At 64.3% G+C, this 56,515-nt stretch carries 57 protein-coding genes (2 of these 57 only partly in view); 6 read left to right on the forward strand and 51 right to left on the reverse strand.

Features of this window, described 5'->3' with window-relative positions; genetic code table 11:
- From pdxA to HPF_RS19755, 3 genes are all read right to left on the reverse strand, one after another.
- Positions 1-606, reverse strand: the 5' portion of a protein-coding gene (pdxA, locus tag HPF_RS19745) for a 4-hydroxythreonine-4-phosphate dehydrogenase PdxA (RefSeq protein ID WP_279512601.1). 456 nt of this gene lie to the left of the window's left edge; the window shows 606 of its 1,062 coding nt (coding positions 1-606); it begins with the start codon at positions 604-606; the stop codon falls past the left edge of the window.
- 4 nt (positions 607-610) lie between these two features.
- Entirely contained in the window at positions 611-1,396 is a 786-nt protein-coding gene (locus tag HPF_RS19750) for a Nif3-like dinuclear metal center hexameric protein (protein WP_133157610.1), read from the reverse strand.
- 98 nt (positions 1,397-1,494) lie between these two features.
- Positions 1,495-1,644, reverse strand: a complete 150-nt coding sequence (locus HPF_RS19755; protein WP_133157611.1) for a DUF3149 domain-containing protein — start codon at positions 1,642-1,644, stop codon at positions 1,495-1,497.
- Positions 1,645-1,820: 176 nt separating this feature from the next.
- Here HPF_RS19755 and HPF_RS19760 point away from each other — a divergent pair, with 176 nt between their 5' ends.
- Positions 1,821-2,966, forward strand: a complete 1,146-nt coding sequence (locus HPF_RS19760) for a trypsin-like peptidase domain-containing protein (RefSeq protein ID WP_079366774.1) — start codon at positions 1,821-1,823, stop codon at positions 2,964-2,966.
- Here HPF_RS19760 and tatC read toward each other — a convergent pair whose 3' ends face one another.
- From tatC to HPF_RS19950, 38 genes are all read right to left on the reverse strand, one after another.
- The gene (tatC, locus tag HPF_RS19765) at positions 2,967-3,761 is read right to left on the reverse strand and encodes a twin-arginine translocase subunit TatC (protein ID WP_066152889.1); all 795 of its coding nucleotides are present in this window, start codon (positions 3,759-3,761) and stop codon (positions 2,967-2,969) included. It abuts the gene before it with no gap.
- Positions 3,761-4,261 carry a Sec-independent protein translocase protein TatB gene (gene tatB, locus HPF_RS19770; protein WP_066152886.1) on the reverse strand — a complete coding sequence of 167 codons (501 nt, stop codon included), beginning with the start codon at positions 4,259-4,261 and terminating at the stop codon, positions 3,761-3,763. The genes tatC and tatB overlap by 1 nt, the downstream gene beginning before the upstream one ends.
- Before the next feature lie 63 nt (positions 4,262-4,324).
- On the reverse strand, positions 4,325-4,558 hold the full coding sequence (gene tatA / locus HPF_RS19775) for a Sec-independent protein translocase subunit TatA (protein WP_066152883.1): 234 nt from the start codon (positions 4,556-4,558) through the stop codon (positions 4,325-4,327).
- 71 nt (positions 4,559-4,629) lie between these two features.
- Entirely contained in the window at positions 4,630-4,992 is a 363-nt protein-coding gene (locus HPF_RS19780; RefSeq protein ID WP_066152878.1) for a histidine triad nucleotide-binding protein, read from the reverse strand.
- Positions 4,993-5,008: 16 nt separating this feature from the next.
- Positions 5,009-5,398 (reverse strand): DUF4870 family protein, encoded by a 390-nt coding sequence (locus HPF_RS19785; protein ID WP_066152873.1) that lies wholly within the window; start codon positions 5,396-5,398, stop codon positions 5,009-5,011.
- Positions 5,399-5,409: 11 nt separating this feature from the next.
- The gene (locus HPF_RS19790; protein ID WP_066152870.1) at positions 5,410-5,781 is read right to left on the reverse strand and encodes a phosphoribosyl-ATP diphosphatase; all 372 of its coding nucleotides are present in this window, start codon (positions 5,779-5,781) and stop codon (positions 5,410-5,412) included.
- A 5-nt stretch (positions 5,782-5,786) separates the two neighbouring features.
- Positions 5,787-6,176, reverse strand: a complete 390-nt coding sequence (gene hisI / locus HPF_RS19795; RefSeq protein ID WP_066152866.1) for a phosphoribosyl-AMP cyclohydrolase — start codon at positions 6,174-6,176, stop codon at positions 5,787-5,789.
- Positions 6,176-6,955, reverse strand: coding sequence for an imidazole glycerol phosphate synthase subunit HisF (gene hisF, locus HPF_RS19800; protein WP_066152863.1), 780 nt, complete (start codon positions 6,953-6,955; stop codon positions 6,176-6,178). The genes hisI and hisF overlap by 1 nt, the downstream gene beginning before the upstream one ends.
- A gap of 6 nt (positions 6,956-6,961) precedes the next feature.
- Positions 6,962-7,702: a 1-(5-phosphoribosyl)-5-[(5-phosphoribosylamino)methylideneamino]imidazole-4-carboxamide isomerase gene (gene hisA / locus HPF_RS19805; RefSeq protein ID WP_133157612.1), complete on the reverse strand. Its 741-nt coding sequence runs from the start codon at positions 7,700-7,702 to the stop codon at positions 6,962-6,964.
- Positions 7,703-7,725: 23 nt separating this feature from the next.
- Positions 7,726-8,388 carry an imidazole glycerol phosphate synthase subunit HisH gene (hisH, locus tag HPF_RS19810; protein ID WP_066152857.1) on the reverse strand — a complete coding sequence of 221 codons (663 nt, stop codon included), beginning with the start codon at positions 8,386-8,388 and terminating at the stop codon, positions 7,726-7,728.
- A 22-nt stretch (positions 8,389-8,410) separates the two neighbouring features.
- Complete coding sequence (gene hisB / locus HPF_RS19815; protein ID WP_066152854.1) at positions 8,411-9,025, reverse strand: imidazoleglycerol-phosphate dehydratase HisB; 615 nt, start codon at positions 9,023-9,025, stop codon at positions 8,411-8,413.
- Positions 9,022-10,113, reverse strand: coding sequence for a histidinol-phosphate transaminase (gene hisC, locus HPF_RS19820; protein WP_133157613.1), 1,092 nt, complete (start codon positions 10,111-10,113; stop codon positions 9,022-9,024). Before hisC ends, hisB begins: the two co-directional genes overlap by 4 nt.
- Before the next feature lie 5 nt (positions 10,114-10,118).
- Entirely contained in the window at positions 10,119-11,510 is a 1,392-nt protein-coding gene (gene hisD / locus HPF_RS19825) for a histidinol dehydrogenase (protein ID WP_066152848.1), read from the reverse strand.
- A complete protein-coding gene (gene hisG / locus HPF_RS19830) occupies positions 11,507-12,160 on the reverse strand; it encodes an ATP phosphoribosyltransferase (RefSeq protein ID WP_066152846.1) in 654 nt (217 codons plus the stop codon). The genes hisD and hisG overlap by 4 nt, the downstream gene beginning before the upstream one ends.
- Positions 12,157-13,425: a UDP-N-acetylglucosamine 1-carboxyvinyltransferase gene (gene murA, locus HPF_RS19835; protein WP_133157614.1), complete on the reverse strand. Its 1,269-nt coding sequence runs from the start codon at positions 13,423-13,425 to the stop codon at positions 12,157-12,159. Before murA ends, hisG begins: the two co-directional genes overlap by 4 nt.
- Before the next feature lie 13 nt (positions 13,426-13,438).
- Entirely contained in the window at positions 13,439-13,678 is a 240-nt protein-coding gene (locus HPF_RS19840) for a BolA family protein (protein ID WP_066152840.1), read from the reverse strand.
- Positions 13,679-13,690: 12 nt separating this feature from the next.
- Entirely contained in the window at positions 13,691-14,446 is a 756-nt protein-coding gene (locus tag HPF_RS19845) for an ABC transporter permease (protein ID WP_133157615.1), read from the reverse strand.
- Positions 14,443-15,372 (reverse strand): ABC transporter ATP-binding protein, encoded by a 930-nt coding sequence (locus HPF_RS19850; protein ID WP_066152834.1) that lies wholly within the window; start codon positions 15,370-15,372, stop codon positions 14,443-14,445. Before HPF_RS19850 ends, HPF_RS19845 begins: the two co-directional genes overlap by 4 nt.
- Before the next feature lie 101 nt (positions 15,373-15,473).
- On the reverse strand, positions 15,474-15,761 hold the full coding sequence (locus tag HPF_RS19855; protein ID WP_241559692.1) for an STAS domain-containing protein: 288 nt from the start codon (positions 15,759-15,761) through the stop codon (positions 15,474-15,476).
- 6 nt (positions 15,762-15,767) lie between these two features.
- The gene (locus HPF_RS19860) at positions 15,768-16,391 is read right to left on the reverse strand and encodes an MlaC/ttg2D family ABC transporter substrate-binding protein (RefSeq protein ID WP_066152828.1); all 624 of its coding nucleotides are present in this window, start codon (positions 16,389-16,391) and stop codon (positions 15,768-15,770) included.
- A gap of 134 nt (positions 16,392-16,525) precedes the next feature.
- Entirely contained in the window at positions 16,526-17,278 is a 753-nt protein-coding gene (locus HPF_RS19865) for an MlaA family lipoprotein (protein ID WP_243721624.1), read from the reverse strand.
- 7 nt (positions 17,279-17,285) lie between these two features.
- Positions 17,286-17,765 carry an outer membrane lipid asymmetry maintenance protein MlaD gene (gene mlaD / locus HPF_RS19870; RefSeq protein WP_066152822.1) on the reverse strand — a complete coding sequence of 160 codons (480 nt, stop codon included), beginning with the start codon at positions 17,763-17,765 and terminating at the stop codon, positions 17,286-17,288.
- Between the two features lie 13 nt (positions 17,766-17,778).
- A complete protein-coding gene (gene mlaE / locus HPF_RS19875) occupies positions 17,779-18,558 on the reverse strand; it encodes a lipid asymmetry maintenance ABC transporter permease subunit MlaE (RefSeq protein WP_066152819.1) in 780 nt (259 codons plus the stop codon).
- On the reverse strand, positions 18,555-19,370 hold the full coding sequence (locus HPF_RS19880) for an ABC transporter ATP-binding protein (protein WP_066152814.1): 816 nt from the start codon (positions 19,368-19,370) through the stop codon (positions 18,555-18,557). Before HPF_RS19880 ends, mlaE begins: the two co-directional genes overlap by 4 nt.
- Positions 19,371-19,446: 76 nt before the next feature.
- Positions 19,447-20,928, reverse strand: coding sequence for a glutamate synthase subunit beta (locus HPF_RS19885; RefSeq protein WP_133157616.1), 1,482 nt, complete (start codon positions 20,926-20,928; stop codon positions 19,447-19,449).
- A gap of 30 nt (positions 20,929-20,958) precedes the next feature.
- Entirely contained in the window at positions 20,959-25,734 is a 4,776-nt protein-coding gene (locus HPF_RS19890) for a glutamate synthase-related protein (protein ID WP_133157617.1), read from the reverse strand.
- A gap of 196 nt (positions 25,735-25,930) precedes the next feature.
- Positions 25,931-26,623, reverse strand: a complete 693-nt coding sequence (locus HPF_RS19895) for a transposase (RefSeq protein WP_066152804.1) — start codon at positions 26,621-26,623, stop codon at positions 25,931-25,933.
- Positions 26,624-26,677: 54 nt separating this feature from the next.
- On the reverse strand, positions 26,678-27,325 hold the full coding sequence (locus HPF_RS19900; protein WP_127804420.1) for a hypothetical protein: 648 nt from the start codon (positions 27,323-27,325) through the stop codon (positions 26,678-26,680).
- A gap of 76 nt (positions 27,326-27,401) precedes the next feature.
- The gene (locus tag HPF_RS19905) at positions 27,402-28,631 is read right to left on the reverse strand and encodes an MFS transporter (protein ID WP_133157618.1); all 1,230 of its coding nucleotides are present in this window, start codon (positions 28,629-28,631) and stop codon (positions 27,402-27,404) included.
- Positions 28,632-28,637: 6 nt separating this feature from the next.
- The gene (locus HPF_RS19910; protein ID WP_133158177.1) at positions 28,638-29,804 is read right to left on the reverse strand and encodes a deoxyguanosinetriphosphate triphosphohydrolase; all 1,167 of its coding nucleotides are present in this window, start codon (positions 29,802-29,804) and stop codon (positions 28,638-28,640) included.
- Positions 29,805-29,859: 55 nt separating this feature from the next.
- Positions 29,860-30,981 (reverse strand): 3-dehydroquinate synthase, encoded by a 1,122-nt coding sequence (gene aroB / locus HPF_RS19915; RefSeq protein ID WP_066152792.1) that lies wholly within the window; start codon positions 30,979-30,981, stop codon positions 29,860-29,862.
- A 47-nt stretch (positions 30,982-31,028) separates the two neighbouring features.
- A complete protein-coding gene (locus HPF_RS19920) occupies positions 31,029-31,574 on the reverse strand; it encodes a shikimate kinase (protein ID WP_165961747.1) in 546 nt (181 codons plus the stop codon).
- 113 nt (positions 31,575-31,687) lie between these two features.
- The gene (locus HPF_RS19925) at positions 31,688-32,113 is read right to left on the reverse strand and encodes a hypothetical protein (protein WP_133157619.1); all 426 of its coding nucleotides are present in this window, start codon (positions 32,111-32,113) and stop codon (positions 31,688-31,690) included.
- A gap of 24 nt (positions 32,114-32,137) precedes the next feature.
- Positions 32,138-34,318 (reverse strand): type IV pilus secretin PilQ, encoded by a 2,181-nt coding sequence (locus tag HPF_RS19930; protein ID WP_133158179.1) that lies wholly within the window; start codon positions 34,316-34,318, stop codon positions 32,138-32,140.
- 5 nt (positions 34,319-34,323) lie between these two features.
- A complete protein-coding gene (locus tag HPF_RS19935) occupies positions 34,324-34,776 on the reverse strand; it encodes a pilus assembly protein PilP (RefSeq protein WP_133157620.1) in 453 nt (150 codons plus the stop codon).
- 99 nt (positions 34,777-34,875) lie between these two features.
- Positions 34,876-35,580 carry a type IV pilus inner membrane component PilO gene (locus tag HPF_RS19940; protein WP_066152781.1) on the reverse strand — a complete coding sequence of 235 codons (705 nt, stop codon included), beginning with the start codon at positions 35,578-35,580 and terminating at the stop codon, positions 34,876-34,878.
- A 13-nt stretch (positions 35,581-35,593) separates the two neighbouring features.
- Positions 35,594-36,235 (reverse strand): PilN domain-containing protein, encoded by a 642-nt coding sequence (locus HPF_RS19945; RefSeq protein ID WP_066152778.1) that lies wholly within the window; start codon positions 36,233-36,235, stop codon positions 35,594-35,596.
- A complete protein-coding gene (locus tag HPF_RS19950; protein WP_066152775.1) occupies positions 36,232-37,311 on the reverse strand; it encodes a pilus assembly protein PilM in 1,080 nt (359 codons plus the stop codon). The genes HPF_RS19945 and HPF_RS19950 overlap by 4 nt, the downstream gene beginning before the upstream one ends.
- Before the next feature lie 270 nt (positions 37,312-37,581).
- On the opposite strand from HPF_RS19950, the gene HPF_RS19955 reads away from it, so the two are divergent.
- Positions 37,582-40,002: a penicillin-binding protein 1A gene (locus HPF_RS19955; RefSeq protein ID WP_133157621.1), complete on the forward strand. Its 2,421-nt coding sequence runs from the start codon at positions 37,582-37,584 to the stop codon at positions 40,000-40,002.
- Here HPF_RS19955 and cyaY read toward each other — a convergent pair.
- Entirely contained in the window at positions 39,992-40,321 is a 330-nt protein-coding gene (gene cyaY, locus HPF_RS19960; protein ID WP_066152769.1) for an iron donor protein CyaY, read from the reverse strand. The two genes, HPF_RS19955 and cyaY, sit on opposite strands and share 11 nt — an antisense overlap.
- Positions 40,322-40,366: 45 nt before the next feature.
- On the opposite strand from cyaY, the gene lptM reads away from it, so the two are divergent.
- The gene (gene lptM / locus HPF_RS19965; protein WP_133158180.1) at positions 40,367-40,567 is read left to right on the forward strand and encodes an LPS translocon maturation chaperone LptM; all 201 of its coding nucleotides are present in this window, start codon (positions 40,367-40,369) and stop codon (positions 40,565-40,567) included.
- On the opposite strand, the gene HPF_RS19970 is transcribed toward lptM, so the two are convergent.
- The 5 genes from HPF_RS19970 to HPF_RS19990 form a co-directional block, all read right to left on the reverse strand.
- Entirely contained in the window at positions 40,548-41,186 is a 639-nt protein-coding gene (locus HPF_RS19970) for a protein-methionine-sulfoxide reductase heme-binding subunit MsrQ (RefSeq protein ID WP_066152767.1), read from the reverse strand. The genes lptM and HPF_RS19970 overlap by 20 nt on opposite strands.
- The gene (msrP, locus tag HPF_RS19975; protein WP_133157622.1) at positions 41,186-42,190 is read right to left on the reverse strand and encodes a protein-methionine-sulfoxide reductase catalytic subunit MsrP; all 1,005 of its coding nucleotides are present in this window, start codon (positions 42,188-42,190) and stop codon (positions 41,186-41,188) included. Before msrP ends, HPF_RS19970 begins: the two co-directional genes overlap by 1 nt.
- Positions 42,191-42,251: 61 nt before the next feature.
- A complete protein-coding gene (ccsB, locus tag HPF_RS19980) occupies positions 42,252-43,616 on the reverse strand; it encodes a c-type cytochrome biogenesis protein CcsB (RefSeq protein WP_079366755.1) in 1,365 nt (454 codons plus the stop codon).
- Entirely contained in the window at positions 43,613-45,754 is a 2,142-nt protein-coding gene (locus tag HPF_RS19985; protein ID WP_133157623.1) for a cytochrome c biogenesis protein ResB, read from the reverse strand. Before HPF_RS19985 ends, ccsB begins: the two co-directional genes overlap by 4 nt.
- A 166-nt stretch (positions 45,755-45,920) precedes the next feature.
- Positions 45,921-46,535 carry a c-type cytochrome gene (locus HPF_RS19990; RefSeq protein ID WP_066152759.1) on the reverse strand — a complete coding sequence of 205 codons (615 nt, stop codon included), beginning with the start codon at positions 46,533-46,535 and terminating at the stop codon, positions 45,921-45,923.
- A gap of 103 nt (positions 46,536-46,638) precedes the next feature.
- On the opposite strand from HPF_RS19990, the gene yihA reads away from it, so the two are divergent.
- Entirely contained in the window at positions 46,639-47,367 is a 729-nt protein-coding gene (gene yihA, locus HPF_RS19995; RefSeq protein ID WP_066152755.1) for a ribosome biogenesis GTP-binding protein YihA/YsxC, read from the forward strand.
- On the opposite strand, the gene HPF_RS20000 is transcribed toward yihA, so the two are convergent.
- Both HPF_RS20000 and HPF_RS20005 read right to left on the reverse strand, forming a co-directional pair.
- On the reverse strand, positions 47,358-48,272 hold the full coding sequence (locus HPF_RS20000) for a lysophospholipid acyltransferase family protein (protein WP_084397128.1): 915 nt from the start codon (positions 48,270-48,272) through the stop codon (positions 47,358-47,360). The two genes, yihA and HPF_RS20000, sit on opposite strands and share 10 nt — an antisense overlap.
- A complete protein-coding gene (locus tag HPF_RS20005) occupies positions 48,269-49,144 on the reverse strand; it encodes a lysophospholipid acyltransferase family protein (protein ID WP_133157624.1) in 876 nt (291 codons plus the stop codon). The genes HPF_RS20000 and HPF_RS20005 overlap by 4 nt, the downstream gene beginning before the upstream one ends.
- Before the next feature lie 139 nt (positions 49,145-49,283).
- Here HPF_RS20005 and metK point away from each other — a divergent pair, with 139 nt between their 5' ends.
- Positions 49,284-50,462, forward strand: a complete 1,179-nt coding sequence (metK, locus tag HPF_RS20010) for a methionine adenosyltransferase (RefSeq protein ID WP_133157625.1) — start codon at positions 49,284-49,286, stop codon at positions 50,460-50,462.
- Positions 50,463-50,627: 165 nt separating this feature from the next.
- Complete coding sequence (locus HPF_RS20015) at positions 50,628-52,706, forward strand: PAS domain-containing sensor histidine kinase (protein WP_133157626.1); 2,079 nt, start codon at positions 50,628-50,630, stop codon at positions 52,704-52,706.
- Between the two features lie 21 nt (positions 52,707-52,727).
- Here the strand turns inward: HPF_RS20015 and HPF_RS20020 are convergent, their stop codons facing one another.
- Positions 52,728-54,482 (reverse strand): sensor domain-containing diguanylate cyclase, encoded by a 1,755-nt coding sequence (locus HPF_RS20020; protein WP_165961748.1) that lies wholly within the window; start codon positions 54,480-54,482, stop codon positions 52,728-52,730.
- Between the two features lie 50 nt (positions 54,483-54,532).
- On the reverse strand, positions 54,533-56,515 hold the 3' portion of the coding sequence (locus HPF_RS20025) for a carotenoid biosynthesis protein (protein WP_133157627.1). 219 nt of this gene lie beyond the right edge of the window; 1,983 of the gene's 2,202 nt are visible here — the last part of the coding sequence; its start codon lies off the right edge, out of view — the gene reads right to left on this strand; the stop codon is at positions 54,533-54,535.

Below are 56,515 nucleotides of genomic sequence, written 5' to 3' on the forward strand. Positions count from 1 at the left end.
GGTGGTGACAGCCTCAAGCGCCTGCCGCAACGACACATGGATGCTCACCAGCACGGTGGCCAGCCCAGGCGCACTGAGCATCATGCGCACCGGCATCTCGCTCACAGGCACACCCAGGTGTTCAGCCGCCAGGGCTTGAAGGAACTCTGTGTGCCCCGGGTGCGGCAACCCCGCGACGGCCAGAGACTCCTTGTGCACAGGTGCAGTGACCAATGCCCTCGCCTGACCTGTCAATACCCACCGTGCGGCAGCAGCAATGCTGTCAGCTGCGGCTCGGCCGGCTTCGGCACTGATTCGGCCCCATGGCACCAATAGGCCCGGCGCACAGGTCTGTATCAATGCGAGCCCTTGGCGAGCTGCATGAGCCCATTCCCCCGGCCCATCGAGCACCACCACGTCAAGCGGAACACCACCGCGCTGCAGCCGGACCACTTCCGCGGCGCGCCGCAGGGTGGCCGCATCACCGGCCACCACCACCTGCTCCTGCAGATCGGGGCGTTCCAGCAAAGCACGGACCACGATCTCGGGTCCGATCCCAGCGGGGTCTCCCATGGTGATGACAAGCGGGCGGCGACGCCTGGGATTCTCGGAAACAGGAGTGCTCACGGTGTCATGCCGGGTTGGGAATGTCGATGAACTGATGATCAATGCCGAGCAGCTCCGCCAAGTGATCTGCCACCGCTGGCGCTCCGTAGCGCTCTGAAGCGTGATGACCACAGGCGATATAGGCCACACCGGCTTCCCGCGCGTAGTGTGTCTGGGGCTCCGATATCTCCCCCGTGATGAACACGTCGGCACCCGCGGCGATGGCCGCCTCGAAATAGCCCTGGGCACCACCCGTGCAGATCGCCACGCGCTCCACGCGGCGCCCCGGATCGCCCACCAGCAGCGCGGAGCGCCCCAAGGCACTCTCGATGTCCTTGAGCAGCTCGGCAGCCGGCGCCGGTGGGCGCAAACCCAGGAAACCCAGCGACTGGTCGCCGAAACGCCCTCCGTCTGCTTCCAGCAAACGGACACCGATGCGGCGCGCTAGCTGCGCGTTGTTGCCCAGCTCGGCGTGTGCATCCAGCGGCAGGTGATACGCCAGCAGATTGATGTCGTGTGAGAGCAGGCGCGCCAGACGCTGTTTCATCCAGCCCGTCACCCGTCCATCCTGACCACGCCAGAACAGTCCGTGGTGCACGAACAGGGCGTCTGCACCAGCGTCGATGGCCGCATCAATGAACGCCAGGCTGGCGGTCACTCCGCTGACCAGCTTGCGCACCCGCGCCCGACCCTCCACCTGAAGACCGTTGGGTCCGTAGTCCTTGAAAAGCGCAGGTTGCAGGAGGCGGTCGCAGGCTGCGAGCAGTTCGTCGCGCGAGACGCCTTGACCGGGAGATGTATCGGGTGGCATGGAGGCGGTGATATCAGAACCGGCCGCCACGGACATCCTGGCGGCAGCGTTCTATTTTGTCATCGCCCACCCGGGGACGCGGCCTCGACAGGTGCTGCTCAGCCGCGCTTGCGCTCGGCGCGCTCGGACTCCACCATCTTGCGGTTGAAGAACCGGTAGAACCAGATCGCCATACCGATCATGAAAGCGATGCCAGCGACGCTGAAAAGGCCATAGTCGGTTGAAAAAAGATCTGCAATGGCTTTCATTGTGTGCTCCAGTCCTCTGTGACAACAGACGGCCATTGCATCTCCAAGCCGCGCCGGCCGCATTGACCTGCATCAATCGGCTTGAACCGGCGAGCCGCGTGGTCATATACGTGACAATGTCAGCAGGGATGCCGCGAAACGCTCCCGAGCGCCCGTTCCTTTTGCACCCGTTCACCATGAAACGCATCTGGCTCCTCTTTGCCCAAACCGTCACTGTTGCGGTGGCTGTCCTTTTTGTCGTGGGCACGCTCAAACCCCACTGGCTGGACCGACGCAATGTGCTGCCTGCGGTGGTGCCGGTGATTGAATCGCCCGGAACTCTCTCTGGCGAACCGTCGCCCAACAGCTTCAGGGAAGCGGCCAAGCGGGCCTCCCCTGCGGTCGTGAGCATCAACACCAGCAAGGCCCCCGATCAGGCGCAGATGGCCGACCCCTGGTTCCGATTCTTCTTTGGAGAGCAGGGACAGGGACAACCTCAGGCCGGACTGGGCTCCGGAGTGATCGTGAGCGAAGCGGGTTACATCCTCACCAACAACCACGTGATCGAAGAAGCAGACCAGATTGAGGTGGTGCTCAACGATGGCCGGCGAAGCACCGCCCAGGTCATCGGCACCGACCCGGAAACCGATCTGGCCATCCTGAAGATCAATCTCGGTGGCCTGCCCGTGATCACCCTGGGCAATTCCGAGGCGCTGTTCATCGGCGACCAGGTGCTGGCCATCGGCAACCCCTTCGGGGTCGGTCAGACCGTGACGAGCGGCATCGTCAGTGCCCTGGGACGCACCCAGCTGGGCATCAACACGTTCGAGAACTTCATCCAGACCGATGCAGCCATCAACCCGGGCAATTCGGGCGGTGCGCTGGTGGATATCCACGGACACCTGATGGGCATCAATACCGCGATCTATTCGCGTTCGGGCGGGTCGATGGGCATCGGTTTTGCCATCCCCACCTCCACCGCGCGCAGCGTGATGGACGCCATCGTGCGCGATGGCAAGGTCACCCGGGGCTGGATCGGTGTGGAGCCGCAGGATTTGACCCCTGAGCTGGCCGAGAGCTTCTCGATCCCCTCGGGCACGGGTGTCATCATCACTGGCGTGCTGCAGAACGGGCCGGCCGCCCAGGCTGGCATCCGTCCTGGCGATGTGGTGACCCAAGTGGGAGACAAACCGGTCAGCAACGTGTCCCAGTTGCTGTCTGCCGTGGCGGCTCTCGCGCCGGGCGAACCCTCCAGCCTGGAGATCGTGAGGAAGGACGGAAAACAGCGCATCCAGATCACGCCGGGCAAGCGCAACCTGCCCAGGCCCCAGCCCAACCGCTGATCAGGACGCCGCGCTGTCCTTCACGGATTCCTCGGGGGCCTTGGTATTGCGCACAAACCACTGCGAGCCCCAGATGCCCAGCTCGTACAGCAGGCACATGGGCACCGCCAGTGCGAGCTGTGAAATCACGTCCGGCGGGGTCACGACGGCGGCGATCACGAACGCCACCACGATGAAGTAACCCCGGAACTCCTTCAGCTGCTTGACGCTGACCATGTTCATCTTCACCAGCAGCACCACCACGATCGGCACCTGGAACGCCAGGCCAAAAGCAAGATAGAGCGACAGGATGGCTTCCACATACGAGGCGATGTCGGGGGTCGCTGCCACGCTTTGGGGGGTGAACTGCTGGATGAAGCCAAACATCTTGTCCAGCACGAAGAACTGGACAAAAGCGATGCCCACGTACGCCAGCAAGCTGCCCAGGATGATCAGCGGAACCGCAAAACGCTTTTCATGGCTGTAAAGCCCCGGCGCCACAAACGCCCAGATCTGGTACATCCACCATGGCAGCGAGAGCAGCAATGCTCCCATGGCCAACACCTTGAGCGGCACAAAGAACGGCGAAAACACCCCCACGGCGATCAGCTTGGCATCGGGAGGCATGTGCGCCCGGATGGGCACCGCAATCAGATCAATCAGTCCGCTGGGCCCGGGCCAGATGGCCAGCAGCGCCATGCAGACCCCCAGACCAGCGATGCCATAGAGCAGCCGGTCGCGCAGCTCCATGAGGTGCTGGACAAACGGCTGCTCTGAACCGGCGAGCTCGTCGGTGGATTTGTCAGGATCGGACATCAGCGAGAAGCGGAAGAGGGGCGCGGGCGGAATCGGGCCACGCGGGCCGCACCGGACTGGGCACGCGTGCGCACGCCCGTGCGGGCCTTGTACCACTGGGGCATCGCTTTCTGCTTGATGCGCCAGTTCTTCCGGGGGTGTTTGTAAGACGGGAAACCATCGGTCCCGAGCCGAGAAAGCGCCTCCGAGGTGTCGGAGGAAAACGCCGATCCATCCAGACCCGAGGTGGCTTCGGACCACGACTTCTCGAAATCGCTGGCACCGGAGGCGACCGACGACTCCACGTCGCGCGCCGCCGTCTCCACCGACTCTTTCATTTTCTTGAGCTCTTCAAGCTCCATGGAGCGGCTGACCTCAGCCTTCACGTCGGCCACGTAGCGCTGGGCCTTGCCCAACAGGGTCCCGACCGTGCGAGCCACGCGCGGAAGCTTCTCGGGGCCGATGACAACGAGCGCCACAGCGCCAATCAGCGCAAGCTTGGAGATACCGAGATCAATCATGGACCGGTGTGCGGCAGGACGTCATAAGTGGTTGGCGCCGCAGTGAGCATGCGCCACCTTGAGTCAGCTTTTTTGCTTGGCTTCAACGTCGATGGTGGTCTTTTCGCTCCGAGCGTCCTGGCCCACCTGAGCGGCCGGTGTTGCATCGGCGGCCTGGCCACCGTCCTTCATACCGTCCTTGAAACCTTTGACGGCGCCACCGAGGTCGGAGCCGATGTTCTTCAGTTTTTTGGTGCCGAACACCATCACCACGATCAGCAGCACGATCAGCCAATGCCAAATCGAGAATGAGCCCATGAGTATCTCCAAAACGTTGTGTGAAAGCGCGACCGGCGCCAATACTGGGATTCTACGACCGCGGATTTGGTTCAGCCGCGCGCCCAGGGACGAGGACCGCCCATCACGTGCCAGTGCAGGTGCTGAACCTCCTGGCCACCTTCGATGCCGGTGTTGCACACCATGCGAAAGCCACCTTCGGGATACGGATTGCAGCCCTGTTCCAGTGCCAGCTTCGGCGCCAGCACCATCAAACGCCCCATCCAGCCCTCGTCGGCGGGCGCCAACTGCGCCATGGAGGCAATGTGCCGCTTGGGAATCAGCAGGAAATGCACCGGCGCCCAGGGATGGATGTCGTGAAACGCGTACAGCTCCTCATCCTCATACACCTTCCGGGACGGGATCTGGCCAGCAACGATCTTGCAGAAAATGCAATTGGGGTCTTGATGACTCATGGAGTTTCGGGCGGTTTCAGGAAGGCATGGCCTGGCTGGCATTCATGCGCACCATGCCCCGGACAATGCGGTAGAGGAACCAGATGGAAATGATGGCCCAGGCGATCATGCCCGGCAGCAACAACAGCAGCCACAGAGGCCAGGTGACGACATACAGGATGCCGGCCCAGATCACGGAGCGGATGCGCCAGGAGAAATGACTGGCCTGCCAGGTGCCTTCGGCGTCGCCCTTTTTCACCAGATCGATGATGAGCGCCACCAGCAGGATGCCGACGCCCACCTGCGCGCCCGGCAACACCGCCGCTACCGCCACGATCAGGTGCAGCAGATAGCTGATCCAGCCGACCGTCTTGAGGGATTCTGCCTTTTCGCTGTCCACCGCCTTGACGTCGATGATGTCGCTCATGTCGGCTCCTTTCAGGATTTGGGTTCCGCCTCGCGCGCCACCGCCTTGCGCAGGGCTTTTTCTTCCAGACCACTCAACCCCTCGCGGCGCGCCAGCTCGGCCACCACGTCGGCCGGTGTCTTGCCGTAGTGGGCCAGCGCGATCATGCTGTGGAACCAGAGATCGGCCACCTCGTTGACCAGCTTCTGCACGTCGCCGCCATGGTCACAGTCCTTGGCGGCCATCACCGCCTCGGTGGCTTCTTCACCGATCTTCTTGAGGAAGGCGTCCGGCCCCTTGTGCAGCAGTCGCGCGACATAGCTCTTCTCGGGATCGCCGCCGTTGGCTGGCTTGCGGCTTTCGATGACCGCGGCCAGGCGCGCGAGCGAATCGGTGTCGGACATGGCACTCACTTGTAAATCGATTCCGGGTCCTTGAGCACCGGATCGACCGGCACCCACTGTCCATTCTGGTGGCTCTGGAAGAAGCAGCTGTGACGCCCGGTATGGCAAGCGATACCGGGCTCGTGGCCCAGTTGCGTCACCTTGAGCAGCACCACGTCGTTGTCGCAGTCCAGTCGGATGTCGTGCACCGTCTGCACGTGGCCGGACTCCTCGCCCTTGAACCAGAGCTTGTTGCGCGAACGGCTGAAATACACCGCACGCCCCAGCTCGGCCGTCTTCCGCAGCGCTTCCCGGTTCATCCAGGCGAACATCAGCACGTCGCCGGTGGCCGCTTCCTGCGCGATCACGGGAACCAAGCCCTGCGCATCCCACTTGATGGCGTCGAGCCAGTCCATCACAACCTCACCGGAATGCCGCGTTCGGCCATCCGCTGCTTGGCCTGGGCCACGGTGTACTCGCCGTAGTGGAAGATGCTGGCAGCCAGCACCGCATCCGCCCCACCCTGCTGCACACCGTCGGCCAGGTGGTCGAGATTGCCCACGCCGCCGGACGCGATGACGGGCACGCTGACCGCGTCGGCGACAGCGCGCGTGAGCTCCAGGTCGAAGCCGCTTTTGGTACCGTCGCGGTCCATGCTGGTCAGCAGGATCTCGCCAGCACCGTAGTCGGCCATCTGGCGTGCCCAGGTCACCGCATCCAGCCCGGTGTTCTTGCGGCCGCCGTGGCTGTAGACGTCCCAGCCCTCGCCGCGCGCAGCGGCGTCGTCCCCGTGGCGGCGCTTGGCGTCGATGGCGACCACGATGCACTGCGAGCCGTATTTGTCGGACGCGTCGCGGATCACCTGCGGATTGGCGATGGCCGCCGAATTGAAGCTGGTTTTGTCAGCACCGGCATTGAGCAGTCGGCGCACGTCTTCGACCGTGCGCACGCCGCCACCAACCGTGAGCGGGATGAATACCTGCGAAGCCACCGCCTCGATGATGTGCAGGATCAGGTCGCGCCCGTCGCTGGTGGCGGTGATGTCCAGGAACGTCAACTCGTCGGCACCCTGCTCGTTGTAGCGGGCAGCGATCTCCACCGGGTCACCGGCGTCGCGCAGTTCCACGAAGTTGACACCCTTGACCACGCGACCACCGGTCACGTCCAGGCAGGGGATGATGCGTTTAGCCAGCATCGGTCTTCATCCGTTCAACTCGTCGGCCAGCGCCTGCGCCGCCTCGAAGTCCAGGTCACCGCTGTAGATCGAACGACCGCAGATCACGCCCTCGACGCCCTCTTCCTCCACCGCGCAGAGCTTGCGGATGTCTTCCAGATTGGACAGGCCGCCCGAGGCGATGACAGGAATCGACAGCGACTGCGCCAGCTTGACCGTCGCCTCAATGTTGATGCCGCTGAGCATGCCGTCGCGGCCGATGTCGGTGTAGATGATGGATTCGACGCCGTAGTCCTCGAACTTCTTCCCCAGGTCCACCACTTCGTGACCGGTGAGCTTGCTCCAGCCATCCGTGGCCACCTTGCCGTCCTTGGCGTCGAGGCCGACGATGATGTGGCCACCAAACGCGGTGCAGGCGTCCTGCAGAAAGCCGGGGTTCTTGACCGCAGCGGTACCGATGATCACGTAGCGCAGGCCGGCGTCCAGGTAGCGCTCGATGGTGTCCAGGTCGCGGATGCCACCACCAAGCTGCACATCGACTTCAGAGCCGACCTCCTTGAGCACGGCGCGGATGGCCTGTTCGTTCTTGGGCTTGCCCGCAAAGGCGCCATTGAGATCGACCAGGTGGATGCGGCGCGCACCCTTGTCGACCCAGCTGCGGGCCATGGCCGCCGGGTCTTCGCCGAACACCGTGGTCTGGTCCATGTTCCCCTGCTTGAGGCGAACGCACTGGCCGTCTTTCATGTCAATGGCGGGAATCAGCAGCATGATGGTGGATGAAGTGAGGGCACTCAGGGTTTCCAGGACAGGAAGTTCCGGTACAGCGCCAGGCCCTGGTCGGCGCTTTTTTCCGGATGAAACTGGGTTGCAAAAATGTTATCGCGCGCGATCGCCGACGCAAAGCGGCCGCCAAAGTCGGTCTCACCCACCACATGCGCCGGATCGGCAGGACGCGCGAAGTAGCTGTGCACAAAGTAGAAATAGGCGCCATCGGCGATGCCGGACCACATCGGGTGCTCTGGCCGGCCAGCCAGGCGGTGGAACACCTGGTTCCAGCCCATCTGGGGCACCTTGAACCGGCTGCCGTCTTCCTGCAGCCGGTTCTGCAACTGGAACCGGACGACCTCGCCGGGCATGAGGCCCAGCCCATCGGTCGGTCCCTCCTCGCTGCGCTCCAGAAGCATCTGCATGCCCACGCAGACACCAAACAGCGGCTTGTGAGCCGCAGCGTGCAACACGGCCTCTTTCAGACCCGAAGAGGCGAGTTCGTTCATGCAATCGGCCATGTGACCCTGCCCGGGCAGCACCACACGGTCGGCATCGAACACGGCCTGCGCATCGGAGGTGACGATCACGTCCACCCCCGAACCGATGGCGGCGTGCATCACCGCCTGCGAGACGGAACGCAGGTTGCCGCTGCCGTAGTCCACCACGGCGACTGTCTTGGATTTCATCAGGACCCTGAAGAGGAAAGACTCAGAGCGAACCTTTGGTCGAGGGGATCACATCGCCCAGGCGTTCGTCACGCTCCAGCGCCATGCGCAGCGCACGGGCGAAGGCCTTGAACACGGTCTCGGCCTGGTGATGGGCATTTTCGCCGTGCAGGTTGTCGATGTGCAGCGTCACACCGGCATGGTTGACAAAGCCCTGGAAGAACTCGAAGGCCAGTTGGGTGTCGAACGCGCCGACCATGCCGGCCTTGAAGGGCACACGCATGTGCAGGCCGGGACGGCCGGAGAAGTCGATCACGACGCGCGAGAGCGCCTCGTCCAGCGGCACGTAGGCGTGGCCGTAGCGGCGGATGCCTTTCTTGTCGCCCACGGCCTTGGCAAAGGCTTGGCCCAGAGTGATGCCCACGTCTTCCACCGTGTGGTGGCCATCGATGTGCAGGTCGCCCTTGGCCTCGATCTCCAGGTCGATCAGCCCGTGGCGGGCGATCTGGTCGAGCATGTGGTCGAAAAAGCCGATGCCGGTGGACAGTTGGGCCTTGCCCGAGCCGTCTAGGTTGATACGCACGCGGATCTGCGTCTCGGACGTGTTGCGCTGGACGTCGGCCACGCGGGGGCTGGCGGCAAAAGAAGGGGTGGTCATAGGCTGGCTTGCAGGGCAGCGATCATCTGCGTGTTCTCGTCGGGGGTGCCGACCGTCAGGCGCAGGCAGTTGCCGAGCAATGGGTGCATTTTAGAAACATTCTTGACCAGCACGCCGCGCGCCTTCAGGCCTTCGAAGGCCTTCTGCGCATCGGGGACCCTCACCAGCACCATGTTGGCCTGGCTCGGGAAGGGCTGCACGCCCGGCATGGCCGCCAGCGCGGCGATCAGGCGCTCGCGCTCGGCGCGGATGGTGGCCGCCTGTTGCGCGAACACGTCGGCATGTTCCAGCGCGAACAGCGCGCATTCGGCATTGAGCACGCTCACGTTGTAGGGTGGGCGCAGCTTGTCGATCTCATGCACCAGCGCCTGCGGGCCGAGCATGTAACCGAGCCGCACGCCCGCCAGGCCGAACTTGGACAGGGTGCGCATGAGCAGCACATTGGCGTTGGCCGCCGGGTGGGCGCGTATCTCGTCCAGCCAGCTGCGGCTTGAAAACGGCTGGTAGGCCTCGTCCATCACCACCAGGCCGCCGAAACTGCCGGCCTCGGCGATCAGGCGCCGGATCACGCACGCGTCCCACAGGTTGGCGGTGGGGTTGTTCGGGTAGGCGATGTAGGTGATGGTGGGCTGGTGCTGGCGCAGCGCGGCCAGCATGGCGTCTTCGTCGAGCTCGAAATCGGCCGTGAGCTGGACGCCGTGGAAGGCCAGACCCTGCAGCTGGGAGCTCATGGCGTACATCACGAAGCCCGGCAGCGGCGCGAGGATGGAGGCACCGGGCACGTCGCAGCCCATGGCCAGCAGCGAGATCAACTCGTCCGAGCCGTTGCCCAGCATCAGGGCGCAGCCCTCAGGCAGATTCACGTAGCGCGCCAGCGCCTGCTTCAAGTCCTCGATGCGCGCGCCAGGGTAGCGGTTGACGGCCACGGCCCCCAGGCGCTCGCCCAGGGCGGCCTGCAGTTCGGGCGGCAGCGCAAACGGGTTTTCCATCGCATCCAGCTTGACCATGCCGGTCGAGTCCTGGATGGCATAGGCGTGCATGGACTGGATGTCCTGCCGGATGTTCTGCAACGGGTTCGGGGTGGTCATCGCGTTCACTTCGTGCCCCGCATCGGTGGCACGGTGGACAGGCGCAGCTCGGCGGCGCGGGCGTGGGCTTGCAGGCCTTCGCCGTAGGCCAGCTCGGCGGCGATGGCACCCAGCGGCTGGGCTCCGGCCTGGCTGACCTCGATCAGGCTGCTGCGCTTCTGGAAGTCGTACACGCCGAGCGGCGACGAGAAGCGGGCCGTGCCGCTGGTGGGCAGCACGTGGTTGGGGCCGGCGCAGTAGTCGCCCAGGCTTTCACTGGTGTAGGCGCCAAGGAAGATGGCCCCCGCGTGCTTGAGCAGCGGCTCCCAGCGGTGCGGGTCGCTGCTGCTCACTTCAAGGTGCTCGGGTGCGATGCGGTTGCTGATGGCGCAGGCCTCCTCCATGTCGCGTGTGAGGATCAGCGCGCCGCGGTCGTTCAGGCTCTTGGCGATGATGGCCGCGCGCGGCATGGTGGGCAACAGGCGGTCGATCTCGCGCTGCACCGCGTCGAGGTAGGCGGCGTCGGGGCACAGCAGGATGCTCTGGGCCAGTTCGTCGTGCTCGGCCTGGCTGAACAGGTCCATCGCCACCCACTCGGCCGGCGTGCTGCCGTCGGCGAGCACCAGGATTTCGCTTGGGCCGGCGATCATGTCGATGCCCACGGTGCCGAACACGCGGCGTTTGGCGCTGGCCACGTAGGCGTTGCCGGGGCCGGTGATCTTGTCGACCTTGGGCACGGTGGCGGTGCCGTAGGCCAGCGCGGCCACCGCCTGGGCGCCGCCAATGGTGAAGGCGCGCGTGACGCCGGCCACATAGGCGGCGGCCAGCACCAGCTCGTTGCGCTCGCCACGCGCGGCGGTGGCCGCGCCCGTGCCGCCGGTGGCGACACTGCCGCGAACCGGGGTTGGCACCACCATGATGATTTCGCCCACGCCGGCCACGTGCGCCGGCACCGCGTTCATGATCAGGCTCGACGGGTAGGCCGCCTTGCCGCCGGGCACATAGATGCCCACCCGGTCCAGCGGCGTGACCTTCTGGCCCAGCAGCGTGCCGTCCTCGTCGCGGTAGGTCCAGCTCTCGCCGGAGGCCTTTTTCTGCGCCTCGTGGTAGCTGCGCACGCGACGCGCCGCGCTCTGCAGCGCCTCGCGCTGGGCGGCTGGCAAGCCGTCGAACGCGGCCTTGAAGTCGGCCTGCGTCAGCTCCAGCTCGGCCATCGAGGCGGCCTGCAGGCCGTCGAAGCGCGCCGTGTATTCCAGCACCGCGGCATCACCGCGCTGCTTCACGTCCCCCAGGATGTCCGCCACGCGCTGCTCGATCGCATGGTCCGTGTCCGCCGACCAGTGCAGCCGGGCTGCAAACTGCGCCTCGAAATCGGACGCGGTGGTGTTCAGGCGGGCGGGCTGGGCGGACAGACTCATGATGGAACGGACTGTTTGGAAATGGCTTGTGAGAAAGCGTCAAGGATGGGGCGGATGGCGGCCTGCTTGAGCTTGAGCGCGGCCTGGTTGACCACCAGGCGCGAACTGATGTCCATGATCTGCTCGACCTCGACCAGGTTGTTGGCCTTGAGCGTCTTGCCGGTGGACACCAGGTCGACGATCGCGTCGGCCATGCCGGTCAGCGGCGCCAGTTCCATGCTGCCGTAGAGCTTGATCAGGTCCACGTGCACACCCTTGCTGGCGAAGAACTCGCGCGCGATGGTGGTGTACTTGGTCGCGACCTTCAGGCGCGAGCCCTGGCGCACGGCCGAGGCGTAGTCGAAATCGGCCGGAACCGCCACGCTCATGCGGCACTTGGCGATCTGCAGGTCCAGCGGCTGGTACAGGCCCTGGCCGCCGTGCTCGATCAGGGTGTCCTTGCCTGTCACGCCGAGGTCGGCGCCACCGTATTCCACATAGGTCGGCACGTCGGACGCGCGCACCAGCACCACCCGCACGTCCGGCTGGTTCGTCGGCAGGATCAGCTTGCGGGAGGTTTCCGGGTCTTCCAGCACCTCGATGCCCGCGGCCGCGAGCAGCGGCAGGGTTTCGTCGAAGATGCGGCCTTTGGACAGCGCCAGGGTGATCATTTGATTCTTTCGATATCGGCACCGATGCCACGCAGCTTGGCTTCCATCTGGTCGTAGCCCCGGTCCAGGTGGTAGATGCGGTCGACGATGGTTTCGCCCTCGGCCACCAGGCCGGCGATCACCAGGCTGGCCGAAGCCCGCAGGTCGGTGGCCATGACGGTGGCGCCCTGCAGGCGGTCGATGCCCTCGATCACGGCCACCTTGCCGTCGGTCTGGATCTTGGCGCCCAGACGGACCAGTTCGTTGACGTGCATGAAGCGGTTTTCGAAGATGGTCTCAGTGACCTTGCTGGTGCCGGTGGCGATGCAGTTGAGCGCCATGAATTGCGCCTGCATGTCGGTCGGAAAGCCGGGGTACTCGGTGGTGCGGAAGCTCTGCGCTTTCAGGCGACCGGAGGCGCGCACGCGGATGAAGCCGTCACCGGCCTCGATTTCAGCGCCCGCGTCGCGCAGCTTGTCGATGACCGCGTCGAGGTGGTCGGCGCGGCCGTGGCGCAGCACCACATCGCCTCCGGTAGCGGCCACCGCGCACAGGAAGGTGCCGGCCTCGATGCGGTCGGCCACCACCTGGTGGGTGCAACCGTGCAACCGGTCCACGCCCTGGATGTGGATGCGGCTGGTGCCATGGCCTTCGATCTTCGCGCCCATGGCGATCAGCATTTCGGCCAGATCGGGAATCTCGGGTTCCTGCGCCGCGTTCTCCAGCACCGTTTCGCCCTCGGCCAGCGCGGCGGCCATCAGGAAGTTCTCGGTGCCGGTGACGGTCACCATGTCGGTGGCGATGCGTGCGCCCTTGAGGCGGCTGCGACCCTGCGGCAGCTGGGCCACCATGTATCCGTGTTCGACCACGATCTCGGCACCCATGGCCTGCAGGCCCTTGATGTGCTGATCCACCGGGCGCGAGCCGATGGCGCAGCCACCCGGCAGCGACACCTTGGCGCGGCCGAACCGAGCCAGCAGTGGGCCCAGCACCAGCACCGAGGCGCGCATGGTTTTCACCAGCTCATAAGGCGCTTCCGGGTTGAGGCTGTCGGGCGCCACGAAACTCATGCCACCGCGCTCGCCATGCGTTTCGGTCTGCACACCCATGTTGTCGAGCAGCAGGCGCATGGTGGCCACGTCGCGCAGACGCGGCACATTGTTCAGGTACACCGGATCAGCGGTGAGCAGGGCAGCACAGATCTCGGGCAGCGCCGCGTTCTTGGCGCCCGAAATGGTGACCTCGCCGTTGAGGGGACGTCCACCGGTGATTCGCAGTTTGTCCATGGTGTCGGGGCGCTCAGTTCTGGGCCGCCCATTCGGCGGGGGTGAAGGTCTTCAAGGACAGGGCGTGCACCTCGTCCGTCTTGATGCGTTCGCCCAATGTGGCATAGACGCGCTGGTGGCGCGCGATCGGCCGCTTGCCCTCGAACTCGGGCGAGACGATAACGGCGGCCCAGTGGCGGCCATCACCGGTGACTTCGATGTGCTCGCAGGACAGGCCGGCGGCGATGAGTTGTTGCAGCTGTTCAGCAGTCATGGAAGGAATCGCTCAGTGACGGATTTTGTAGCCGGTGCGCAGCAGGTGCAGGGCCAGGGCACTGACGGCCATCAGCGCGCCGCCCACCAGACCCAGACTCATCCAGGGCGACACATCGCTCACCCCGAAGAAGCCGTAGCGAAAGCCGTCGATCATGTAGAAGAACGGATTGAGATGGCTCACCGTCTGCCAGAAGTCGGGCAGGGAATGGATGGAATAGAACACGCCCGAGAGAAAGGTCATGGGCATGATGATGAAGTTCTGGAACGCCGCCATTTGGTCGAATTTCTCGGCCCAGAGCCCCGCGATCAAGCCCAGCGCGCCCAGCAAGGCTGCACCCATGAAACCGAACACCAGAATCCACAGCGGCGCCACCAGACTGGGCTGGGCATACCACCAGGTCACCGCCATCACGCCCGCGCCCACCGCGAGGCCACGCACCACCGAGGAGCCGACGTAGGCAAAGAACCAGGCGCGGTGAGACAGCGGCGTGAGCAGCAGGAACACAAGATTGCCCATGATCTTGCTCTGGATCAGCGAAGAGCTGCTGTTGGCAAACGCGTTCTGCAGCACGCTCATCATCACCAGGCCGGGCAGCAGGAAGGCGGTGTAGTTCACCTGGCCGTAGACCTTGGCGCTGCCTTCGAGCACGTGCCCGAAGATCATCATGTACAGGATGGCCGTGATGACCGGCGCCGCCACGGTCTGGAAGCCGACCTTCCAGAAGCGCAGCACCTCCTTGTAGAACAGGGTCTGCCAGCCGTTCATGGGGTGGCCTCCTGTACCTGACCGGAGGCTCGCTCCATCACCTCGATGAACACATCCTCAAGGTCGGCCTTGCGGATTTCCACGTCCTCGGCGACCACGCCGGCCTCCCGAGCGCGCGCCAGCCACTGCTCGACCTCGATCGCGTTGTGCGCCGGCAGCTGCACCACCCGACCCGTGACGCGCGCCTGCGCCGCCAGCTCCGGCGGCAGCGCCTGGTCGGTCTTGAACCGCAGCACGTTGGACGAGGCCTGGCGCAGCAGATCGGACGTCTTCTCCAGCGCCACCACCCGGCCCAGCTGCAGCATGGCGATGCGGCCGCACAGGGCCTCCGCCTCTTCCAGATAGTGGGTCGTCAGCAGCACCGTGCTGCCCTGCTTGTTGAGCTGGCTTATGAACTGCCAGAGGGTCTGGCGCAGTTCCACGTCCACACCCGCCGTGGGCTCGTCGAGCACGATCACTGGCGGTTTGTGCACCAGGGCCTGCGCCACAAGCACCCGGCGCTTCATGCCACCCGAGAGCTGGCGCATGTTGGCGCCCGCCTTGTCGGTCAGCCCCAGCCCTTGCAGCAGTTCGTCGATCCAGTCGTCGTTGTGGTGGATGCCGAAGTAGCCGGACTGGAAGCGGAGCGCCTCACGAACGTTGAAGAACGGGTCGAACACCAGCTCCTGGGGCACCACACCGAGCGCCCGCCGCGCGGCCGCGTAGTCGGACTGGACATCGTGCCCCTGCACCAGCACACGACCACCGCTGGCCCGCACCAGTCCGGCCAGCACGCTGATCAGTGTGGTCTTGCCGGCGCCATTGGGACCCAGCAGGCCAAAAAACTCGCCGGGCTGGATGTCAAAGGACACGCCTTTGAGCGCCTGCAGCTCGCCACGGGCCGAAGCGTAGGTCTTGGAAACGTTCTGAAAGGAAACTGCGGGCATTGCGGAAGCGGGCCAGGTCACCGGACGCTGGCAGGACATCTGCTGACCGCGGGTGAGCCGTCGATTTTATGTCGCGGCGCGCAATGTCGCTGGCGAGCGGCTCAAGCGGGCAGCAGCTCGGCCACGCCGTAGAGTGTGACCAGCGCCTGCAGGCGCTGCGGCATGCGGGCCACCTGCAAGGTCTTGCCCTGGGTCAGCAGCGCGTTGCGCAGCTCCAGCAACACCGCCACCGCCGAGGTGTCGAACACCTTCAGCGGGTCGGCGTTCAGCACCACGGTCGGGCCTGCCTGGCGGACCAGCGAGTCCCGGAGCCTTTCCAGCGTCTGGGCGGCACCGGACAGGGTCAGCTGTTCCGGCATGGGGATGGCGGCGGTTTCAGACACGCTCATCTGCCCTCAGCTGGTCTTACCGGCTGCGCTCTTGTTGCGCTGGACCAGGTTGGCAATCAGCCCGTCGATGCCCTTGGTGTTGATCTCCTGGGCAAACTGGGACTTGTAGGTTTCCACCAGCCAGACGCCCAGCACGTTCAGGTCGTAGATCTTCCAGCCGCTGTCCGCCTTTTCGAGGCGGTAATCGAGCTGGATCGGCTCGCCCTTGCCACGCACTTCGCTGCGCACCACAACCTCGGTGTCTTCCGGCTTCGAGCGCATTGGCTTGAAGCTCAGGGTCTGGTCGCGGACTTCGCCGAGGGCACCGGCATAGGTCCGGACCAGCAGGGTCTTGAACTCGTCCTGGAGCTGTTTCTGCTGCTCGGGCGTCGCCTGGCGCCAGGCGCGGCCGACGGCCATGGACGTCATGCGGGAGAAGTTGACGTTCGGCATGATCTTGGCGTCCACCAGTGCAACGATGCGGCTGATGTCCCCCTTCTGGATCGCCGGATCGGCTTTCACGGAGGCGAGCACATCGCTGGAAATGCGCTTGACGAGCGCATCCGGTGCTTCCACCTCTGCCATGGCCAGCGGGCTTGCGAAAACAGCGGCGGCGGTGATGAGGCTGAATATCCAATGACGGCGTTGCATGTGCGATGTCCTTTCAGAAGCGGTGTGTGACCCGGCGCAGTGCCGGATCTTCGGTCCGCATGGGACAGGGACTGTACGGCACCGGTTCCGGGTGAATGTGTCGGAACTGTAATTCAGAGGTATCGGTTTGTGGGTCAGTCGGACCCGTCCTTGAGCCCGATGCCCTTGTCTTTCAGGTCCTCGATCTGGCTTTCCCGGCGCTGCAGATAGAGGTCGCGGGTGAAGCTGTACTTGTCCAGCGCAGCGCCCTCCAGCAAGGTCGTTGCGCGCAACAGGTTGGCCCTGGTTTCCACCGCTCGCAACACATACAGGGAGTTGCGGGTCGGGATATCGGAGATGCCTTGCACCAGGTCGCCGCTGGACTCGATGCTGAAGCCCGCCGCGTCGCGCACGGTGGAGGGGCCGAAGATCGGCAGCACGAGGTACGGCCCCGAGGGGACGCCCCATCGGCCCAGCGTCTGACCGAAGTCCAGGCGGGTGCGCTCGATCCCCATTTCAGAGGCCACATCGAAGAGGCCGGCAACGCCAAAGAAGGTGTTGACGTTGAAGCGGAGGAAGTTCTCGGCGGCCTCACGGGGCCGCAGCTGCAGCGAGGCGTTGATGAACGACCAAACGTCGCGCAGATTCTCAAAGAAGTTGTTGACACCTGTGCGGACCGGGTCGGGCGTGACGTCGCGGTACACGGTGGCAACAGGTTTGAGCACCGCCCCATCCACCGCATCATTGAACGCTGTCACCTGCCGGTTCAGGGGTTCCAGCGGGTCGCGTGGGCTTGCGTTCGGACCGCTGGCACAACCCGTCAGCACGCCGACGAGCAGCAGCGATGCCAGCCAGCGCAAGAGACGACGGCCATCGAATCTCATGTCAATCTCCTGGGCACGCACCATGGCGCACTCACTGCGGTTTCTGTTCACCGCCATCGGCGGCCTTGTTGAACAGGAACTGGCCGATCAGGTTTTCCAGCACCACCGCAGACTGGGTTTGCGTGATCACGTCACCCGCTTGCAGATTCTTCTCGTCTCCGCCGGGTTCGATGCCGATGTACTGGTCACCCAGCAGCCCCGAAGTCAGGATCTTGGCCGACGAATCCTTGGGAAAAGCCACCCCCTTGTTGACTTCCATGGTCACCACCCCGAGGTAGGTCTGGGGATCCAGGGTCACGCTGGTCACCCGCCCGACATGGACGCCCGCCGAGCGCACCGGCGCGCGCGCCTTCAGCCCGCCGATGTTGTCGAAGCGCGCCTGCAGCGTGTAGGTGTCGCCACCGTTGGTGAAGCTGGCCAGGTTGGCCGCCTTGAGTGCGAGGAACAGCAGCGACAGAGCGCCGAGCACGACAAACAGGCCAACAAAAATTTCAATGCTTTTCTTGTTCATAGGTTCTCCCGAATCAGGGGGTCGAGAACATCAGGGCGGTCAGGATGAAGTCCATCGCCAGCACACCCAGCGAGGCGGTGACCACCGTTCTTGTGGTTGCATAGGCCACACCCTCGGGGGTGGCTTCGGTTTCATAGCCCTGGTAGAGCGCCACGGCGGTGCAGATGACACCGAACACTGCACTCTTGACGACACCGTTGCCAACGTCCCGCCAGACATCGACGCCGCTTTGCTGGATCGACCAGAAGTTGCCGGAGTCGATGCCGATCAGCAGCACGGCGACCACATAGGCGCCGAGAATACCGACGGTGGAAAACAGGGCGGCAAGCAAGGGCATCGACAGGATGCCGCCCAGGAAGCGCGGTGCCAGCACCCGGGCCTTGGGGTCGATGGCCATCAGCTCCATCGCCGCGATCTGTTCGCCGGCCTTCATCAGTCCGATCTCGGCCGTCAGCGAGGTGCCGGCGCGCCCCGCAAACAGCAGCGCCGTCACAACCGGTCCCAGCTCCCGCACCAGCGCCAGATTGACGATCAGGCCCAGCGACTCGGCGGCACCATAGGTGGTCAGCGCGTAGTACATCTGCAGTGCCAGCACGAAGCCGACGGACAGGCCTGAGGCAACGATGATCACCAGAGAACGGTTGCCGATCGCATGGATCTGCCCGACCACCAGACCGAAGCGCCGCAGCGCCGCCGGCATTGCACGCAACAGGTCCAGAAAAAACAGCGCGCCGTGACCCCAACGCGCCAGCAAGGCCAGCACCAGCTGGCCAATCTTCTGTAACAGGTTCATGCGGCAGCCCTCGGACCATAGTCTTCGGCGACAGACCGGGCCGGGTAGTGGAACTTGACCGGACCGTCCGGTTCGCCACGCACGAACTGGCGCACCTCGGGATCGGTGCTGGCCATGAGTTCGGCGGGCGTGCCCTGCGCCACCACACGACCGCCCGCTGCGAGCAGCACCACATGGTCGCTGATCGCCATGCACTGCGGGATGTCGTGGGATATCAGCAGCGAGGTGGCGCCGGTCACATCGGTCAGCGTGCGGATGAGCTTCGCGGCCACGCCCATGGACACCAGATCGAGGCCTGCAAAGGGTTCGTCGTACATGATCAGTTCCGGATCGAGTGCGATGGCCCGGGCGAGCGCCACGCGACGCGCCATGCCACCGGAGACTTCGCTGATCTTTAGGTGTGCCGCGCCCCGCAAGCCCACCGCATCGAGCTTCATCAGCACGATGTGGCGGATCAGCGGCTCGGGCAGGTCGCTCATCTCGCGCAGGGGAAACGCGACGTTGTCGAACACGTTCAGGTCGGTGAACAGGGCACCGAACTGGAACAGCATGCCCAGGCGGCGGCGCAGCCGGAACAGCTGCGCCTTGTCGGCGGTGTTCACCACCTCACCGTCGAACACCACGCGGCCGCTGTTCGGCGCATGCACGCCGCCGATCAGGCGCAGCAGAGTGGTTTTTCCGCAGCCGGAACCGCCCAGCACGGCCGTGATCTTGCCGCGGGCGAACTGGAGGGAGATGTCGTTGAGGATGGTCCTTCGGCTGTCGTAGCCGAAGGTGACATGGTCGATGTCGATAAAAGGGGTATCGCTCATGAGGCCAGATGTATGACCGGGCATTGTCGCATGGGCGTCGAAAACGCCCGGCCCGCCTCCGGCAATCCCCCAGGACTCATCGCGGCAGGTCGGACTGCCCCATCAGGAACTCGTCCACCGCCCGCGCCGCCTGGCGCCCTTCGCGGATGGCCCACACCACCAGGGACTGGCCGCGGCGCATGTCACCGGCCGCAAACACCTTGGGCACGTTGGTGACGTAACCACCGGTAAAGTCCGTCGAGGCCTTGGCGTTGCCACGGGCGTCCTTGTCGACACCGAAGGCGTCCAGCACGGTGGACACCGGGTTCACGAAGCCCATGGCCAGCAGCACCAGGTCGGCCTTGTATTCCTTTTCGGTGCCGGCCACCTCGACCATCTTCCCGTCCTTGAACTCCACGTTCACGGTCTTGAGGCCGGTGAGCTTGCCGTTCTTGCCGATGAACTCCTTGGTGGAGATGGCGAATTCGCGCGCGAGGATGCCTTTCTCGGCGCTCTCGTCGTGGCTGGAACTGGTGCGCAGCTTCAGCGGCCAGTACGGCCACACCAGCGGCTTGTTCTCCTGCTCGGGCGGCTGCGGCATCACCTCGAACTGGGTCACGCTCACGGCGCCGTGGCGGGTGCTGGTGCCCACGCAGTCGGAGCCGGTGTCGCCGCCACCGATCACGATGACGTGCTTGCCGTCGGCGCGCAGCTGGTTCTTCAGCTTGTCGCCGGCGTTGACTTTGTTCTGCTGCGGCAGGAACTCCATCGCGAAGTGCACGCCGTCCAGGTCACGCCCCGGAACTGGCAGGTCACGGCTCTGCTCGGAACCGCCGGTCAGCAACACGGCGTCGAACCGGGCCTTGAGGTCTTCGGCGCTGATCACCGTCTTGGCGTCGTTGGTGACCTTGCTGCCCTCGGGCATGGTGCCGATCAGGGTACTGGTCTTGAACACCACGCCTTCGGCTTCCATCTGCGCGACACGGCGGTCGATGTGCGACTTCTCCATCTTGAAGTCGGGGATGCCGTAGCGCAGCAGACCACCGATGCGGCTGTTCTTCTCGAACACCGTCACATCATGACCGGCGCGCGCCAGCTGCTGGGCCGCGGCCAGGCCGGCCGGTCCGGAACCCACCACCGCCACCTTCTTACCGGTCTTGTGCCGGGCCGGCTGCGGCTGGACCCAGCCGTTCTCCCAAGCCTTGTCGATGATCGCGTGCTCGATGGACTTGATGCCCACCGCGTCGCCATTCACGTTGATGGTGCAGGCCGCCTCGCAAGGCGCGGGACAGATGCGGCCAGTGAACTCGGGGAAGTTGTTGGTGCTGTGCAGCACGGTGATGGCGTTCTGCCAGTCGCCCTGGTACACGAGGTCGTTGAAGTCCGGAATGATGTTGTTGACCGGGCAACCGTTGTTGCAGAACGGCGTGCCGCAGTCCATGCAGCGCGCGCCCTGGATCTTGGCCTGGCTGTCGTCCAGCGCAACCACGAATTCCTTGTAGTGCTTCAGGCGTTCGGCAACGGGCTTGTAGCCCTCTTCCAGACGCTCATATTCCATGAAGCCGGTGACTTTTCCCATGATGTTGGTCCTGCGTGGGGTGGTTGCTTCTTACTTGGCGGGGGCCGTTTGCTTCTTGGCACTGCCCTGGGCCTTGCCAGTGGCGGCCACGGCCGCCTTCTTGGCGTTGATCTCGGCCAGGGCGCGCTTGTATTCGGTCGGGAAGACCTTCACGAACTTGGCGCGGGCTTCGGCCCAGTTGTCCAGCAGCTCGCGGGCACGCTTGCTTCCGGTCCAGCGGTTGTGATCCTGCAGCAGCTTCTTGAGCTGGGCTTCGTCGGTCTGGTCGCGGTGCCAGATCGCCTTGTCCGTAGTGGCTTCCTGTTCGGTGGCGGACAGCACCTTCTCCAGCGCGACCTGGGCGGTGTTGCAGCGCTGGGCGAACAGGCCGTCCTCGTCGTAGACGTAGGCGATGCCGCCGCTCATGCCGGCCGCGAAGTTGCGGCCTGTCTTGCCCAGCACCACCACGGTCCCGCCGGTCATGTACTCGCAACCGTGGTCGCCCGTGCCTTCGACTACCGCCGTGGCGCCCGAGAGGCGCACGGCGAAGCGCTCGCCGGCCACGCCGCTGAAGAAGGCTTCACCGGAGGTGGCGCCGTACATCACCGTGTTGCCGACGATGATGTTGCGGGTAGACTCGCCTCGGAAGTCGATGCTCGGACGCACCACCACACGGCCGCCCGACAGGCCCTTGCCGGTGTAGTCGTTGGCGTCGCCGATCAGGTACAGCGTGATGCCGTTGGTGAGGAACGCGCCAAAGGACTGGCCGCCCGTGCCTTCGAGCTGGATGCGGATGGTGTCGTCCGGCAGTCCCTCTGGGTGCACCTTGGTGACCGCACCCGAAAGCATGGCGCCCACTGAGCGGTTCACGTTGCGCGCCACCTCGATGAACTGGACCTTCTCGCCCTTCTCGATGGCGGCCTTGCTCTTGGCGATCAGCACGTTGTCGAGCGATTTTTCAAGACCATGGTCCTGCTTCTCGACATGCAGGCGCGGCACATCGGCCGGCACCGCCGGCGTGGCCAGCAGACGGCTGAAGTCCAGGCCGCGGGCCTTCCAGTGCTCGATACCCTTCTTCATGTCCAGCAGGTCGGCGCGACCGATCAGCTCGTCGAACTTGCGGATGCCCAGCTGCGCCATGATCTGGCGCGCCTCTTCGGCGATGAAGAAGAAGTAGTTGACGACGTGCTCGGGCTTGCCCGAGAACTTCTTGCGCAGCTCCGGGTCCTGCGTGGCCACGCCCACCGGGCAGGTGTTCAGGTGGCACTTGCGCATCATGATGCAGCCCTCGACCACCAGCGGCGCGGTGGCGAAACCGAACTCGTCGGCGCCCAGCAGCGCGCCGATGACCACGTCGCGGCCGGTCTTCATCTGCCCGTCGGCCTGCACGCGAATGCGGCTGCGCAGGCGGTTGAGCACCAGGGTCTGCTGGGTTTCGGCCAGGCCGATTTCCCAGGGCGAACCGGCATGCTTGATCGACGACCAGGGCGAAGCGCCCGTGCCACCGTCGTGACCTGCGATCACCACGTGGTCGGCCTTGCACTTGGCCACGCCCGCGGCGATGGTGCCCACGCCCACTTCGGACACCAGCTTGACGCTGATGTCGCTGTGCGGCGCCACGTTCTTGAGGTCGTGGATCAGCTGGGCCAGGTCTTCAATCGAGTAGATGTCGTGGTGCGGCGGCGGGCTGATGAGGCCCACGCCCGGCACGCTGTGGCGCAGCTTGCCGATGTATTCCGACACCTTGCCGCCGGGCAGCTGGCCACCCTCGCCCGGCTTGGCACCCTGGGCCATCTTGATCTGGATCTGGTCAGCGCTGGCCAGGTACTCGGCCGTGACACCGAAGCGGCCCGAGGCGACCTGCTTGATCTTGGAACGCAGCGAGTCGCCGGCTTCGAGCGGGTAGTCCACCTCGAAGATGTTGCCCAGCAGGTCGGACATGGTCTGACCCTGCTTGATCGGGATGCCCTTGAGCTCGTTGCGGTAGCGCAGCGCGTCCTCGCCGCCTTCGCCGGTGTTGCTCTTGCCACCGATGCGGTTCATGGCCACGGCCAGCGTGGCGTGTGCTTCGGTGGAAATGGAACCCAGCGACATGGCGCCGGTGGCAAAGCGCTTGACGATCTCCTTGGCCGGCTCCACCTCGTCGATGGAGATGGCCTTGGACGGGTCGATCCTGAACTCGAACAGGCCGCGCAGCGTCATGTGGCGCCGGCTCTGGTCGTTGATGATCTGGGCGTATTCCTTGTACGTGTTCCAGTTGTTGGCGCGCGTGCTGTGCTGCAGCTTGGCAATCGCGTCGGGCGTCCACATGTGCTCTTCGCCACGGGCGCGCCAGGCGTACTCACCGCCGGTTTCCAGCATGCTGGCCAGCACCGGGTCGTCACCATACGCCGCCTTGTGCATGCGGATGGCTTCTTCGGCGATCTCGAACACGCCAATGCCTTCCACGCGGCTGGCGGTGCCGGTGAAGTACTTGGACACGGTCTCGCTGTTCAGGCCGATGGCCTCGAACAGCTGGGCGCCGCAGTAGGACATGTAGGTCGACACGCCCATCTTGGACATGATCTTGGACAGGCCCTTGCCGATCGCCTTGATGTAGTTATAGATCGCCTTCTCGGCGCTCAGCTCGCCCGGCAGGTCTGCGGCGATCGCCTGCAGGGTTTCCATGGCCAGGTAGGGGTGCACGGCTTCGGCGCCATAGCCCGCCAGCACGGCGAAGTGATGCACCTCGCGCGCGGTGCCGGTTTCGACCACCAGACCGGCGGTCGTGCGCAGGCCTTCGCGCACCAGGTGCTGGTGCACGGCCGACAGCGCCAGCAGCGCCGGCACGGCCACCTGGGTGCGGCTCACGCCACGGTCGCTGATGATCAGGATGTTCTTGCCACCCTTGATCGCGTCCACGGCTTCGGCACACAGCGAGGCCAGCTTGGCTTCCACGCCTTCCTTGCCCCAGCTGACCGGGTAGGTGATGTCCAGCGTGGCGCTCTTGAACTTGCCCTGCGTCACCGACTCGATGTTGCGCAGCTTGGCCATGTCGGCAGCGTCCAGCACCGGCTGGCTCACCTCCAGCCGCATCGGCGGGTTGACCTGGTTGATGTCCAGCAGGTTGGGCTTGGGACCGACGAAGGACACCAGCGACATCACGATCGCTTCGCGGATCGGGTCGATGGGTGGGTTCGTCACCTGGGCGAACAGCTGCTTGAAGTAGTTGTACAGCGGCTTGTTCTTGCCAGAGAGCACAGCCAGCGGGCTGTCGTTGCCCATGGAGCCAATGCCCTCTTCGCCGTTGGCGGCCATGGGGCTGAGCAGGAACTTGATGTCTTCCTGCGTGAAGCCAAACGCCTGCTGCTGGTCCAGCAGCTCGGGCGACACGCGCTCAGCGCCCGTGGACTGGGGCTCGGTTTTGGTGATCGGCAGTTCGACGGCGTCTTCGCCGGCCACCGGATGCTCCACATCGTCCAGGCGGATGCGCAGGTTCTCGATCCACTGCTTGTAGGGCTTGCTGTTGGCGAGGTTGGCCTTCAGCTCCTCGTCGTCGATCATGCGCCCCTGCTCCAGGTCGATCAGGAACATCTTGCCGGGCTGCAGGCGCCACTTGCGCACGATCTTGTTTTCCGGGATCGGCAGCACGCCCGACTCGGACCCCATGATCACCAGATCGTCGTCGGTGATGCAGTAACGCGAGGGGCGCAGGCCGTTGCGGTCCAGCGTGGCGCCGATCTGGCGGCCGTCTGTGAACACGATGGAGGCCGGGCCATCCCAGGGCTCCAGCATCGCCGCGTGGTACTCGTAGAACGCGCGGCGGCGCGGGTCCATCATGGTGTGCTGTTCCCAGGGCTCGGGAATCATCATCATCACGGCCTGGCTGATGGGGTAGCCAGCCATGGTCAGCAGTTCGAGGCAGTTGTCGAACGTGGCGGTGTCGGACTGGCTGGCGAAGCTGATCGGGTAGAGCTTCTGCAGGTCGGCGCCCAGCACGGGCGAGGACATCACGCCTTCGCGCGCCTTCATCCAGTTGTAGTTGCCCTTGACGGTGTTGATCTCGCCGTTGTGCGCCACATAGCGGTAGGGGTGCGACAGCGGCCACTCGGGGAAGGTGTTGGTAGAGAAGCGCTGGTGCACAAGACCCAGGGCGGAAACGCAGCGCGGGTCCTGCAGGTCCAGGAAGTAGGTGCCCACCTGGTCGGCCAGCAGCAGGCCCTTGTAGACCACGGTGCGGCTGCTCATGCTGGGCACGTAATACTCTTTGCTGTGCTTGAGCTTGAGCGCCTGGATGTGGGCGCTGGCGGTCTTGCGGATCACGTACAGCTTGCGCTCCAGCGCGTCCTGCACGATCACGTCGTTGCCGCGGCCGATGAAGACCTGCCGCATGATCGGCTCTTTCTCGCGCACCGTCGGGGACATGGGCATGTCCTTGTTGACGGGCACATCGCGCCAGCCCAGCAGCACCTGGCCTTCGGCCTTGATGGCGCGCTCCATTTCCTGCTCGCAAGCCAGGCGGCTGGCGTGCTCCTTGGGCAGGAAGATCATGCCGACGCCGTATTCGCCGGCGGGCGGCAGGGTCACACCCTGCTTGGCCATTTCTTCGCGGTACAGCGCATCGGGCAGCTGGATCAGGATGCCAGCGCCGTCGCCCATCAGCTTGTCGGCACCAACGGCGCCGCGGTGGTCGATGTTCTCCAGGATCTTGAGCGCCTGGGTCACGATGTCGTGGCGCTTTTCGCCCTTGATGTGGGCCACGAAACCGACGCCGCAGGCATCGTGCTCGTTGGCCGGGTCGTACAGACCCTGTTGCTGGAACTGCTGTTGTTCGGCTGCCGTGGTCATGACGCTTCCTTTTCTGGACAAGGGCTTGGCAAAAATGCGCGGGACGCGAAGCTTAATGCACTGCAACATCGGTGCCAAGGAAAATAATTAGGGTCAGATTCTTATAAATTCCAATCAAAGCACTCAAACAATTAATAAGGGTCAGATTAATTTCAGCAAAACAACGCTGATCCCAAAGGATTTTTTCTGAACGCCATCAGGGCGGTGTCTTTTTTGGTCGCCCGGCACGTGCAGGAATCAGCCGACGATCGGTGTCCTTGCTGAGCGAGGCGAGGTAGTCCGGGTCGCCCAGCGCCCAGCCATGCCACAGCGAGTTGGCGATAGCGCCCATCTGTTGCGCATTCAGTCCGGCACGCACCAAATCGGCGTATGCGGCTTCGCGCGCAAACGGCGTGTTGCCCAGTGCCCAGTACATCGCATGGGGCGTGATGTGGCGGTCCTGCGCCTGGCCCGCGTGGTGGCGGTGACTGGACCAGAGATAGGACTGCGCATCGGCGCACAGCCCCTCCCGCACCGGGTCCAGATCAATGAAGACCATGCAGGACAGCAGGTGGCGCTCCGCCTGGATCAGTGTGGACCGGTAGCGCCCCTCCCAGAGCGTGCCGCTGCGGCCGTGGCGCCGGTTGAAGCAGCGCACATAGTCCCGGCCCACTCCCTGCATCAGGCGGGGCACGCCGTCGGCGGTCGAGGGCGTGCACAGCAGCTGGAAGTGGTCCGGCATCAGCACATAGGCGTGCACCGCCACCTTCAGCTGTTCGGCCCGAGCCCAGAGCAGGTCCAGCAGGGTGTCGCGGTCGGTGTCGTCCAGCACGATGGCCTGCCGGTTGTTGCCACGGTGCATCACGTGATGGACCTGACCGGGCAGGGTCAGGCGGGCCAGTCGAGCCAAGGCAGTCTCCGTTGAAATCTGTCCCCGATTATGTCCCCGAGGTCCTCAACCGCCTCACAGGAACTGGCTGGGCTCTCCCACAATCAGGCGCGCCAGTTCGTCCAGCCGGGCCGGGTTCACCTGGCCCACCGGCAGTTCGGTCGTCACAACCTCCATGCCGCCGACGCAGGCCAGCCGGAACCTCAGCAGCGCGGCGTCGTGGTCGGCTGTGACCATCACGCTCGCCCGCGCCGCCATGTCGAACTCGAAGACGATGGCCAGAAGGGCATTGGACTCTGGGTGCCGCTGCTCAACGCGCTCATGCACCACATGGCCCGCGGCCAGGCGCTTCTGCACCCGCTCCAGGTCCGGCGGGAAGTTCACACTCACCCGGCCCCGCCGCACCTCGCCCTCGCGGGGGCCCAGCTTCCAGCCCAGCGCCAGGTAGTCGAACACCTCGCGGTCGCGCAGGCGCTTCTTCCGGGCATCGAAACGGAAGTCGTGCTGCCGCATACCGGGCCAGAGGTGCTTGTGGTCGAGCCCCAGCCGCTGCGCCGGCGGCTGGATGACGCTCAACTGGCGGGCGAGTTCGGACAGGTAGTTCCAGACCACCTGACAGGCCGCCTCCGTCGCCGCCGTGCGGGCTTCCAGCCCGTGCTGCTGCTCGCCCTGCTCGGCCTGCCGGGCCTGCGCCTGTCGTTTGAGCTGCTGGAGATAGCTCATGGGATGCGTTCCGTCCTGTTGGTCCTGCCCTGGGCTGCCGTCGCGAGCGCCCTCGTCGGCGGCAGTGTATCGCCCCTCAATTGGCCGGGGTTCCAGGCCGTGCAGTCCACTCCCGCTGCAGCCGCACCGCCAACAGCAGGCCCAGCAGAGAGCACGCCCCCGTCAGCACCCAGGTCCAGTGCCAGCCACCGACACGCGTCACCCACCAGGCCACTGCAGGCGGGCCGATGAACTGCCCCAAAGCGGAGAACTGCTGCATCCAGCCGACGGTGGTGGACACCGTATCCCGGCCCGGGGCCAGCACCACGGCCACGCCAAAGAGCGTGCCCGGGATCAGCCCACCGACCGCCGAAAACAGCAGCACGGCCAGGTACTGCAGCACCGGGTAACCAACAGCACCAAACGCAACCACCGCCCCCGCCGCCATCGCCCCGTACCCCAGCGCCACCAGCACCCCGGGCCGCGCCCCCCTGGCCAGCCACCGCCCGGCGGCCACATTGCCCACCATGTTCACCGCGGCGGCCAGTGCGCTCAGCACCGCCACGTTGGCAGCCCCCAGGCCCGCCTGCACATAGATCGTGGGCAGGAAGCCCACCACCGCCAGCCACTGGCCCGAATACAGAAGAAAGCCCAGCGCCACCAGCCAGGGCCCTGGCGCGCGCAAGGTTCGCTTCAATCGCGGCCAGAGGGACGAAGAAGTGGCCGGTCCGGCATCGCCGGCGACTGTTGCCGGCACCCGCAGCGCCAACCAGGCCGCCGCCGCCAGACTGCACAGCGCCAGCAGCCACCAGGTAGTGCGCCAGCCCGACCAGGCCATCAGCGGCAAACCCAGCAACAGCGCCAGGGCGGTGCCCATCGGCATGTAAGTGCCCCACCAGCCCAGCGCACGGGACAGGCGCACCGGGTCGCGCAGGTGCAGCCTCAGCAGCCCTGGCGCCGGCAACACCGTCAGGAGGAATCCGGCTCCTTCCACCACCCGGAACACCAGCAACCGGTTCACGTCGGGCGCCAGTGCGCCCCCTGCACTGCCTGCGGCCAGCACACACAGCCCCACAAGCATCACCCGGCGCGGGCCCAGCCGATCGGCCAGCAGACCGACGAGCAACCCTAGCGAGAGGCCTGCCAGTTGCACCAGCGACAGCAGAAAACCGGCCTGCACCAGGTTCAGCGCCAGCTCGGCCTGGAGGTGCGGGATTGCCACCGGCAACTTGCCCACGTGCAGCGCGGAGCACACGCCCACACCGACCACCACCAGGGCCAGGCCCTGGCCATCGGTGGAGCGCGGGGGGGCTGACGGATGGTTCATGGACACTCAGGGAAACAGCACACGGCCGCTGAGACGCTGGTGTTCGCGGATGGCAAAGCGGTCCGTCATGCCGGCGATGTAGTCGGCCACCGCCCGCGCAGGCTGGCGCGCCTTGAGCGGTGAATGCGGCCATTCGTCCAGGCGCTCGAGGTACATCGAAAACAGCTCTGTGACCACCTGTGCCGCCCGCTCTGTGGTGTCCATCACCTGGGGATGGCGGTAGAGGTTGCGCAACAGGAAGTGCTTGAGCTTCTGCGATTCGGCTTTCATCTCGTCGGAGAAACCCACCAGCGGAAGCGCCTGCACGCGCACCTGATCAATGGTCTCCACCCCCGAGGCCGCGATGCGTGCCTGTGTCGTGTCGATCACGTCGTAGACCTGGTCGCTGAGCATCAGGCGGATCGACTCGAACAGCAACCGGCGCCCCCCCAGGTCGGGGTGTGCGTCCAGGGCCTGGCGGCGATAGCGGTCGAACAGGGGCACCTCGGAGATCTGTTCCAGCGTCAGCAGCCCGGAACGCACGCCATCGTCGATGTCGTGGGCGTTGTAGGCGATCTCGTCGGCCAGGTTGCACAGCTGCGCCTCCAGCGACGGGCAGCCGCCCGACACGAACCGCTGGGCCACACCACCCGGTTCGGCTTTCAGCAGGCGTTCCGCATGCATTCTTGAACAGTGCTTGAGGATGCCCTCCCGGGTCTCGAAGGTCAGGTTCAGGCCATCAAATGCCGGGTAGCGCTCTTCCAGCGCATCGACCACCCGCAGGCTCTGCAGGTTGTGCTCGAAGCCCCAGTCCACCTCGTCGGTCAATGGCTCATTCGGGCGCGCGGCTTTCATCGACGCGTTGAGCGCATCCTGGCCGGCATGGCCGAAGGGCGTGTGGCCCAGATCGTGGGCCAGGGCAACCGCCTCGACCAGGTCTTCGTTCAGACCCAGCGTGCGGGCGATGCTGCGCCCCAACTGCGCCACCTCCAGGGAATGCGTCAGACGGGTGCGGAACAGATCGCCTTCGTGGTTCAGGAAGACCTGCGTCTTGTAGACGAGGCGCCGGAACGCGGTGGAGTGAATGATCCGGTCGCGGTCGCGCTGGAACACTGAGCGTGTGGGCGCCTCTGGCTCGGCAAAACGGCGGCCTCGGCTGCTCGCCGGATCGGCCGCGTAGGACGCCAGCAGCATCCGTCCAGGCATTGGCGGAATGACCATCCGGGGCGTCAGCACGAAGACCAGGACCTCACGCGACGCAGCTTTCGGCAATCACCTCGCCCACCACCGCATCGGGCGCCCCCTGCATCAGGGCCTTCCCGCCTCCGTCCACCAGCACGAACCGGATCTCGCCCGCCTCGGACTTTTTGTCCAGTCGCATCAAAGAGAGGTAGCGCGCCACGTTGTCACCTTCGTCCAGCACAGGCGCGCGAACCGGCAATCCGGCCGCCTCAACCACCGCCTTGATGCGCTCGACAAACGCGTTGTCGACCAGCCCCATGCGCGCGGACAGCCGGGTGGCCATCACCATGCCACAGCCCACCGCCTCACCATGCAACCAGGCGCCGTACCCCATGCCCGCCTCGATCGCATGGCCGAAGGTATGGCCGAAGTTCAGGATCGCCCTCAAGCCCGACTCGCGTTCGTCCTGGCCCACCACCTCCGCCTTGATCTGGCAACTGCGCTTGACGGCATGCGCCATGGCCCGGGGATCCCGCGCGCGCAGCGCCCCCATGTTGCGTTCGATCCAGTCCAGAAACGCCATGTCGGCGATCGGCCCGTACTTGATCACCTCGGCCAACCCCGCGCTGAGCTCGCGCTCCGGCAAGGTATCGAGTGTTGCCAGATCGCACAGCACCCGCTGAGGCTGGTAGAAGGCACCTATCATGTTCTTGCCCAGCGGGTGGTTGATCGCCGTCTTGCCCCCCACTGATGAGTCCACCTGCGCCAACAGCGTGGTGGGCACCTGAACAAAGGGCACGCCTCTCATGAACGCAGCGGCGGCAAAGCCGGTCATGTCACCCACCACGCCGCCCCCAAGGGCAAACAGCACGGTCTTTCGGTCACACGCCGCACCCAGCAAGGCATCGAAGATCCGGTTCAGCGTCTCCCAAGTCTTGAAAGCCTCGCCGTCCGGCAACACCACATGCAACACGGTGCGGTAGTGCGGTGCCAGCGAACTCCTGAGGCGCTCCAGGTAGAGGGGCGCCACGGTGTCGTTCGTCACGATCATGGCAACGGATGCCGACGGCAATCCCGAGAAGGCGTCGGCCCGATCAAGCAAGCCTGCCGCGATGTCGATGCAATAGCTGCGTTCGCCCAGGTCGATGATCACCTGTTCGCCGCCAACGGGGGAAAGATCTCTGCGCATGGCCCAAGTGTAGGGCCAGGAATTGCCCGCCCGAAAGACAGGCGAAGTCAAACCGGGCCGGGCCCACCTCGCGCGGCAGCTCCAGGCGCCAGCTCCAGTTGCATGACGATCATGTTCACCAGCGTGGCCACCGAAGGCCGGCCCGTGTCGATGACGTAATGCGCAGCCTCCCGGTACAGGGGGTCGCGCGCTGAATACAGGTCCTTGAGCCGCTGAAGGGGATCGGCTACCTGCAGCAAAGGCCGGTTGCGGTCATGGCGCAAACGCCGAAAAACCTCTTCTGGCGAAGACCGAAGGTAAACCACCTGGCAACGGTCATGAAGCCGCTGCCGGTTGGCTGGGCGCAACACTGCCCCCCCACCCGTGGAGAGCACACGGCCCTGCCCTTGGGACAACTCATCAATCACAGCCTCTTCGATGTCCCTGAACCGGTCTTCACCCTCGCGCTCGAAGAACTCTCGAATCGAACATCCCAAGCGATGCTCAATCACATGATCGGAGTCCGAAAAAGACAGAGAAAGCCGGCGCGCCAGTTGCCGGCCGATGGTCGACTTGCCGGAGCCAGGCAAACCGATCAGTGCGATGGAGGACAAGTGATCAACTCATGAAAGACATAAGCGCCCGCCACCGCGGGAGGACAGCAAGCGAATTCAGGTGCCGATCAATTGACAAGAAATCCCAACTGTCCGGGCACAGGCTCGGAGCGTTACTCAGTGGTCGGGGTTTCCGTATCTTCCGGCTCTTCCGATTCCACCGTGATTTCCACCACCGTGGTGCGCGAGTGGTAGTCCAGCACAGTGATGATAAACGGATCGCCACAACGCCCGCGAAGCCAGACATTGAACTTGGGATCCTTACCAGTCGCCTCAGTTTTATCCACTGTCAATGCATCAGGCACAGCGTTGACAATTCGGAAGGGAGCCTGCCCCCCGATGATGGTAAACACATAAGGACCACTTCCATTGAGTCCAGTGCAATTGTTCTTTCCCACCGCCACGGTGGACACCTTCCACTCGCTCGGCGAAACGGAAAACTCTGTCGAGTCTCCAGCAATGTCCCCACCTCCACCGCAAGATGCCAACGCGATTGCCACCGCAAGACTTCCCGCAACTCGCGCCGTTTGTTTCAGCATGCGTAACTCCTAAATCCAGTCAGTTCAGCGGCGCGCCATGGCGCCTTCAGTGATCGAGCGCGGCGTAAGGAAGATCAGCAACTCCTGCTTACGCGACGACTTGTTCTTGTTCTTGAACAGGTTTCCAACAATCGGCAGATCTCCGAACAGGGGAACCTTGGCGACGTCTTCCGTTTCCTCTTCCGTAAAAATGCCACCAATCACCACGGTACCACCGTTCTCCACCAGCACCTGTGTCTGCACATGCTTGGTGTTGATGGCAATGCCGGCAGCCGTCGTTTCGCCACGGCTGTCTTTGTTGATATCCACATCAAGAATGATGCCGCCTTCCGGCGTAATCTGAGGCTTCACTTTCAGTTGGAGATTGGCCTTGCGGAAAGACACCGCCGTGGCGCCGCTGGATGTGGCGGTCTGGTAGGGGAACTCTGTGCCCTGCTCAATTAGAGCCTCCTTGTTGTCCGCTGTTACTACCCGCGGACTGGAAACGATCTTGCCTCGACCATCCGCCTCAAGTGCCGAGATTTCGAGGTTGAGGAAGCGATTGGCAGCCGAACTGAACAGCGACACCGCGAAAGCAGCGGGCAGGAAGCCACCTGCACCCGCCGAGGGCAGGTTGACAAAGCTTGTATTGACGGTGTCCAGGGTGTTTTCTGACTCTACAGTGGTGCTGGAAACCGCGTTATAGCTGCCACCAATGGCCACTCTGTTGGGCCCGCTGACAGGGTATCCCGCCTCACCTCCACGGACACCACGCAAGTCGCTGCCCCCCAGCCGCACGCCCAGCGACCGGCCAAAACGGTCGTCGGCTTCGACAATGCGCGCCTCGATCAACACTTGGCGAATCGGGACATCAAGTTTGGCAATCATCTCTTGGACCCGGACAAGGGCCGAGGCCACGTCGGTAATAAACAGCTGGTTGGTTCGCTTTTCGACGAGCACACTCCCCCTCGGCGACAACAATCGAGACGAAGTCGAGACCTGTGTTGAACGATTCTGATCGCCTGAATAAACACTTTGACCAAGCTGTTCTGCTAGATCCTCAGCTCTTGCGTAGTTGAGTTGAAAAGCCTGCGTAACCAACGGCGCCAAAACCTCGTTCTCTGCTTGAGTCTGCAACTCTTGCTTCTCACGTGCAGCAATTTCGTCCTTCGGTGCAATCCAGAGCACGTTGCCAGTCTTGCGCATTCCCAGACCCTTGGCTTGGAGAATGATGTCCAAAGCCTGATCCCAAGGCACATCTTTGAGACGCAAGGTCACGGCACCAGAAACGGAGTCGGAAGTCACCACGTTGAAGTTGGTGAAATCGGCGATCACCTGCAACAGAGAACGGACCTCGATATTTTGGAAGTTCAGAGACAACTTTTCCCCGTTGTAACCCGGCCCCTGAGTCAGCTTGGACGGATCCAGCTTCTGCTCCCGAATTTCCAGCACAAACTGGTTGTCACTCTGATAAGCGGAATGCTCCCACAGACCCGTGGGGGTCACCAGCATGCGCACCCTGTCGCCCACCTGACTCGTCACAACCGACTGAACCGGGGTGCCAAAATCGGTCACATCCAGTTTCCTCCGCAATCCCTCCGGAAGTGTGGTCTTTAGGAAATCGACCACCAGATCTTTGCCCTGTTGCCGGATATCCACGCCGGTTTGATTGTTTGCAAGCTCGACCACCACCCGCCCGGAGTTGCCCACTCCACGACGAAAATCGATGTCCTTGAGCGCCGCGGGATCCACGTTCCCTGACGGGGCAAATGCCGCCGCAGGAGCAGCCTGCGCCACTGAAGTAGGCGAAGCGGACGATGAACCATCCAGAACCAGCAACAATGTCTTACCATCCAGCTTGGCTTGGTATGTCGATGGCTGTTTGAGATTGATGACTACCCTGGTCCGGTCTCCCGCTTGCACAACATTGGCAGAGCGGATGTTACCTTGGCCGATATCCAGTGCACTGCGTCCGATCCCATTGACGACACCTGGGAAATCCAGCGCGATCCGCGCCGGGGACTGAATCGTGAACCCCGAGGGAACCGCGCTCAGCGGTTCAGCGGTTTCAATGCGAATCACTTCAGCACCCGACTGAACACTGCCTGTCAGCGACTGAATGGAGTTTTGCGCAAAAGCAAAAGTGCAGGCTAGCAAAGAGCCAGCAAACAATGACAAACCACGCAGAACGATCTGACGCCCACCAAGCAACTCTACCTGATGCATTTTTTTCATTTGGTCGATTCCTCTTGTAACTGCAATGCCGCAGGTCGCTCAATCCACTCGCCGGCCGCGTCCTGCACGATTTCGCGCAAAACGATCTGGTTCTCTTCAATCTTCAGGATGCGTCCGTAGTTTTGACCCAGATAACTCCCCGGAGTTACCTGATACAACAGAGCACCGACCTTCAAAAGCCCCACAAGTTGACCGCTTCGATTCAAGCTGCCGACCATCTTCATGGTATCAAGAGGAAACGCCTCAAGCGGCTGCTTCCTCCGGTTGAGTTCCGGCTCAATAAGAGCGGATTGCCCAGAAGGCAATGCCTGCCCGCTTTTCAGGATACTGGCGAGTTTTTCATTGCTGAAAGGCTCAACAAAGCGCTCACCACCATAAGCGTACGGCTCAAATTTGGTCGGCTCGGGAATCGGCTTGACATCTGGCTTTATGGAATTTCGTTCACGCATGCATCCATGCACTCAACTCCTCCTGATCAGAGTCAGCACAGCCCGCAACTCCCAATGTCAACGCCAAAATCAAGCACCCTCCGGCGAAGTATCTAATATTCATTTGGCCGCCCCAGTCGCCTTCTTACCCGCAGGCTTCTTCCCCGGGGTCGCTTTTTGTTGCATAGCGACTTCCTCCGGATCAAGGTACCTGAAAGTCTTGGCTACACAGTCCAGAGTCAAAAAGCCATCCCTGTCTTTCACTGGAACAATCGCCAAGTTGTTCAGTGTCACGATGCGGGACAAATTGGCAATATCCGCTGCAAAGAGTCCGATGTCGTGATAACCACCAGTGACCCTGACAGTGATCGGTAACTCTGCGTAGTACTCCTTGACAGAAACCTGGCCGGGGCGGAACAGCTCAAACTGAAGACTTCGTCCCAAACCCGCCTGGTTGATGTCGGACAGCAGCGCATCCATTTCGGCCTTGCTCGGAAGCTGTTTCTCCAGTTGCGCAACATATTGCTGCACCTGCTCAAGCTGCTTCTTCAATGCATCCAGATTGACGGCCTGTACCAGCTTCTTTCGATAGTCATCACGAAGCGTCTGTTCGCGGGCCTGTTCGGTCAGAAGCTCTTCATCAACCGTCTTGAGCCAAGTAAACCAGAGCGCGACGATGACCGCCACACAAACCACAATGAAGAGCAGATTCCTCGGCAGCGCTGGCCATTGAGACGGATCGTTGGGATCCAAGCCAGAGAACTGAGCACGCAGCTTTTCCTGGACCGATTTGAGGTCAAGCGAGATTTTGGAGGGTTTTGCCATTTTGGAGAACCCTTCAGACTTTGCTCGAGGCAGCAGAACGCGCGGCCGGTTTGGACGGTTTCACCACAGTCGATTCAGGCGCCTTGGAGGTACTGGACGGGCGATTCAGCATGGCGCGGATGGTGAAATTGGACACCCTGCGCTGCTCTTTGCTGGATACAGAGGCATTGGCCGCAACGATTTCAACAAGCTCCGGCTTGATCAACCATTTGGTCTTGGTTGAAAGACTTCGGAGGAAATCGGATACCCGCTCCTGTGATTGCGCCGTCCCCGTCAGCAATACACTCTGACTCTCTTGCTTCATGCTTCGCAAATAAATGCCATCAGGCAACTCGCCAACCAACTCTTCCAGCAGATGAACCGGCATGTTACGGTCCGCTTGAAGATCTTCAACTGCTGTCTGTCGGGCGCGAAGCGAGGCGATCTGGGCTTGCAAAGTCGCAATATCCTTGATTTCCGCGTCAAGGCGTGCGGTTTCCTGCTTCAAAAATGAGTTACGAGCCTGCTGATCGGCAATGCGTCCCTGGTACCAAGTGTACACAGCCCCACAAATGATGCCCCCAAGCAGAGCAGACAAGCCCAATTGGGTGAAAAACTGCTCTTTCCGCCGCTTCCGTGTTGCTTCACGGTGCGGTAGCAAGTTGATGAGAATCATTGATGAAACCTCCGCAAGGCCAGACCGGTGGAGGTGAGATAGGAGGGAGCCTCCCTGGCGATCTTTCTTGCTTGGACCGAGGACGCCATTTCCATGCCATCAAACGGATTTATCACCATGCACGCAAAGGAGGTCTGATGGGTAACTGCTTCGGTCAATCCGGGCAGTGCGGCGCTTCCACCAGCGAGCAAGATGTGATCAACCTTATTGTGCGGCGTGCTGGTAAAGAAAAACTGGAGTGCCCTGCCAACCTCCTGGGCCATGCTCTCAATAAACGGCTCCAAAACGGCAGATCGGTAGTCGTCCGGCAAATCCCCCGAGCGCTTTTTCGCCTCCGCCTCGTCAGCAGAAAACCCGTACTGCCGAACGATCAGCTGCGTCAGCTGTGCACCACCAAATGCCTGGTCCCGCTCGTACAGAACATCATCATTGCGCATCACCTGCATGCTCGTGGTCATCGCTCCCACTTCAAACAACGCCACCAGCGAGTCGACGCCTTGATTGGGAAGTGTCTCGATCACGCGCCCCGCGGCCATTCGAGAGGCAAAAGGTTCCACATCCATGATCACCGGCTTCAGCCCCGCTGCTTCAGCGAGACCTTGGCGATCAGACACCTTTTCCTTGCGAGATGCAGCAATCAGCACCTCGGCATCCCCAACGGAATTGGCACTAGGACCAATCACACAGAAGTCCAAGCTCACTTCGTCAAGTGAAAACGGAATGTACTGGTTGGCTTCGGACTCAACCTGCGCCTCCAGTTCCTTGTCCGACAGGCCTCCAGGAAGAACAATCTTCTTGGTGATGACGGCCGATGCCGGCAAAGCCATGGCGACGTTTTTTGTCTTGCTGCCGCTCTTGCGAACCACCCGACGAACCGCCTCCGCCACCTCGTCAAATTTCTCGATGTTGCCATCGGTGATCCAACCCCGCTCAAGCGGCTCGATGGCACACCGCTCCAGAACCAGATCTCCCGAGCGGTTGCGGCCCAGTTCAACCAGCTTGACGCTCGACGAGCTCACATCAATGCCCAGCAGCGGCGCCGGATCCCGGCTGAAAAACGACCCCAATGAGATCAAGGTGGCCCCCAGAAATGGTGGCGCCAGAGGGCGCCGGACTTAAGAAATCACTTCAATGCTAGCAGCAAGCCCTTTGTGCAGCAAAGAATTTACATGTTTGGCACAAACAGAAACGTTGTCAAAAGCATACGCAAAAAGACAGGGGCAGACCGGGCAACACCCCCCCAGGACCGCGGCAAGCCCTGACCGCCGACAATATGGGGCCAGTGTTCCGGGTCGTCACTCAGGGGCCTGAGTTTTGATGTCCCACCCCAGCTTTTAACCCCACGCATGGCCCAAGAAACCGACGCATCACGACCAGAACATCCGACCGGTGCGCCCCTCGTGCTTCGATGGATTGGCACGGGGCTGGCCACCCTCGCGGGGCTTGCGGTCGCTTCAACGCTGGCATTGCTGATGGGCGTCGGATTGGCGCTGGCGGTGGCCTATCCCAATCTCCCGGACGTGGCCGACCTGGCCGACTACCGCCCGAAGTTGCCGCTGCGCGTGCTCACCGCCGATGGCCAGCTGATCGGGGAGTTCGGAGAGGAGCGTCGCAATCTGCTGTCCATCAAGGACATTCCGGATGTTATGAAGAACGCGGTGCTGGCCATCGAAGACTCCCGGTTCTTCGAGCACAGCGGGGTTGACTACCGAGGCATGCTCAGGGCTGCTCTTGCCAATCTGGGACAGGCCAAAAGCCAAGGCGCTTCCACCATCACGATGCAGGTGGCCCGCAACGTCTACCTCTCGGCAGAAAAAAGCTACACCCGCAAGATCTACGAGGTGTTGCTGACGTTCAAGTTGGAGCACCTGCTGACCAAGGAGCAGATCCTCGAGATCTACATGAACCAGATTTTCTTGGGCCAGCGCGCTTACGGGTTTTCCACCGCCGCGCAAACCTATTTCGGCAAGCAGCTCAAGGATGTCACCATTGCCGAAGCGGCCATGCTGGCTGGCCTGCCCAAGGCACCATCTGCCTACAACCCGATCAGCAATCCGAAGCGGGCCCGCACCCGGCAGCTCTACATCATTGACCGGATGCTGGAAAACGGCTTCATCACGGCCGACGAGGCGCAGCAGGCCAAGGCTGAGGAGCTCAAGCTTCGCCCGATGCACGTCCAGCTGAAGGTCCATGCCGAATACGTGGCCGAGATGGTCCGCCAGGCCATGGTGCAGCAATACGGGGAAGAGGCCTATACCCGAGGTCTGGTGGTCACCACCAGCCTGAAGGCCAACGAACAGGAGGCGGCCTATCGGGCATTGCGCCAGGGCATCCTGGACTACGAGCGTCGCCAGGCGTACCGGGGCCCAGAACAGTTCATCAACCTTCCCGAAGACAAAGCCGCGCAGGCGGATGCAATCGACGATGCTCTCAACGAGCGCCCTGACAACGATGACCTGCTGTCAGCCGTGGTGCTGTCCGCCAGTCCGCGCAAGGTGGTGGCCATCCGGCAGGACGGTGACCCCTTTGAAATCACGGGAGAGGGTTTGCGCCCCGCCGCGTCGGGCCTGAGCGAGCGCGCCGCGCCGAATATCCGTATCCGACCCGGGGCGGTCATTCGAGTGGTCAAGGGGTCGAACAACTCCTGGCGGATTTCCCAGTTGCCCGAAGTCGAGTCTGCGTTTGTGGCGCTGGACCCTCGCAACGGAGCGATTCGGGCCTTGGTGGGTGGCTTCGATTTCCAGAAAAACAAGTTCAACCACGTGACACAGGCCTGGCGCCAACCGGGCTCCAGCTTCAAGCCATTCGTGTATTCGGCGGCCCTGGAGAAGGGGGTGACGCCAGCGACCGTCGTGAACGACGCACCGCTGTTCTATTCCGCAGCCGAGACCGGCGGCAAGCCCTGGGAACCCAAGAACTACGACGGTCAGTTTGAAGGACCGATGTCGGTCCGGCGTGCGCTGGCACGCTCCAAGAACATGGTGTCCATCCGTGTGCTGCAGCTCGTGGGCACACAAAGCGCCCAGGAATGGGTGACCCGCTTTGGCTTCGAGGCTGACAAGCACCCACCGTATCTCACCATGGCCCTGGGCGCCGGAGCAGTCACCCCTTTGCAGATGGCGGCAGGATACGCCGTGTTCGCCAATGGCGGCTATCGGGTGGCGCCTTCGCTGATCACCAAGGTGGTCGAGCACAAGGGGCGGGTGCTGTACGAAAGCCAGTCCGAGGCACCGGCCGAATCCCAGCGCGCCATCGAGCCGCGCAACGCCTTTGTCATGAGTAATCTGCTGCAGGAGATCACCCGCTCTGGCACGGCAGCGCGTGCTCAGGCGGTGCTCAAGCGCCCCGACCTGTATGGAAAGACCGGCACCACCAACGATTCGATGGATGCCTGGTTCGTCGGCTACCAGCCCACCGTGGTGGCGGCCGCCTGGGTCGGCTACGACACGCCTCGCAACCTTGGCAGCCGCGAAACCGGCGGTGGCCTCAGTCTGCCGATCTGGATTTCCTATATGACAGAGGCACTCAAGGGCGTGCCGGTGGCTGAGATCGAGCCCCCGCCCGGGGTGATCCATGTTGGCAACGAGTGGTACTACGAAGAATACGGACCAGGCCGTGGCGTGCGCGGATTGGGATTGAACGATCCCTGGCCAGGATCGCCGTCGGCCGGAGACCCCGCTTCCGGCGATCAGGACACCGGAGATGCCGGCAAGCCGCCCGCAGAAGGGGAGGACCGGCGCAGCATCCTGGATCTGTTCAGGAACTGAAGCTCAGCGGTTGCCCCGCCTGTTCGCTGGCGCAGCGCGACAGGTGGTCGAAGAACTCGCCATGTCCTTTGGTGTCCATCCACTGGGCCCCATCCCACCGGTAGTGGAAGCCGCCCGCGCGCGCCGCCATCCAGACTTCATGCAGCGGCTTCTGCAGGTTGATGATGATCTGGCTGCGGTTGGAAAACGTGAGTGTGACCATGCCGCCCACCCGCTGGTTGTCCAGATCGGCATCGCTCTCATCGTTGATGCGGTCACAGCCGCGCTCCACAGCCTTGAGGAGCGCTTCGGCCAGGTCCATGTACTCGGAATCGGTCATTACAATGCCACCACTATGTCGAACAAAACCATTGTAGGTGGCCGTATGTTCCGTTGCAGTGCCTGGTCTGCGGTAGCCTTGCTGGTCGCGTCGACAGCAATCACGGGCTGCGGCCAAAAGGGCCCGCTCTACATGCCCGCCCCGAAGGCATCCGCATCGACTCCGGCAAAACCAGCTCCCACGAATCCCGCCAACAATGCGGCCCCGGCCCCGCCAGCTGAACCCGCTACCGATCCCGCGCGCTGACCATTCCCACCGCGCCGTTTCGCATGGGGCGCTTGAGCCAGCGCCACAGACGCCATCCCAGCAGGCCGCCAAGAATGGCTGCGTACACCGCGACCTCCGCAAAGTCCTGCTTGCCAGCCCTCATCCAGAAGAAGTGAAGCACCGCCAGTGCGGCGACGGCATAGACCGAGCGGTGCAGGGCTTGCCAGCGGGCAGCACCAAGCCAGCGGATGGCCCGGTTGAACGACGTGGCCGCCAGCACCAGCAACAGCAACCAGCCCAGTGTCCCGACCAGGATGAAGGGTCGCTTGGGCACGTCGGCCACGATGTCCCGCCACACGAAGCCCATGTCAAACCAGGCATAGGCCAGCCAATGCAGGCTGGCGTAGAAGAACACGAACAGACCCAGCATGCGGCGCAACCGTGCCAGCTGTGGCCAGCCCATCCCCACGCGCAGCGGTGTGACCAGCAACACCAGCACCAACGCGCGCAGGCTCCAGTCGCCCAGCGAACGGATCAGCGCTTCGGCCGGATTGGCACCGAGCCGGTCATTGAAAGCCGCCCACACCAGCCATGCCGCCGGCAACAGCCACAACACAAACACCACCGGCTTGACCGCCGGATGGCCTAGCCAGCGCATCAGTAGAACTTCTTGAGGTCCATGCCCGCGTACATTGAGCCGACCTGCGCTTCATAGCCGTTGAAACGCTCGGTCTTCCGTCGCTTGGCCAGGAGACCGCCCTCATCGCCGATGCGGCGTTCGGTGGCCTGACTCCAGCGGGGGTGCGGCACGTCGGGGTTCACGTTCGAATAGAAGCCGTACTCCTGCGGCGCGGCAATGTTCCAAGCCGTCTTCGGCTCTTTTTCCACGAACCGGATCTTCACCAGCGACTTGCCGCTCTTGAAACCGTATTTCCACGGCACGACCAACCGCACCGGCGCGCCGTTCTGATTCGGCAACACCTCGCCATACATGCCAAAAGCCAGGAGGGTCAGCGGGTGGCGGGCCTCGTCCATGCGCAGGCCCTCCACATAGGGCCAGAGCAGCACATTGGAGGTGACACCGGGCATCGTGTTGCGATCGGCCAAGGTCACGAACTCGACGTACTTGGCGCTGCCTTGGGGCTCCACTTGGCGGATCAGCTCGGCCAGCGAAAAGCCCACCCAGGGAATCACCATCGACCAGCCCTCGACGCAGCGCAGACGGTAGACACGCTCCTCCATCGGTGACAGCTTCATCAGATCGTCGATACCGAACGTCCGCGGTTTGTTGACCAGCCCCTCGACCGACACCGTCCAGGGCCGTGGTTTCAGCGTCTTTGCATACGCCGCCGGGTCGGATTTGTCTGTGCCGAACTCGTAAAAATTGTTGTAGGTGCTCGCGTGCTCGTAGCTGGTTAGCTTGTCGGGGGCTTGGGCACCCGCCACCGTGGACCGCACCGACGGCAGAGGCAGCAGCTTGCCGGACCGAGTCACCGCCGCCTGCGCGAGCGCATCGCGCGATGCCCACGCAGTGAGGGCTGCGCCGCCGGCACCGAGCGCCATGCGCCGCATCCATTCACGGCGCCCAAGGTATGCGTCGCGTGGCGTGATCTCGCTGGAAAGGGGGTGCTGGAAACCGTTGTCGGTGGACCGGATGATCATGGCGTGCTCCTGAGGATGGACATCCGTCGTGGGAGCCGCCAGTTTCTTACAAGTTCGGCAATCAGAGTTCGCCGTAGCTGTGAAGCCCCGACAGGAACATGTTCACACCCAGGAACGCGAACGTCGTCACGGCCAGGCCGACCAGGGCCCACCAGGCCGCGACCGTGCCGCGCAGGCCCTTCATCAGGCGCATGTGCAGCCACGCCGCGTAGTTCAGCCAAACGATCAGGGCCCAGGTTTCCTTGGGGTCCCAGCTCCAATAACCACCCCAGGCCTCGGCGGCCCAGAAGGCGCCAAGCACCGTGGCGATGGTGAAGAAGGCGAAGCCGACTGCGATCGCCTTGTACATCACGTCGTCCAGCACCTCGAAGCTGGGCAGGCGCGCTGCAATGCGACCACGCACCGCCAGGATGCCTCCTACGATCAGGGCCGAAATGCCGAAATAGATGAACCAGTAGCTGCCGCCCTTCTCGGTCGCCCCCTGGCGGAACACGATGGGTTCAAAACACAGCACCACGCCGAGGATGAACAGCGGTGCCAGCTTGTACCAGCGGGTTTCGCTGGCGCTCTGCTTGATCAGGTAGGCAAAGGCCAGCATGGCCGAAATCGCGAAGGTGCCGTAGCCGATGAAGTTGGCCGGCACATGCAGTTTCATCCACCAGCTCTTGAGCGCCGGAACGAGGGGCTGGATCTGGTGGGCTTCGCGCACCACCGTGTACCAGAGCAGGAAACCGACCGCGGCACTGACCACCAGCATCACGAAGGCGCCCATCGCGCGCGTCTTGTACTGGTCTTCGTAGTACAGATAAAAGGCTGCGGTCATCCAGCAGAACAGCACAAACACCTCGTAGAGGTTGCTGACCGGGATGTGACCGATGTCCGGGCCAATCTGGTGGCTCTCGAACCAGCGCACCATGGTGCCGACCAGGGCCAGCGTCACCGCCACCCAGGCCAGGCGCGAGCCCAGAGTCTCGAACGTGCTGCCGTCGCGCGAGAACATGCCCACCCAGTAGAACGCCGTGCTCATGAAGAACAGCATGCTCATCCACAGGATCGCCGACTGGCTGGAGATGAAGTACTTCAGCAGGAACACCGTGTCGGCGCGCGCCAGCACGGCGGCACCTCCCTCGGGCGGCAAGTACAGCCAGATCGCCAGCAAGGACAGGGCCGCAACCACCGCCATCAGCCGGCTCATCGGGCGCCAGAACCAGCCCAGCCAGATCAGCACCGGGGCGGCCCCCACCAGGATCCACTTTTCGTAGATGTCCATCGCGGCGTCGTAGCGCACAAAAGCCCAGGCGGCGCCACCGATCACCAGGGCGGCGAACAGCCAGTCCCACGCCGTGCGGCTCGCCAGAAAACCCGGACCAAGGCCCGTGCCCTGCCGGTTGTTCTTCAGTTCAAAGGTCTGGGTTGCGGTGTTCATGCATTCACCTTCAGCAATTGGGTCTTCAACTGGTCGAACTCCTGGTCCGACTCCATCGTCTTGCGGTTGGACGACAGGGCCATGGACGCCTGGCTGTGGCCATCCGCACGCGGTGCGAGCCAGATCCAGACGCGCCGTTCACGCACATACAGCATCGCAAACACGCCGAGGATCAGCAACACGCAGCCCAGGTAGACGATGGTCTGGCCGGGTGCACGGGCCACCTGGAACACGCTGGCCTGCACATGCTGGAAATCCTTGAGCTGGAAGGTCATCGGCGCCGGGTAGTAGAAGCTGTCGCTCAAGCTCAGCACCGCGCGCGACATGAACTGTTGGGTGGCGTCGTCCCGGGGCAACGGCGCCAGGCCCGCCTTCTCACGGCCCAGCTGGGCCAGCTCGAACAGCGTGCCGTTGAGGATGCGCACCAGCACCTCGCTGGCGCGTTCGCGCTCGGCCTCGGGCACATTGGATTCAAGGAATGCAGAAACCGCCGGGAGACCGCCACGGATCTCGGCGTCCGTCCCGGGGGGCACGTCCTTGGCAGGCGGCAGCTTCTCGGCACCGGAAAACAGGCTGATGGCCCGTTGCGCCGAAGCCTCCAGCGCCTGGCTGAGCTCTGGCTTGTCGGGCTCGACAGCCAGCGCAGCATATCGCTTGACCGCCTGGGCCCGCATCGCCGGATCGGCCAGCGCCGAGCGCAGGCGCACAAAGCCTTCGATGCCGTCCTTGTCATCCACCGGAACGCGCAAATAGCGCATCGGCTCGGACGGGGTTTCGCGGGCGCCCATCAGATAGACCCGGGCGCCGTCCAGCTCCATCGGCAGCATGTAGTTGTGGAACTCGACCGCCTGACCAGCCGCGTCGCGCAGCTTGTAGGTGATGCTGGGACCGACGTTGCGCAGCTTCTTTTCAGTGACCGTCTTGTGGCCCGAACCCAGCCGGCTCTCGATCGACTCGCGCAGGTCGACCTTTCGCACATCGGTGGCAGCGCTGTCATCCTGGCTGAAGTTCTCGACGTTGATGACCCGAAGCCCGGTGTATTCCAGGGTCAGTTTGCTGTCGCCATTGGTGAGCGAGGACGAACCGCCGATCACACCCGAAATCTCGAACGGAGCGACCACCGCCCCCATCGGGTAGGCCTGCAGGCTCACCTTCGAGCCACCGTCGTCGAAGCTGGACTGGTAGATGTTGATGCCGCGGTGGCTGGCCGGGTGGTTGACCTCGACCCGCGCCGGTTTCTTTTCACCCGTCTCGTGGTCGTGGATCACGATGTCGCTCGCGAACAGCTTGGGCATGCCGGTGTCGTAGTACTCGACAATGAACTTCTTGAGCTCGACCGAGAACGGCAGATCCTGCAGCAGGACCCCATCGGACTGGCTGAGGATGGCGGTCGACGAGCTCGTGCCTTCGGTCACCAGCAGGTTGCCGCGGAAGGTCGGGTTGGACGGCGAGAGGCGGTGCTGTGCGGGCACGTCGGCGATCATGCCGCCGCCGCTGAACGAGCTCTTGCCGTTGAACCACATCTGGGCGCGGACGATCAGGTCACCGTCCAGGAGGCCGCCGATGCACACCAGGACAATGGCGCTGTGCGCGGCCAGATAGCCGATCTTGTTGGCCGTGCCCTTCTTGGCGGCGACCATCCAGCCCTGCCCATCCGACAGCGCGCGCGACTGCAACTTCACCCGCCACCCGGAAGCCAGCAGCGTCTGGCCCACCCGGTGCGCAGCCGCTTCCGGCGGCTCTGCCAGCCTGCTTTCCGCCCGGTGCGGAAAGGACTTCAGGCTCTGCTCGCGGATGTTCTCCTTGAAGGCCTTGAAGTCGGCAAAGATCTTGGGGGTGTTGCGAAAGATGCACAGGGAGGTGCTGATCACCAGAAACGCCAGGATCAGCAGGAACCACCAGACGCTGTAGACCGTGAACAGACCGGCCTTGCCAAACACCTCGGCCCAGAACGGACCGAACTGGTTGACATAGTTGTTCAGCGGTTCGTGCTGCTTGACCACGGTGCCGATCACCGAAGCGATGCAGATGACCGTCAGCAGCGAGATCGCGAACCGCATCGACGACAGCAGCTCCACCATGTTGCCAAGCACACGGGAACCGGATCGGAGCTGGAAACCTTGGGTGGAAGCGGTCATGAAAGCGTCGAAAACAGAAACAGGGCGGTTCCGGAACAGCCAGAACACACCCTGTTGTGAGTCGTCAGTGGGCTGGCGGTTCAACCGGCATGCAATCGCACCCGCATTTTCTCGCCAAATATTATTGGTCGCTTATATCACCCCCGAGACCTCGGGGGTGTTCCTGTCAACGCAGGCCGGCGATGTAATCCGACACGGCCTTGATTTCCATGTCGTTCATCTTGGCAGCGACGCCGGTCATCTGGGCGTTGTTGTTGCGGGCACCAGCGCGGAACGCGTTGAGCTGGGTGCGGGTGTACTCGGCGTGCTGACCCGACAGGCGCGGGTACTGAGCGGGGATGCCGGACCCGGTGGGGCCGTGGCAGCCGGCACAGGCGGCGATCTGGCGGTCGGGGATGCCGCCGCGGTAGATGCGTTCACCGGCGCGGACCAGGTCCTTTTCAGTGGCGAACCCGGTGGTCGCCTTCTGGTCGGCCAGCCAGTAGGCGATGTTGCGCATGTCCTCATCGGACAGGGCAGAAGCAAACCCCTTCATCACCGCGTTGTCGCGCTTGCCCGACTTGAACTCCTGCAGCTGCTTGACCAGGTACTCGGGATGCTGGCGGGCGATCTTGGGGTTGGCGGGCGTGGTCGAGTTGCCATCGGCCGCGTGACAGGCGACGCACACCTGGCCGTACAGGGCAGCGCCCTTGGCAAGGTCGGGCTTGGCGGTCTGAGCATGAGCGCTGAACGACAGGACGGCCGCTGCGGCGGCGCAAAGAAGTGATGCAGGCAATTTCATGTCTGGGGCTGTCGTCGCAGGGACGGCGTCGGGTTGATTGGAATTCGCAGGGAAACAGAAGACAACCGGGGGATTTTACAATGGCCCATTGGTAATACCCCTGATGACCCACACCCCCACCACCTCCTCCACCGCCCCGCGCCCCACACGCCCGGACCCCAAGATCGCACACAGCTGGCTGCACACGGCGCGATTCCTGACCACCGCGCCACAGCTGGAGCATCTGCCGGCCCTGGATCTGCCGGAAATCGCCTTCGTCGGCCGCTCCAACGCCGGCAAGTCGACTTCGATCAACACGCTGACCCAGCAAAAGCGCCTGGCTTTCGCATCCAAGACGCCGGGCCGCACGCAGAGCATCAACCTGTTCGCACTGGGCAAGCAGGGCGTCACCGATGCGGTGCTGGCCGATCTTCCGGGCTATGGCTACGCCGCTGTGCCCAAGGAAGCCAAGCTGCGCTGGCAGCGCGTGATGGCCAACTACCTCGTCACGCGGGAAAACCTGCGTGCGGTGGTGCTGCTGTGCGACCCGCGCCTGGGACTGACCGAGCTGGACGAGGCCCTGCTGGAGATCATCCGCCCTCGCGTCGAGGACGGTCTGAAGTTTCTGGTGTTGCTGACCAAGGCCGACAAGCTCAACCGGGCGGAAGCCAACAAGGCGCTGTCGATCGCGAAGCTGCAGGCTGGCGGCGGCGAGGTCCGGCTGTTCTCGGCGCTCAAAAAGCAGGGCCTGGACGAAGTCGCGCTGCTGCTCTGGAACTGGGCCCATGAAGCGCCCGCCGCGCCCCCGGCTGCGGACGAAGGCGCCGATGACTCCGACGACGCTCAGCGATAGAACGAGGCTTCACCCGCCGGTCGGGTCTTGAAGCGCTTGTGCACCCAGTAGTACTGCTCGGGTGTTTCGTCGATCCACTCCTGCAGCAGCCGGTTCATGCGCGCGGTGTCGGCCACCACGTCCTCGGTCGGAAAGTCCTGCCAGGGTGGCAGCACCGTGATGTCGTAGCCCTCCGGCGTCAGGCGGCTCAGGATGGGCAGCACGCGAGCACCGCCCATGCGCGCAAAGCGCGAGAGCGAGGGAATCGTCGCCGCCGTCACCCCATAAAACGGCACGAACACAGAATCGCGAGGCCCGTAGTCCATGTCGGGCAGCAGGTACAGCGGCTCCCCGGCCCGCAACGCGCTCACCAGGGCTTTTAGCCCCGCACTCTTGGCCACGATGTGCGGCTCGCCGAAGCGGCGCCGGCCTTCGGCCATCCACTGGTCCATCACCGGGTTGCGCTGGCGTGCATACAAGCCACAGAAGCGCCGCTCCACATGGGCCGTCAGCCCGATCCAGCCCGCGTCCATGCCGACAAAATGCGGCGCAAACAGCAGCGTCGGGGCCGTGCTCTGCAGCTCGTGCACCGCACCACGCAGGCGCAGGCGGCTGCGGACCTGCTCTGCGCTCCCCTCCCACAGCCAGCCCCGGTCCAACCAGGCCTGGGCAAACAGCACGAAATGTTGGCGCACCATGCGCCGGCGCTGGGCAGCGTCATGTTGCGGGAAACAGAGCGCAAGGTTGATTTCTGCGATGCGGCGGCGACGGCCGACCAGGGCATACAGCAACCAGCCCAGCACCGCACCCAGAGCCCGCAGCCAGGACAGCGGCAGATGCCGGGTGATGCGCAACATGCCCAGCACCGCCAGGCTCAGCAAGGTTTTCAGCAAAGGGCCGCGCGAAGGTGTTGTGGAGGCCGTCATGAGGTGCGCTCTGCCTCCAGCCGTGCCGCATGGCTGATGCCGGACGGCGCCTTGTAGCGTTCGTACGACCACAGGTACTGGGCCGGACACTCCCGCACCAGGGACTCCATGGCGAGATTGATCTGGTGCGCCGCTTCCTGTGGGTCGGACGACAGCTGTCCACCCGCTTCCGGACGGAAGGGCCGCAGGCGCACCCGGTAGCCGCGCCCCCAGGAGAGTCGCTCACCCCAGATGAGCAACACGCGGGCCCCCGCCGTCAGCGCCAGCCGGGCCGAGAGGGTCATGGTGTAGGCGTCACGGCCGAAGAAAGGTGCCCAGACCCCCTGCCCTTCGGGCGGCACCTGGTCGGGCAAGAGCCCCACCCCCTGGCGTTGCTTGAGCGCCTTGATCAGCTGCTTGACCCCCGCGAGCGTGGTCGGAGCGGTCAGCAGGCCGGGCCGGCTGCGCGCCTGCTCCATGATCTCGCGCAGCCAGGGCTGGCGCGCCGGGCGGTACAGCACGGTCACCGGCATGCGGTCGCCAAAATGCTGGGCGAACAACTGCGCGGTGACTTCGAAGCACCCGAGGTGCGGCGTCAGGAACAGGACGCCATTGCCCTCGGCGATGGCCTGCTCGATGAGCTCACGGCCTTCCCACTCCAGATGCACAGGAGCGCCCAGCCACAGGCGCGGCAGCTCGGTGACCATCTTGCCAGCCTCGGCCACCGACGCGAGCGCCACCGAACGGGGAAAACCGGCCTGCTCAGCGTGGGCGAACAAGGTGCGCCGGTAGCGGCCCGACAAAGCGAAGCTCAGCCAGCCCAACAGCCAACCGAGGCCATGCAGCAGCGGAAGCGGCAGGCGCGACAGAAACCGGAACAGAAGTGGATACAAAGCTTTAGAACCGGATGGGCGTAAAATCCGCCCATCGCCGAGTTATTGAACTAATTGCGGGGCGATTCACAAATGCCGCTAAAGCGTTCGCCGAACCCAGAAAGACCGGCAACGCCGGTTCAAACACTCTGGAGTTTATATGGCGAACGACTTCCTCTTCACGTCCGAATCCGTCTCCGAAGGCCACCCCGACAAGGTCGCCGACCAGATCTCGGACGCCATCCTCGACGCAATCTTCAAGCAGGACCCGCGTTCTCGCGTGGCCGCCGAGACCCTGTGCAACACGGGCCTGGTGGTGCTGGCGGGTGAAATCACCACCAACGCCCATGTCGACTACATCCAGGTGGCGCGCGACACCATCAAGCGCATCGGCTACGACAACACCGAATACGGCATCGACTACAAGGGCTGCGCGGTCATGGTCTGCTACGACAAGCAGTCCAACGACATCGCCCAGGGCGTGGACCACGCGTCCGACGACCACCTGAACACCGGCGCCGGTGACCAGGGCCTGATGTTCGGCTACGCCTGCGACGAGACGCCCGAGCTGATGCCCGCGCCGATCTACTACGCCCACCGCCTGGTCGAGCGCCAGGCCCAGTTGCGCAAGAACGGCAAGCTGCCCTTCCTGCGTCCGGACGCCAAGAGCCAGGTCACCATGCGCTACGTGGACGGCAAGCCGCACAGCATCGACACCGTGGTGCTGTCCAGCCAGCACGCGCCCGAGTGGAGCCTGGGCGACAAGATGAAGCCCGAGTTCAACGAGGCCATCATCGAAGAGATCATCAAGCCGGTGCTGCCCAAGGAATGGCTGCAGAACACCCGCTACCTGATCAACCCGACCGGCCGCTTCGTCGTCGGCGGCCCGCAGGGGGACTGCGGCCTCACCGGTCGCAAGATCATCGTCGACACCTACGGCGGCGCCTGCCCGCACGGTGGCGGCGCCTTCTCGGGCAAGGACCCGTCCAAGGTCGACCGTTCCGCCGCCTACGCCGCGCGCTATGTGGCCAAGAACGTGGTCGCCGCAGGCCTGGCGCGCCAGTGCCAGGTGCAGGTGGCCTACGCCATTGGTGTGGCCAAGCCGATGAACATCACGGTGTACACCGAAGGCACCGGCAAGATCAGCGACGAGAAGCTCAGCGCCATCGTGGCCGAGGTGTTCGACCTGCGTCCGAAGGGCATCATCCAGATGCTGGACCTGCTTCGCCCGATCTACGAGAAGACCGCCGCCTACGGCCACTTCGGCCGCGAGGAACCGGAGTTCAGCTGGGAACGCACCGACAAGGTGGAGGCGCTGCGCGCTGCCGCCGGTCTGTAAGTCCTTTGCCTTCCTCTGGACAAAAGCCCCGCATCGCGGGGCTTTTTTATGGTTCCAAGCAGCGGGTCACAGGTCCACAATGCCTGAAGTTTTCCGTCCGGCCGCCGATACGGGCTGAACGGCAACCCATGCCTATTGCAACGCCACGACCTGGAGCCTGGAACCATGGAAACCCCTGTCTGCCCGGATCGGACCGACAACGCCAGTCCCGAACTTGAACGCCTGGTGGCTTTGCGCACGCAGGAGCTCAAGATCGCCCTGGAGCGCGCCCAGTCACTGTATGACCAGGCCCCCTGCGGCTACTTGTCGCTGGATGCCGACCTGCGTTTCGTCAACCTCAACCGCACCCTGCTGGACTGGCTGGGTTACGAGCGCGAAGAACTGCTCGGCCAGCATCGCGACCTGGCCTCGCTGCTGGAGCCGGAGTGGGTGGCGCTCATGCGTGTCCGCATGCAGAACCTGATCGATACAGGCCGCACCGATCCGCTGGAACTTGAGATTCGCCGCAAGGACGGTTCCCGCTTCCACGCCCTGTGCTCCTCGACCGCGGTGGTCGATGAGCAGGGCCGCTTCCTCTACAGCAACACCACGATCACCGACATCAGCGAGCGCAAGGCCGCCGAGCAGCGGCTGGCGGCGCACGACGCCTTCCTGCGCAGCATCACCGACCGCATCCCGACGCACCTGGCTTACTACGACAAGGACCTGATCTGCCGCTTTGCCAACACCGCCCATGCGGCGCGCAGCGGCCGGCTGGTCGGAGAAATGGTAGGCGCGCACCTCAGCCAGCTGGTGGATCCCGAGCAGTTGCCGGACATCCTGCCGCACGTGGCCGACGCCCTCAACGGCCAGAAGCAGACCTTCGAGTCCGAGCGCACCGAAGCAGACGGATCGCGCAGCTTCTACGAAATCCACTACATCCCCGACTTCCAGCTGGGCACCGTCGAAGGCATCTTCATTGAGCTGCACGACATCACCGATCGCCGCCGCACCGAGGAGTTCGTGCTGGAGGCCAACCGCGACCTCGAAGAGCGCGTGCGCGAACGCACCGCCGAGCTGTTCCAGAGCGAGCAGCGCTACCGCCTGATGGTCGACGCCATCCAGGACCACTGCATCTACTTCGTCGACGAGTCCGGCGCCGTCACCGAATGGACGGAAAGCGCCCAGCGCCTGCACGGTTTCACCCGCACCCAGATGATCGGCAAACCCTACCTGCGGCTGCTGGCGGTGGACAACGCCGGTGAGGACGAGGTCGACCCGGCGCAGGTGCTGCGCCTGGCCACGGCCCATGGCCAGTGGGAAACCCGCGGCTGGCGCCTGCGCGACGACGGCTCGCGCTTCTGGGCGCACACGGTGCTGACCGCGCTGCGCAACGAGGCAGGCGAGCTGCAGGGGCTGTCCTGCATCACCCGCGACATGACCGCCGCCAAGAGCCTGGAGGACGTGATGAACGACCTCAACAAGGAACTGGAAAAGCGCGTGGCCGAACGCACCCAGCAGCTGGTGGCGGCCAACAAGGACCTGGACGTGTTCTCGCACATGGTCTCGCACGACCTGCGCGCGCCGCTGCGCCACATCAGCAGCTTTGTCACCCTGCTGCAGGAGCAGCTGGGCGAGGTCAACGACCCGATCGCGCAGCAGTACCTCAACTCGATCAACAAGGCCAGCAAGCGCATGAGCCTCATGATCGAAGGCCTGCTGGAATACGCCCGCCTCGGCCGCGTGGCCATCGAGGCACAGCCGGTGCCGCTGGCACCGCTGCTGGAGGGGCTGATCTCGCACCTGAAACAGGAGAGTCAGGGCCGGACCATCGAATGGGTGGTCGAGGACGACCTGCCGGTGGTGCGCGGCGACGCCATGCTGCTGGCCCAGGCCTTCGGCAACCTGCTGAACAATTCGGTCAAGTACACGCGGCCGCGCGAGAAGGCCCACATCGAGATCGGCTGGAAGATCAACCCCGTGGGTGGCCGCACCTTCTACGTGCACGACAACGGCGTCGGCTTCGACCTGGAAAAGGCGCACAACCTGTTCGTGATGTTCCAGCGCCAGCACCACTCGATGGACTTCGAGGGCACGGGCACCGGCCTGGCCCTGTCACAGCGCATCATCGAGCGCCACGGCGGCCGCATCTGGGCCGAAAGCGCGCCCGGCGAGGGCTGCACCTTCTACTTCACGCTGCCGTTCGAGGGGCCCGAGCCGGAGATGGACTTTCCGAAGTCGTCGATGGCCGACCTGACGGTCTGAGCAACCGGCCCGCCGCCGGGCTCAGACCTGCAGCGGCGGCTGAGAGAGGTGCAACACCACCTTGCGCGGATCGTCGGAGAGGCGGTCCAGCGCCCGGTTCAGGCGCGCCAGCAGGCGTTCGTCGCTGAGTGCATCCTCCAGCGAATCCTTGTCGTCCGGCGGGGTGCTGGAGACCAGGCGGAAGCGCAGCGGCAGTTCGACGGGCAGGTTGGGCACCTTCTCCAGCCCCTTGGCCACCACGTGCTGGCCCAGCAGCTTGAGCAGCTCGGGCTTCTGCGGACCTTCGATCAGCATGGCGAAGCGGGTGTCCGAGATGCGGCACACCGTGTCCACGTCGCGCACCACGCCGCTCAGGCGCGACGCCGCCACCACCAGCGCCCGGTCACCGGCCTCGCGCCCTTCGCGCGCCACGATGTCCGCATGGTTGGACAGCTCCACCAGCATCACACCGCAGCGATGCCCCGAACGGCGCGCCCGCTTGAGCGCGTCGCGCAGGCGCAGGCGCAGCACCGGCGCGATCGTCAGCCCCGTCAGCGGGTCGGTGCTCTCCATCGCCCGCAGCCGCGCCCGGTTCTCGCTGAAGTCCTTGGCCCGCCGGTGCAGGATGTACAGCAGCAGGGGGATCTCGATCGCCGAGCCGATCAGCACCCCGTACTGTGTCGCCAGGCTGTCGGGCAGCACGCCGGCACTGCGCAGCGCCGGGAACGGGTACCCCAGGTGGACCGGCAGGAAGCCCAGGAAGAGCCAGCCGGCGTAGGTTTCGCCCCGGCGCCAGGTCCAGAGGCAGAGCGCAATGCTCAGCACCACCGACAGCAGGCCGTAGAGGTTGAGCAGCTTGAATGCCAGCGGCGACAGCAGGGCCGCGTAGACCAGGGAATAGACCACGCCGAACAGCGACCAGGCCACCACGAAGCGGTCGACACCCCGGGAATGGCGTGGCACCGCACAGGCCTCGCGCACGAACCAGATGCCCGAGCCGGTGAGCCAGAGCATGAAGAACGACGGCGCCAGATCGTTCCACACGGCCCAGTGGGGCCAGAAGAACAGCCCCCCGATACCAGTGAACGAGGCCTGGAAGCCCAGCATGGACGCCACGTAGAAACAGTAGGCGACAAAGGCCCGGTCACCATAGAGCCGGACGTGGACCCAGCCCAGGAACAGCACCAGCAGCCCGAACCCGAGGTAGCCGCCGATGAACAGGAAGGTGGTGTAGCGCTTGGACTGCAGGTTCTCTTCGGTCAGCAGCTGCAGCCGAGGGCTGGTGGGCGCCGGCGCGTTGGCCAGCCGCAGCCACAGTGGTTCGGTGAGCAGGGGATCGACCGAAAACACCGGCGTCTGGTCGGGGTGGCTCCACTGGGCCACCGGCAGGTGGTCGCCCGCACGCTGCTCGGTCCATCCACCGTCCGCCCCGCGGGTGTAGAGGCGGGCATCGTTGGTGAAGGCGGCCGCGGTCAGCATCAGGTACCAGCGCCGCCGGGAGTCCAGCTGGCCAGGCTCGATGCGGACCCACAGCGCCGACGAACCGAGCTCGAAGGACCGGTAGTGGTCCATCGCCTCCCAGGTGCCCGGGGACTCGGCGGCGACCTGGTCCACCGTGGCGCTGCCGGAGGAGTCGATCCAGAACCGCGTGGACAGGGTGATGTCGCCCTCGCCCGGCACCTTGTCGGCCCGGGCCGTCAGGGGCAGCAGCGCGGCCAGCGCCAGCAGTCCCAGCAACACCATGCGCCAACAGGCATGGAAGCTGGAGCGGAGGCGGGCAGTGGCGCTGGACGGCATGGCCGGATCGTAGCGGCTGCACCGCGCAGCTGTTACAACTTTCACGCCACTCATCCGGCCTTGGCGCCATCTGTCGCGTGAACGCCTCGAAGCGGTCGCCGGTGCCAGTCGCCGGTGGTCGTCAGCCGGTCTTCCAGCCGGTTCACCCAGCCTGGCGCGAGCGGGTCGTGGCTCCAGCCGGCGATCAGCTCGCCCATGGGATTGAGCACCCGGTCCGGCAGCGCCAGGGGCCGGGTCTGGTTCATCAGGAAGCGGGTGAGCAGGTGGTAGCCGACGGCGCGGGTGAACAGCCGGGACAGCGAGAAGCCGGGCACCACCAGGCCGACGACACCGTCTGTCACGCCCACCAGCAGGCGCCCGACCTGGAACACCAGCCGCGTGGCCCATGAGACGTGCTCGTCGATGCCGATGCGGGTGGCCGTCTCGGGACCGATCAGCCAGCGCGTCAGCGGCACCGGCAACCCGCGCAGCACCGGCACGCGGATCGAATGCGCCATGGCCGCCACGAGCGCCCGGCCCAGCGGCGGCCGCGGATCGGCCTGGCCCGGTAGCAGCGGAGCCTGGGCCTGCAGCACGTCGAACAGCGCCGCCGCCTCGTCCATGGTCCGGGCCATCAGCTCCCGGCGCACGCCCAGCACATGGCCCATCACGTTCCAGGCGTGCAGGTAGGCCTCCTCGTCCTCGCGCGGCAGGCCCAGCCCGAGGGTGCGCATGCCCTTGAGGAAGGAGTAGCTGAAGGTCAGCAGGGTGTAGGCCAGTTCGATCTGGTTGCAGGGCAGGCCCTGGGCGTCGACGTCCCAGCCGTGCGCGGCGAGTGCGCGGTGCATGCTGCGGTCGGCGCCCGCCAGCAACTGCGGCAGCACGCGACCACGCACCTTCTGCGGGTCGCCGCGCAGGATCAGGTGCCGGATCGTGGCGTGGATCAGCCGCACCTTGAGCACCTGGGCCACGCCCGAGCCCTCGGGGTCGGTCAGGCCACCCTTCATCATCACCGGGAACACCATGGCCGCGGTCTGGCGGATGCGGTGTTCGGTGTGCTGTTCCAGCTGGCCGGCGATGTGCAGCACCTCGGCCAGCTGCGGCATCACGTAGCACTCGGGCAGGCTGGAGCAGAACAGCAGGGTGCAGGACAGCGGGCCGTGTTCCATGAAGATCGCCTCGGCCCGTGCGATCTTGCCCGTGTCGGCCCAGTCGGGCAGCGCCCGGGCCTCGGCCACATAGGCCTCCAGCGCGGCCGCCACCTCGGGGTCGGCCTGGTGGCCCGCTGCCCAGCCCGGGTCCAGCGCGGCGTTGTGGGTCCAGGCCGACATCAGCTGGTTGGCCTGCGCCAGGCGGGTCGCCCCCTCCCCCGTGACCGCGCTGTCGCCCGTGCGCCGGCCGATCAGGGCGGTGATGGTGTCGTCCGCTGTCGGGTCGGCCTGCATCGACTGGGCGGCCAGATCCAGCCCGGCCAGCGGACGCGCACGGGCGGCGCGCTGGTGCGGGTGGGACCACTGGCGCCAGACGGCCCAGGCCACGACCACCGGCAGACCCATCGCAAAGAAGGCGATGGCCCGCACCTCGATGGGGTGGCCCAGCAGCACCTGGAACACCAGCCCGCTGGCGTAGATGAGGATGGGCACCAGCACCGCCAGCGGCAGGCCATCCGCGGGCGGTGGCGAGCGGCGCGGCGCGGCCAGCGCCTGGAAGCTGCCAACGATCAGCAGCGACACCGCCATCCAGCCGGCAAAGCCCTGCAGGGTCTCGCCGAACCAGCCGCCGTCGGTCTTCTGCATGATCCAGGCCTTGAGCACAAACACGAAGTACGGGTCGGCGCCCAGGTCGAAGGCGGTGATCACCATCGCCGCCAGCCAGGCCGTCAGCAGGCCACTGCGGAAACCTGGATTCGCGTGGACCGGCTGGCGCCAGAGCATCAGCGAGGCCATCACGTAGCCGATCAGCGCCAGCGCGAACCACATGAGGGGAATGGCGATCGGCACGTCGCCCAGGCGCGGGCCGAGCACCTCGGTGTAGGTGTAGCGGCCGAAGAACCA

The organism is Hydrogenophaga pseudoflava, from assembly GCF_004353865.1.
Classification (GTDB): Bacteria; Pseudomonadota; Gammaproteobacteria; order Burkholderiales; family Burkholderiaceae_C; genus Hydrogenophaga; species Hydrogenophaga pseudoflava.

Coding starts and splice junctions, on each gene's coding strand:
- HPF_RS20020 (WP_165961748.1), bottom strand. CDS start 54,482: ATGCCGTCCAGCGCCACTGCCCGCCTCCGCTCCAGCTTCCATGCCTGT.
- HPF_RS20000 (WP_084397128.1), bottom strand. CDS start 48,272: ATGACGGCCTCCACAACACCTTCGCGCGGCCCTTTGCTGAAAACCTTG.
- HPF_RS19785 (WP_066152873.1), bottom strand. CDS start 5,398: ATGAGCGACATCATCGACGTCAAGGCGGTGGACAGCGAAAAGGCAGAA.
- hisA (WP_133157612.1), bottom strand. CDS start 7,702: ATGCTGCTGATTCCCGCCATTGACATGAAAGACGGCCAGTGCGTTCGC.
- HPF_RS19850 (WP_066152834.1), bottom strand. CDS start 15,372: ATGCCCGCAGTTTCCTTTCAGAACGTTTCCAAGACCTACGCTTCGGCC.
- HPF_RS19855 (WP_241559692.1), bottom strand. CDS start 15,761: ATGAGCGTGTCTGAAACCGCCGCCATCCCCATGCCGGAACAGCTGACC.
- HPF_RS19780 (WP_066152878.1), bottom strand. CDS start 4,992: ATGAGTCATCAAGACCCCAATTGCATTTTCTGCAAGATCGTTGCTGGC.
- HPF_RS19885 (WP_133157616.1), bottom strand. CDS start 20,928: ATGGGAAAAGTCACCGGCTTCATGGAATATGAGCGTCTGGAAGAGGGC.
- HPF_RS19790 (WP_066152870.1), bottom strand. CDS start 5,781: ATGTCCGACACCGATTCGCTCGCGCGCCTGGCCGCGGTCATCGAAAGC.
- HPF_RS19970 (WP_066152767.1), bottom strand. CDS start 41,186: ATGCGCTGGCTAGGCCATCCGGCGGTCAAGCCGGTGGTGTTTGTGTTG.
- HPF_RS19990 (WP_066152759.1), bottom strand. CDS start 46,535: ATGAAATTGCCTGCATCACTTCTTTGCGCCGCCGCAGCGGCCGTCCTG.
- HPF_RS19880 (WP_066152814.1), bottom strand. CDS start 19,370: ATGAGCGATACCCCTTTTATCGACATCGACCATGTCACCTTCGGCTAC.
- lptM (WP_133158180.1), top strand. CDS start 40,367: ATGTTCCGTTGCAGTGCCTGGTCTGCGGTAGCCTTGCTGGTCGCGTCG.
- hisI (WP_066152866.1), bottom strand. CDS start 6,176: ATGGACTGGCTCGACGCCATCAAGTGGGATGCGCAGGGCTTGGTTCCC.
- tatA (WP_066152883.1), bottom strand. CDS start 4,558: ATGGGCTCATTCTCGATTTGGCATTGGCTGATCGTGCTGCTGATCGTG.
- hisH (WP_066152857.1), bottom strand. CDS start 8,388: ATGAAATCCAAGACAGTCGCCGTGGTGGACTACGGCAGCGGCAACCTG.
- metK (WP_133157625.1), top strand. CDS start 49,284: ATGGCGAACGACTTCCTCTTCACGTCCGAATCCGTCTCCGAAGGCCAC.
- tatB (WP_066152886.1), bottom strand. CDS start 4,261: ATGATTGATCTCGGTATCTCCAAGCTTGCGCTGATTGGCGCTGTGGCG.
- HPF_RS19955 (WP_133157621.1), top strand. CDS start 37,582: ATGGCCCAAGAAACCGACGCATCACGACCAGAACATCCGACCGGTGCG.
- mlaE (WP_066152819.1), bottom strand. CDS start 18,558: ATGAACCTGTTACAGAAGATTGGCCAGCTGGTGCTGGCCTTGCTGGCG.
- hisB (WP_066152854.1), bottom strand. CDS start 9,025: ATGACCACCCCTTCTTTTGCCGCCAGCCCCCGCGTGGCCGACGTCCAG.
- aroB (WP_066152792.1), bottom strand. CDS start 30,981: ATGCGCAGAGATCTTTCCCCCGTTGGCGGCGAACAGGTGATCATCGAC.
- HPF_RS19935 (WP_133157620.1), bottom strand. CDS start 34,776: ATGCGTGAACGAAATTCCATAAAGCCAGATGTCAAGCCGATTCCCGAG.
- HPF_RS19910 (WP_133158177.1), bottom strand. CDS start 29,804: ATGCTGCTGGCGTCCTACGCGGCCGATCCGGCGAGCAGCCGAGGCCGC.
- hisF (WP_066152863.1), bottom strand. CDS start 6,955: ATGCTGGCTAAACGCATCATCCCCTGCCTGGACGTGACCGGTGGTCGC.
- HPF_RS19945 (WP_066152778.1), bottom strand. CDS start 36,235: ATGATTCTCATCAACTTGCTACCGCACCGTGAAGCAACACGGAAGCGG.
- HPF_RS19840 (WP_066152840.1), bottom strand. CDS start 13,678: ATGACTGCTGAACAGCTGCAACAACTCATCGCCGCCGGCCTGTCCTGC.
- HPF_RS19930 (WP_133158179.1), bottom strand. CDS start 34,318: ATGCATCAGGTAGAGTTGCTTGGTGGGCGTCAGATCGTTCTGCGTGGT.
- mlaD (WP_066152822.1), bottom strand. CDS start 17,765: ATGAACAAGAAAAGCATTGAAATTTTTGTTGGCCTGTTTGTCGTGCTC.
- murA (WP_133157614.1), bottom strand. CDS start 13,425: ATGGACAAACTGCGAATCACCGGTGGACGTCCCCTCAACGGCGAGGTC.
- ccsB (WP_079366755.1), bottom strand. CDS start 43,616: ATGAACACCGCAACCCAGACCTTTGAACTGAAGAACAACCGGCAGGGC.
- HPF_RS19860 (WP_066152828.1), bottom strand. CDS start 16,391: ATGCAACGCCGTCATTGGATATTCAGCCTCATCACCGCCGCCGCTGTT.
- HPF_RS19940 (WP_066152781.1), bottom strand. CDS start 35,580: ATGGCAAAACCCTCCAAAATCTCGCTTGACCTCAAATCGGTCCAGGAA.
- msrP (WP_133157622.1), bottom strand. CDS start 42,190: ATGATCATCCGGTCCACCGACAACGGTTTCCAGCACCCCCTTTCCAGC.
- HPF_RS19760 (WP_079366774.1), top strand. CDS start 1,821: ATGAAACGCATCTGGCTCCTCTTTGCCCAAACCGTCACTGTTGCGGTG.
- cyaY (WP_066152769.1), bottom strand. CDS start 40,321: ATGACCGATTCCGAGTACATGGACCTGGCCGAAGCGCTCCTCAAGGCT.
- HPF_RS19900 (WP_127804420.1), bottom strand. CDS start 27,325: ATGAGCTATCTCCAGCAGCTCAAACGACAGGCGCAGGCCCGGCAGGCC.
- HPF_RS20015 (WP_133157626.1), top strand. CDS start 50,628: ATGGAAACCCCTGTCTGCCCGGATCGGACCGACAACGCCAGTCCCGAA.
- hisG (WP_066152846.1), bottom strand. CDS start 12,160: ATGATCACCCTGGCGCTGTCCAAAGGCCGCATCTTCGACGAAACCCTG.
- tatC (WP_066152889.1), bottom strand. CDS start 3,761: ATGTCCGATCCTGACAAATCCACCGACGAGCTCGCCGGTTCAGAGCAG.
- yihA (WP_066152755.1), top strand. CDS start 46,639: ATGACCCACACCCCCACCACCTCCTCCACCGCCCCGCGCCCCACACGC.
- HPF_RS19845 (WP_133157615.1), bottom strand. CDS start 14,446: ATGAACGGCTGGCAGACCCTGTTCTACAAGGAGGTGCTGCGCTTCTGG.
- hisD (WP_066152848.1), bottom strand. CDS start 11,510: ATGAGTCTGTCCGCCCAGCCCGCCCGCCTGAACACCACCGCGTCCGAT.
- HPF_RS19985 (WP_133157623.1), bottom strand. CDS start 45,754: ATGACCGCTTCCACCCAAGGTTTCCAGCTCCGATCCGGTTCCCGTGTG.
- HPF_RS19890 (WP_133157617.1), bottom strand. CDS start 25,734: ATGACCACGGCAGCCGAACAACAGCAGTTCCAGCAACAGGGTCTGTAC.
- HPF_RS19905 (WP_133157618.1), bottom strand. CDS start 28,631: ATGAACCATCCGTCAGCCCCCCCGCGCTCCACCGATGGCCAGGGCCTG.
- HPF_RS19750 (WP_133157610.1), bottom strand. CDS start 1,396: ATGCCACCCGATACATCTCCCGGTCAAGGCGTCTCGCGCGACGAACTG.
- HPF_RS19925 (WP_133157619.1), bottom strand. CDS start 32,113: ATGCTGAAACAAACGGCGCGAGTTGCGGGAAGTCTTGCGGTGGCAATC.
- HPF_RS19755 (WP_133157611.1), bottom strand. CDS start 1,644: ATGAAAGCCATTGCAGATCTTTTTTCAACCGACTATGGCCTTTTCAGC.
- HPF_RS19865 (WP_243721624.1), bottom strand. CDS start 17,278: ATGGTGCGTGCCCAGGAGATTGACATGAGATTCGATGGCCGTCGTCTC.
- hisC (WP_133157613.1), bottom strand. CDS start 10,113: ATGACCACCCCGAACCCGTTGCAGAACATCCGGCAGGACATCCAGTCC.